We start from the raw sequence: 56,917 nt of genomic DNA on the forward strand, positions 1-56,917 counted from the left end.
CGCATCCGAGAGCGGGCCGGTGATCAGCAGCCCGACAGCCATAAATCCGGTCGCCAGAGAAAGCGATAAACTGGCCTGTGCCGGTGATACTGAAAAATCTTCTGACAGTAATGGCAGGATCGGCTGTACAAAATAGAGCAGGGCAAATGTTGCCAGTCCGACCATAAAAAAAGAGAGGGTGACACGCAGATACAGTTTGTCGTCGCGCTGGATATAGTGCTGCTTTACCTGATCATTCTGCACCGGTGAGGTCACGCGGTTTTCAGTTATCAGTTTATTCTCGTCTGTCATACACTTATCTCAGCATTGGATCATAATGGTGAGCATAAAAAGATAGTAGTATTTTGTCTAATATATTAATACTCTTGTTTGATATGTTTTACGACTCAATGAGGGAATAATGATCGAATTCCGCCATCTGCGTTATTTTATCGCGGTCGCTGAAGAGCTGCATTTCGGTCGGGCAGCGGAGCGTCTCAATATCTCCCAGCCTCCGCTCAGTCAGCAGATTCAGGCACTTGAGAATGCAATTCCGGCTAAGTTACTGGCACGGAATAACCGCAATGTCAGCCTGACTCCGGCGGGCGAAATGTTTCTGCGTGAAGCTTACCAAATCCGCACTCAGGTCGAGGCAGCGGTTGAAAAAGCAGCCAGAATGGATCGCGGGGAGCTGGGTGAGGTGTCTGTCGGGTTCACCTCCACAACCCCGTTTATGCGTCATATTACGGCCACATTTCGCCAGTACCGTGAAATGTACCCTGATGTGGCTATTCATATGCATCAGATGAATACCAAACAGCAGATTAATCCGCTGCTGAGCGGCAGAATCGATTTCGGTGTCATGCGCAACACCCAGCTGCCGGATAACCTGATCCACGAATTGCTGTTTAAAGAACGATTTATGCTGGCGGTCTATGATGACCATCCGCTGATGAAATACCTCAAAACGGGTATTCCCCTGGAAATGCTCACTGGCGTACCATTGGTTTTCTTTGAGCGGGATGTGGGAACGGCGCTGTATGATGAGATTATCAATCTGCTGAAAAAAGCGGATGTCACGCCGGTTATCGCCCAGGAGGCGGGGGAAGCCATGACTATTTTGGGGCTGGTTTCTGCCGGGTTAGGTGTTTCACTGGTAACGGAATCTTTTACCCGTATGAAAGTGGATGGTGTCCGTTACATTCATTTAGCTGAAAATCAGGCATTTTCTGAGGTCTGGCTGGTGTACCATAAGCACAATACGCTCTCTCCGGCCGGCCAGCGGCTGATTGCAATGCTGAAAAATAATGTGTTCCGCTGAGCGGAATCTGACTGTCAGGAGTTCGGATGTTCCGGCGATACCGGTTTTGTACCATTACCGCATTTCTGTTTTTTTTACATACCGGTACCGCAGGTGCCGTGGTCTCGCTCAGCCATTTTTATCAGCCGGATGGTTCACGCAAAATTGCGCCTGACAATATTACGGCATTGACCGGGCAGTTCCTGGGCGTACCTTACCGCGCGGGCCGGCTGATTGGCTCTCCCGAATCACCGGAAATTCTGGTGGCTGACCTGAACGCCCTCGATTGTTTCACTTTTCTGGATTACACCGAAGCACTTAAACGCAGCCCGCTGAAACAGGATTTCCGTAACAGACTGATGCACATCCGGTATAAAAACGGGGAGGTAAATTATTATCAGCGCCGTCATTTTTTGTCGGATTGGGTCAGTGAACCGCAGCCTGTTGCACAGGATATTACCCGGCAATTGTCGCCGGATTACCGGGTGACGCATAAAATGCTGAATCAGAAAAAAAATGGCGCACGTTATATTGCTGATCTCCCGGTCATATCGCGGGATATTGCCTGGCTGCCGGTATCCGTACTGACACCTTCGGTACTTTCACAATTACAGACCGGCGATTATATCGGTATCTATTCTGATCGCCCGGGCCTGGATGTCTCTCATGCCGGGGTCATTATCCGTACCCCGGACGGGTTGTTTTTACGTAATGCGTCATCAAAACGGAATGAGCAACGGATCATTGATTCACCATTGCAGGGATATCTGCACAATAAAGCAGGAATTGTGGTTTATCGTTCCGCTTTTACCCCCTGACTGTGAATCATTTCACAGTTTTGTGTGAAGCCGCTTACTAAGCGTGTATTTAGCCGGATAATTAAGATCTTAGCATCATCTGCACAGGATTATTATTGGTGAAACCTTTAGCACAGCCCGGACATATTGACCATATAAAACAAACCAATATGGGGGTTGTGTACCGTTATATTGATCGTGAAGGGCCCATTTCCCGCATTTCACTCTCGAAAAAAGCACAGCTTGCTCCGGCGAGTATCACCAAAATCACCCGTGAGCTGATGGATGCACACCTGGTCCGGGAAACAGAGTTTCCGGGATTAGGCTTTCGCGGTCGTCCGGCAGTGGGGCTGAAAACGGATTGTGAAGGCTGGCATTTTTTATGTATCCGTATTAACCGGGGTGAGCTGGTTTTTGCGCTGCGGGAACTGAGCGGTAAATTATTGGCTGAAGATATTATTGCGTTTCAGGCTGATAGCCGGGATTTTATCACACTGTTTCTGACACAGGTTGATACTTTCTTTTCCCGTAACCACCGGATAACGGAACGGCTGACAGCCATTGCCATCACCACCGATGCCATCGTTGATCCTGCAAACGGTATTATCCGTCACTCTCCGTATTATCAGCTGACTGATTTACCGCTGGCGGAGATTCTTTATCAGCATACCGGGATGCCGGTGTTCCTCCAGCACGGTATTTCAGCCTGGTCTCTGGCGGAATATTTTTTTGGTGCGGCGAAAGAGTGTAAAAATATTATCCAGCTGGTGATTGATGAAAATGTCGGTGCTGCCATCATTACCGATGGTGCGCTGTTGCATGCCGGCAGTCACAGCACGGCAGAAATCGGTCATACGCAGATAAACCCGCAGGGCAAACCCTGCTACTGCGGCAATCACGGCTGTCTGGAAACCGAGATTGGTCTGCATCATGTGCTGGAAACGGCTGCCCGGTTCCTGGATTCAGCAGAGGGACAACCGCTGACCGCAGAGATGCTGTGCCGTGCCGCACTGGCCGGTAATACGGCAGCCTGCGGGCTGATAGAGCAGGTAGGGCAGCATATCGGGGATATTGCTGCCGTGATGGTCAATATCTTTAATCCGGAGATTATCCTGATTGGTTCACCCTTAAACCCGGCATCTTCTGTTCTGTTTCCCGCCATCCGCGCCCGGATTACGCAGCGTGCCTTACCGGCATTCAGCCGGGAACTGACAATGACTTCATGTGAATTTACTAATTGCGGTACATTGCCCGGTGCGGCATTAATCAAAGAGGCACTGTATAACGGTTCACTTCTTATCAGACTGATGGATGGTTAAGTAATTCTGTAGTGTTCATCTTTGACATAAAACAAATAAATGGCAGGGATTTGTTTATGAAAACAGGATTTTCGCAAAAAATTGCGCTGGCGCAAGCCTGATATAAACCGGATGTCTTACACTGCTTCTGTTATCAATTTTGATACGCACCTCTTGATATAACGGAAGAACATCTATGTTAAGGCGCTTGTTTATAACCGGCACAGATACGAATATCGGCAAAACTGTTGCGACGCGGGCTTTAATGCAAGCCATCAACCGCCTGGGTAAATCTGTCGTTGGCTATAAACCAATCGCGACAGAATACCACGACACACTGAACGGCAAACGTAACCGTGACGCGATGATCCTGCATGATTCATCATCAGTTGATGTTTCTTATCAGGATATTAACCCGGTGATGCTGGAAAGTAATTATGGTCAGACAACCGCAGACGTTCAGTTTCCTGCGTTATCACAGGGTCTGGAAAAATTAAGTCATCTGGCGGATCAGGTTGTGGTGGAAGGGAACGGCGGATGGCGTTATTTACTGAATAACGAGACTTTTTTATCCGATTGGGTAAAAAAAGAGAAACTGCCGGTGATCCTGGTGGTCGGGATCCAGTCCGGTTGTGTGAACCATGCATTATTGACTGCCGAAGCCATTAAAAATGATGGTCTGGAGATTATCGGCTGGATTGCAAACCGGATAAACCCGGGCTTATCACACTACGCACAGGTCATGGATCGCTTACTGACACATTTACCGGCACCATTGCTGGGCGAGATCCCGTATCTGCTGCGTCCGGAAGAGCGGGAACTGTCGCATTACCTCAATGAAGAGCAGATTGAGATGCTCTGGGGTGAAGCATTAGCCGCATCCTGAGTTTCCGGTCAGAAATACAAAAGGGCTGATAAATAAATCAGCCCTTTTTAATGGTCAAAACCTGACAGCGAGTTATTATTTACGCAGATAAATAATATTCTGAGTTTCGTTGTCGCAGTTACCCACAACCTGACCTTCTGCCTGTGCCGCTTCTTCAGCCGGAACCACAGTCAGTGTAAAACCGTCAGCAGGAACACCATTGCTGATGATTTTCTGCGAAATTTCCTCAGTCACACTTTCACAGGATGCCTGCGCCATAACAGGCGAAACGGCAAAGAGAACAGCACTGAGCGCAATCAGTTTTTTCATCATTTATCCTTAAATGTCTTTATTTCCAGCCAGTGGAAACTTCACGCCCTGTATTTGCATCAAGGCAGCGCAGCGTATTAGGTTCCCAATACGCGGTAACAACCGTGCTTTTTAAACATGCATCTTCCGAATCAATAGCACGGTCAACTTTGTCGAACTCTTTTTCCGCACGGCGGTTGATCTTCTGACGCAGGGAGCGGGTATCATCCCATTGCTCTTTTTCCTGGCGTGCTCTTTCTTTTTCAAGTGCAGTATCGCCGCCGCTGACCACACAAGTGCTGCCGGGGCTGCAATTGGTGGTGGCCGCGCCTGCATGAGCTGCAAACATGAAAGGTGCAGCAAAGGCGGTCGCGATAAACCACTTTTTGAGCATGGAGTTAGTCATTGTCGTGTTTTCCTCAAAGTTCAAACCTGCAAACGTCATTCTGATCGTGAGCATTATAGCAAAGTGTATTAATGCACCAATAAAAGACAACGTTTTTCAGCGATAATTTCAGGTAATTTAAGAAAATTACCTGATTATACGGATACCGGCTTATCTTTTGTGGTGGTTTCAGCCTTCGCGGTGCACACTCAGCCCGGCGAATGACTGACAGACCGGCATCATTTCCATAGTATTAATATTTACGTGCGGCGGCAATGTTGCAACCCAGAAAACCGCTTCCGCGATATCATCCGGCATCAGCGGATCGGTATTTTTATAGGTATTGGCGGCTTTCTCCTCATCTCCGCGATAGCGGATGCCGGAGAACTCTGTGCCACCGACCATGCCCGGTTCAATGTCAGTCACACGGATTTTTTTACCGGCCAGATCGGCACGCAGTGCCAGGCTGAACTGACGGACAAATGCCTTGGTTCCGCAGTAAACATTACCACCTGCATACGGCCATGACCCGGCGGTTGAGCCTAAGTTAATGATATGACCACGGTTTCTTTCCACCATCCCCGGCAGAATAGCACGGGTCATATGCAGCAGCCCTTTGATATTGGTGTCCACCACCACATCCCATTCCGCCGGATTACCTTTATCAACGGTTTCCATACCCAGCGCCAGACCGGCGTTATTGACCAGAATATCAATTTCGCGCAGGGATTCAGGCAGTGAATTAATCACATTATCGACCGCCGGGCTGTCTGTCATATCCAGAGCCAGCGGGAAAAATTTGCTTCCGAACTCTTTTTGCAGTTTCGCCAGGCGCTCAATACGGCGGCCGGTGCCGATAACGGTATGGCCGTTCTCAATAAATTTACGGGCAAATGCCTCACCAAAACCTGCTGTTGCACCTGTAATTAAAACAATCATCACATACTCCGATTCTGTCAGCGGGGATCCCCGGAAAAAATAACAATAACCATGGCGATATAATACCGGTGGTAATATCCTGATAGTGTATCGTGTCTGCATGACAGAAAGCGGGTCACAGATTCCGTTTTTCAGTTTTCATCACGGAAAAACACTGAAGTTAATCAATAACAACCTGATTATATACAGGAGACAGAACATGGTTCAGGGTCAATGTTTGTGCGGTAAAGTAACAGTATCTGTGCCGAAGCCGGTACACGATGTTTCTGTCTGCCATTGCGGCATGTGCAGAAAATGGAATGGCGCACCGTTTATGTCTGTGGATTGCGGCAGTGATGTTACGCTCAGTGGTGAGGAATATATTACCCGTTATCACTCCTCTGAGTGGGGCGACCGCTGTTTCTGCCGCGAGTGCGGGACACACCTGTTTTATTATCTGAAACCGGCAGATCAGTATTATGTCTCTGCGGCACTGCTGGGGGAGACAACAGAATCCCGCCTCTCAATGCAGATTTATACCGACAGCAAACCGGCATATTACAATTTTGCGGAAAAAACACCGATGCTGACTGAACAGGATATTCTGGCCATGTTTGAAGCTGAATAGTGTTTGAAGCCAAATAAAGCAGAAAGCGGATACCTGAGTATCCGCTTCGTTTTTCTGCGTTGCCGGGCAGAGAAATTAAATAACAAACAGATCCATAAACTCGCTGACTGACATGGATTCGAGTGTTTTACGGTCACGGGCAGCATTCAGAATGCGCTGCTGCTGCGTTTCCGGGAACATACGCGCCAGGTTGGTGCGGAATTTCGCCAGCAGCAGCGGAATACCTTCCTCACGGCGGCGGGCGTGCCCGACCGGATACTCGACCACCACTTCATCCAGTACGGTACCGTCTTTCAGGGTCACGGTCAGGGCGTTGGCGATAGAGCGTTTTTCCGGATCATGATAATCACGGGTGAACGCAGTATCTTCCTCACAGTGAATGCGGGCACGCAGGGCATCGATACGGCTGTCTGACGCGATCCCATCTTCATAATCCGCTGCAGTCAGGCGACCAAAGATCAGCGGAACCGCCACCATATACTGGATACAGTGGTCACGGTCAGCCGGGTTATTCAGCGGGCCGTGTTTATCGATAATACGGATACAGGCTTCATGGGTGCGGATAGTGACTTTCTCAATATCATCTGCGGTTTTACCCAGTGCCGCCAGTTTGTGATGCAGTGTCATTGCTGCTTCAACGGCGGTCTGAGAGTGGAACTCTGCCGGGAATGAAATCTTGAACAGCACGTTTTCCATGACATAAGAGCCGTAATCGCGCTGGAATTTAAACGGCTTGCCGTCAAACAGCACGTCATAGAAGCCCCAGGTTTTGGCGGTCAGCACGGTCGGATAACCCATTTCACCTTTCTGCGCGAACAATGCCAGACGTACCGCGCGGGAAGTGGCATCACCGGCCGCCCATGATTTACGTGAACCGGTATTCGGCGCATGGCGGTAGGTCCGCAGAGACTGGCCGTCCACCCATGCATGAGAAACTGCGCTCAGTAACTGTTCACGATCCAGTCCCAGCATTTCACCGACAACGGCGGTGGAGGCGACTTTCACCAGTACAACGTGGTCAAGGCCGACTTTGTTAAATGAGTTTTCCAGTGCCAGACAGCCCTGAATTTCGTGGGCTTTGATCATCGCGGTCAGCACACGTTTCAGCGGCAGTGGTGCCTTGCCTTTGGCAATGGCTTCACGGGATAACCAGTCAGCAACTGCCAGGATACCGCCGAGGTTATCGGACGGATGACCCCATTCCGCCGCCAGCCAGGTATCGTTGAAATCGAGCCAGCGGATCATGGCGCCGATATTGAAGGCTGCCTGAACCGGATCCAGCTGGAATTGGGTACCCGGTACTTTGGCACCGTTCGGGACAATGGTTCCCGGCACGACAGGGCCGAGCATTTTTTTGCACGCCGGATATTCCAGGGCTTCCAGACCGCAGCCCAGGGTATCCAGGAAACAGTAATACGCGGTGTCATAGGCGCGCTCACTGCTGATGTCCATATTCAGAACATAATCAGTGATGTCCTGAATGACCTTGTCATACTCTTGATGCTGCGGGGTAAAAGATGCTGACATACTTTATCTTCCTTTTTAATCAATAATTAGCGCGCTTTAAGGGGTACGAAGGTCTGGTTTTCCGGTCCGGTGTAATTCGCGGACGGACGAATAATTTTATTATCCAGACGCTGTTCAATGATGTGTGCAGCCCAGCCTGCGGAACGGGCAATAACAAAAATCGGGGTGAACATGGCGGTCGGCACCCCCATCAGGTGATACGCCACCGCTGAGAACCAGTCGAGGTTCGGGAACATCTTCTTGTGCTGAGACATCACGGATTCAATACGATCGGCAATATCAAACAGACGGAAATCTTTCGCTTCTTCGGATAACTCACGGGAAATCGCTTTGATAACCTGGTGACGCGGGTCAGCAATGGTATACACCGGGTGACCGAAGCCCATCACCACTTCACTGCGGGTGAGGCGGGCGAGAATATCGGCCTGAGCTTCATCCGGTGAGCTGTAACGTTTCTGGATCTCCAGAGACACTTCATTGGCACCGCCGTGCTTTGGTCCGCGCAGTGCGGCAATCGCCCCGGTAATGGAGGAGTAAAAATCTGTCCCGGTACCGGCGATAACACGGGCAGCAAAGGTGGAGGCGTTAAACTCATGTTCTGCATAGAGAATGAACGAGGAGTTCATAAAACGCACCCAGTTTTCAGACGGTTTTTTGCCGTGCAGCAGATGCAGGAAATGGCCGCCGCAGGTGTCGTCATCGGTTTCGGTATCAATGCGGCGATCATTAAACGCATAGTGATACCAGTAAAGCAGCATGGAGGTCAGGGAAGAGAGCAGACGATCGGCGATATCACGGGCACCGGATAACGGATGACCTTCTTTTTCCGGCAGGACGCAACCCATAATAGACACGCCGGTACGCAGCACATCCATCGGATGGGCAGAGGCAGGCAGCGCTTCCAGGGCTTTCTTCACACTGTGCGGCAGGCCGCGCAGTGATTTCAGTTTCGCCTTGTAAGCAGCCAGTTCTGCGGCGTTCGGCAGTTTTTCATGGATCAGGAGATGAGCGACTTCTTCAAAATCACATTGTGTGGCTAAATCCAGAATGTCATAACCGCGGTAATGCAGGTCGTTCCCGTTAATCCCCACAGTACAGAGTGCAGTATTGCCGGCAGCGACGCCGGACAGTGCGACGGATTTTTTGCCTTTCTTCAGTGCAGGTTCAGGTTTGCTAAGTTGTTCATTCATGACGGGTGATCCTTATTATTATAGTGAGTGTACAACCTGCTTCGCGTTATCTTTCAGAGGTTATTTTTTCTGCGAAAACAGTGCGTCGAGCTTATCTTCGTAATCGTAGTAGTTAATGCTTTGGTATAATTCTTCACGGGTCTGCATCTGTGAAATCAGGCTCTGTTGCGTGCCTTCACGGCGCAGGGTGTTATAAACATTTTCAGCAGCCTTGTTCATGGCGCGGAAGGCGGTGAGCGGGTACAGGGCGATAGCGATATTCACACTGCGCAGCTCATCCAGGGTAAACAGCGGCGTTTTACCGAACTCGGTAATATTTGCCAGCACCGGCACACGGATTTTGTCAGTGAACAGACGATACATTGCCAGCTCTGTAATCGCTTCCGGGAACAGCATATCCGCACCGGCCTCGATATACGCCTGTGCGCGGTCGAGCGCGGATTCCAGACCTTCCACTGCCAGCGCATCAGTACGCGCCATCACCACGAAATCCTCATCAGTCCGTGCATCAACCGCGGCTTTAATGCGATCAACCATTTCCTGTTTTGAGACGATTTCTTTGTTCGGACGGTGACCACAGCGTTTTGCGCCGACCTGGTCTTCAATATGCATCCCGGCAGCCCCGGCTTTGGTCAGAGACTTCACGGTGCGCACCACGTTAAAGGCTGACGGGCCAAAACCGATATCCGCATCCACCAGCAGCGGCAGGTCACATACATCGGTAATACGGCGGACATCTGTCAGTACATCATCCAGTGTGGAAATGCCCAGGTCAGGAATACCCAGAGAGCCTGCGGCAACACCGCCGCCGGAGAGATAAATTGCTTTGTAACCCGCACGTTTTGCCAGCAGTGCATGGTTGGCATTAATAGCACCGACCAGCTGCAGCGGGGATTCAGACTGTACAGCGTCGCGGAATGCGCGTCCTGCGGAATAAAGTGCCATATATTCACCTTGTTATTAGTTTGATACTCAGATGTTATAAAGCAATCGCTATGCCAATCAGCCGGGTAAGGTAACCAAAACGCGAGATACATCACGCATTTGGCGTATTTATCCTGTCATTACGGTGCCCACTATAGAATTTGCCGATTCCGTCTGACAAGCGGGATGTTAGCTTTCTGTGATGGTGATGCTATTTATGTTTCAAAATAGCTGCTAATGTGTTTCATGGAATATAAATGAAACATTTGGAACACATGAAACCGGGGAGAAACGCATGGCTCAGAGTGACAAACCGGTGATCTGGACGGTCTCCATTTCGCGTCTTTTTACCCTGTTCCGTGATATCAGTCCGGAATTCAGTGCCCGTGCCAGTATCAGTGCGATTAATCTGGGGTTCGATGCTGCGGTGGAGGCGATTCGTGAACGGCTGAAAACAGAACGCTGTGATGCGATTGTCAGTGCAGGATCTAACGGTGCGTATCTGAAACAGCATCTGCCGGTGCCGGTGATTGTCGCCGCGCCGGGCGGATTCGACATCATGCAGGCTTTGGCGCGGGCACGGCAGCTCAGTCAGCGCATTGGTCTCATTTATTACCGCAACACCTTTCCGGCTCTGGACTCGCTGGCGCAGAGTTTCGGCATGCAGATTGAACAGCGCAGTTATGTGACCGCCGAGGATGCACGGGCAGCCTGCCTTGCCCTGAAAGCGGACGGTATTCCGGTGGTGGTGGGAGCGGGACTGATTACCGATATCGCGGCAGAGTGCGGCATGACCTGCATTTTCATTTATTCCAATGATACCGTCCGCCGGGCATTCACCGATGCTATAGAACTGACGCGTATCCGCGACCAGCCGCAGAACATGCCGCTGCCGGTGGCGGGTTCCCTGAATGTCCGCCATACACTGAATGATATTCTCGGTACCTCGCCGGTGATGGAACAGGTACGGGAAACCATCACGCTGTTCGGACGCTCGAAAGCGACAGTGATGATCCAGGGTGAAAGCGGCACCGGTAAAGAGATGGCGGCACAAGCTATTCATCATGAATATACGTTGTTTCATAAACATAAGCGGACGAAACGCGCTGCACCCTTTGTGGCGGTGAACTGCGGGGCTATCCCGGAAAGTCTGCTGGAAGCAGAACTGTTCGGTTATGAGGAGGGCGCATTTACCGGCTCGCGGCGGGGCGGCCGTGCCGGATTATTTGAGGCAGCGGACGGCGGTACACTGTTTCTGGATGAGATCGGTGAAATGCCGGTGTCGCTGCAAACCCGTCTGCTGCGGGTACTGGAGGATCGCGCCATTGTGCGTATCGGCGGCTATAAACCGATTACCGGGGATGTGCGGGTGATTTGTGCGACTCATAATGACCTGGATAACAGGGTGGCGGCAGGGACATTCCGTGCGGATCTGTTTTACCGGCTGGGGGTGCTGCGTCTGCAGCTTCCGGCACTGCGCGACCGTGGGGCGGATATCCTGTTACTGACAGAAAAACTGCTCAAACTGGCGTTTGCTGAGCTGGATCTGCCGCTGCACCGCAGCCATTTGCAGCAGATTCTGGCATGCAGTGACTTTTTCTATCACTACCGCTGGCCGGGAAATGCCCGCGAGCTGCGTAATCTGATGGAGCGGGTGGCGCTGTATTGCAGCGCGTATCCGGATAAAATTATTACAGAATCATTATTACTGACACTCTCTCCTGAACGGCGCACGGCGATTGTTCCCGCCCCGGTGGCTGATCTCCTGCCGGAGCCGGTGAATACCGCCACGGCAACAGAAGCGGTGGCCCGTTTCCGCGGCGATCGCCGCGCCGCCGCTGACTGGCTGGGGATCAGCCGCACCACCTTATGGCGTCGTCTGAAACAGGAACAGAATACTTCATCCTGACTGCCCGCCGCCTTATACTGTGCTTCAGAATTGAAAAGCAAGAGCCGGAGTGTTTGTCTGTATCCGGCCTGCAATACTGTCATCACCGGAAAGACACAGGAAACAGAACGGAGGCGTTATGTCAGATCTCTTTGCTCACGATGAACCGCTTGCCGTGGCACCCGATGCGTATCTGCTGAAAGGTTTTCTCAGTGATGAGGATGAGATGCTGCTGGCGGAAATCCGCCGTCTGACAGCCATTTCACCGTTCCGCCATATGCAGACGCCCAGCGGATACCGGATGTCCGCAGCCATGAGCAGCTGCGGTACATGCGGCTGGATCTCTGATGCCAAAGGTTACCGCTACTCCCCGACTGATCCGCTGACCGGCAATCCGTGGCCGCCGCTGCCGGACGCATTTTTGTCGCTGTCGCAGCAGGCGGCGGCGCGTGCCGGATTTCACGGATTTTCGCCGGACAGCTGTCTGATTAACTGTTATGCACCGGGCGCCGGTATGTCTCTGCATCAGGACAGGGATGAGCCGGATCGCCGCCAGCCGATTGTGTCATTTTCACTCGGTTTGCCGGTGCAGTTTCAGTTCGGCGGCAGTGAACGGCATCATCCCCTGAAAACCTTTGCGCTTGAGCACGGAGATGTACTGGTGTGGGGCGGCCGCTCCCGTCTGAATTACCATGCTGTCCGTCCGGTAAGGGCCGGGGTGCATCCGCTTGCGGGTGCCCGGCGGTTTAATCTGACCTTCCGCTGCGCGCGGTAACGGAGAAACAGGATGACAAAACAGACGATACTCTCAGACGATGCGTGCTGGGCAGCATTGGTCGCCCGGGATAAAACCGCCGATACGCTGTTTGTGTATGCGGTAAAAACCACACAGACATGGGGATTTCCGTCTACCGTTGTGCGGCTGCCGAAACGGGAAAATACCGAATTTTTTGCCACGCCGGAAGCGGCTGAGGCTCACGGCTACCGCGCCGGAAAGCGCCGTCAGCGCAGCGGTGAGGCCATGACACAGCGCCATGCGGAACAGGTGGTGCAGGCCTGCCGTGAGCTGGAAACGCGGATCGATAACGGCGAGCCGCTGCCGTCACTGGCAGAGCTGGCCACACTGTGCGGCGTGAGTCAGTTTCATTTTCACCGTATTTTCCGGTCACATACCGGGCTGACACCAGCGGCGTGGGCAAAAGCCTATCGCGGGGATAAACTGCGGGAACAACTGACAAAACAGACGACAATCACCGGCGCAATCGCTGAATCCGGCTTCAGTTCCGGCAGCCGGTTTTATGAATCGTCGGATACACTGCTCGGTATGACCCCGAAAAGCTGGCGGGCAGGCGGCAAAGGGGCGCGGATTTTCTTTGCTCTGGCGATATGTACGCTGGGGGATATCCTGGTGGCGCAGAGTGAAAAAGGCATTTGTGCCATTCTGCTGGGGGATGATGCGGAAGCGCTGTTGCGGGATTTGCAGGATCAGTTTCCCAATGCGGAACTGGTCGGCGGCGACGCGCAATTTGAACAGGTGGTCTCACGGGTTATCGGGTTTGTGGAAGCACCGTCTTCCGGGCTTGATTTGCCGCTGGATATCCGGGGAACTGCATTTCAGCGCCGGGTCTGGCAGGCATTGCAGTCCATCCCGGCGGGTACCACCGTCAGTTACCGGGAGATCGCAGAGCGGATCGGCTCACCAAAAGCGGTCAGAGCGGTGGCCGGTGCCTGTGCGGCAAACTGCCTGGCGGTCGCTATCCCGTGCCACAGGGTGGTGAGAACCGGCGGGGAACTGGCAGGTTACCGCTGGGGGATCGAACGGAAAAAACGTCTGTTGCAGCGCGAGGCATTGCAGCAGGAAATTGGTTAAAAAAAGGAATACGGATGCGTTTTCGCACAGATGTTTTTCGCACAACAATATTAGGGAGCAGTTTATTCTTTGCCACTCTGCCGGTGATGGCAGCCGCCGCACCGGCAACGGCGGAGGTTATTATGGATAATGACGCAACAATTCCCGCGACAGCGACCGGCCCGTTGTTTGACTGTGACAGAGAACTGATAAAGCTGATTGCAGGCAGCAATCACGGGCTTGTCCGCGCGGAAAAGGTCACTGCCGACAGGCTGGGGATTTATGTTGAAAACCGGGAGATCAATGAACTGGCGGTTCAGCTCTCTGATACACGGCAAAAGCCTTCGCCGGAGTCACCGGGTGCCGGGCAGCTGGGCTGGGTGAATTACAATATCAAAGACAATACCCTGACGGCGACAGGGGCGGATGTGGAGCATCCCGTCCCGCTGACGTTCAGCGCGGCACAGGGTGAGCGGCTGCAATCCTGTCTGAAAAAAGAGAAAACGTGTCAGCAGATCCTCAGTACGCTCCGGTTAGAACCCTTTATTGCCATGTCGCCGGAGTGGCGGGTCACCGGCAAAGGGCGGGCTTATTTTTATGCAGCACCGGTGGAACAATGCCGCAATGATAATGCCTTTGTGGTGCCGGGGGATGTGCTTCAGGTGGTCGGATTGCGGGCTGCGGAACCGGTGAAAGGGGAAAAAGAGGGCTGGCTGCTGGTGGCTTACGGTAATGAGCAGGGCTGGATTAATGTTAACCGGCTGGCATCACAGGACGCGCTGTGCGATGCGGCAACTGAAAACGCGGATAAACAGTATCAGGCGGGCCTGAAAAACAGTAAACCGTCCTCATACAAATACAGTGTGACACAAAATCGCCTGCGTTTTTATGATGCTCCGGATAAGGGCTGTATTACTGATGCTGCGGATTTTGTGGTGAAAGATGATGTGGTTTGGGTGGATCGCCCTCAGCCATATCAGGGATTTGTTCATGGCCGTTATATTCATCCGGTCACCGGCAAGGTTACAGAAGGGTGGCTGGACGCGGGCGGGCTGAAAAAATAAATCAAAAAAGGCCGTTACAAAAAACGTAACGGCCTGCGTTTATTATGGCTGTGTTACAGCCCCAGTTCATCCCGCAGTTGCGTAATCTGTTCGCGCCACTGCTGTTGCAGAGCCGGTTTCTGGTGTGCGGGTTTGCGCTGCAAATCCGCCGCCAGTTTTTCCTCCAGCGTAATCAGTGCCGCCAGCAAATCCTCTTCGTCACTGGCCGGAACGGATTGCTCCGGCGCCGCCGGTAACACGCTGTTGCCGGTGCCGGAATCCGCATTCAGGGCACGGATAGCATCATAGACCTGATCCAGATCGTGATATTCCGTCAGCCGGTTACCGTCGATATACCAGAAGCGGTTACAGCTTTTTTCGATCAGTTCCCGGTCGTGACTGACCAGAATCAGACCGCCCTCAAACCGGCTGATTTTCTCTGCCAGCGCCTGTTTTCCGTCCATATCCAGGTGGTTGGTCGGCTCATCCAGCATCAGCAGGGAATAGTTGGCCAGGCTCAGTCCGACAAACAACAACCGCGCCCGTTCTCCGCCGCTCAGCGCAGACACCGTCTGCTGATGGCGCAGATACGGGAAACCGGCGCTGATCAGTGCCATTTTCCGCTGCTCATCAATCAGTGATGCGAATGGCTTCAGTGCATCCATCAGTGAGTCATTATCATTAAGTTGCGCCAGTTTCTGGTCGTAATACCCCAAATGCACACGGGGATGCAGCACCAGCGGGCTGTCCGGCAGTGTCGCTTCCGGTTTCTGAGACTGCGACCAGATCATCCGCAGCAGTGAAGATTTTCCGGTACCGTTTGCGCCCATCACCGCAATGCGGTCACCGGATTTCACCGATACATTGTCTGTCACATACAGCGGCGGACAATTGTCGGCCGGGATCACGGACAGCTGGTTAAAGGCGCACAGCCGGTCTGCACGCAAAGCATCCCCGGTCAGCTTCAGCTGCCACTGACTGCCGATCGCCAGCTCAACCTGGTCATCCTGCAACCGGTCTATCTGTTTTTCCATCTGTTTGGCTTTGCGGGAAAGGGCTTCGTTATCATACACTTTCCCCCATATCGCCAGCCGTTTGGCACTTACCGCAATACGGTCGATCTCTTTCTGCTGCGCATTGTGGCGGTGCTCATCACTTTCATCCTGTTGCGCCAGTGCTTCCCGTGCCAGTGTACAGGGCAGGCGGAACACCGAAACGTTACCGTCCCGCAGCACCCAGGTGCAGTTGGTGACGTGATCCAGCAGGGCGTTATCGTGAGACACCAGGATAAAGCTGCCGCGCCAGTTTTTCAGGAACTGTTCCAGCCACAAAATGGTCGGCAGATCCAGATGGTTGCTTGGTTCATCCAGCAATAATAAATCCGGCTGGCTGATCAGCGCCCGCGCCAGTAACAGCCGGGTATGCTGACCGCCGCTCAGGGCGGTGACCGGCAACTGCCATTGTTCCGGGTCAAACCCCATCTCTGTCAGCAGCATTTCTGCCCGCCACATTTCCGACAGATGCTGTTCCGCCGGTAATTTATCCAGCACGGTATCCGCCAGTGACAGGGTATTCAGGGATTCCGGCAGATGCTGTTCGATATACGCCATAATGACGCGGTTCGCCGGGGTAATGGTACCTTCATCCGGTGTCAGCTGGCCGGATAACAGCTTCATCAGGGTACTTTTTCCGCAGCCGTTATGCCCGATCAGGCCGATCTTTTCTCCCTGATTCAGGGCGACAGAAATATCGGTTAACAGTGGTGTGTGACCGGGATGGAATGACAGATTACGGGTTGATAATAATGTGCTCATAGCTTACTCAAATTTCAGGCATAACAATGCCATGGGTCATAAAACGCGATAACCCTGTAAGCTGAGGAAGGATATTAAATTCAGTAAAGCTTCACTCAGGCAGGATTAACGCATAGCGTTAACAGAAAAGCCTGAGTTTTGACGATTACCAAAGAAATGTGAAAATTCAATCACATAACTTAACACCATTATTAGCCTCCTTATTTATTTTTTGAGTTGATGGATGAGGGCATCATACCATTGCCCGTGAATAACAGACAACGGCGGAGATTAAACCGCCTTAAGGTTTGTTTTACGGTAATGCGGCAAACAGCCGGGCATAGATCTGCTGTACCGTGTCATGCTTTTTCCGGTTGTAATCCATGGTGTTACTGACACCGTCTTTTGCTGTCATTTTACTTTGTACGTAAGCCGCGAGATCGTCCGGATAGCTTATCAGCCAGTCGCGGAACAGAATATGGCGCAGATGCTCGGGGCAGCGCGGGGCAAACACATGCAGATTGACCTGAGGCTGATCCAGTTTCAGCATCCGGTGCTGATACCATGAAGGCTCACGAACAGTATGTTTATAGCCGAGGGCGATCAGCGCAGGAAGCCAGGCGGCTTCATCGGCCGGGTCGGCGACAATCAAATCGATATCAATCAACGGTTTGGCCGCCAGCCCGGGAACCGCAGTCGAGCCGATATGTTCGACATGCAGAGCTTTATCACCCAGCGCATCCAGAATGCGCTGTTTTTCCTGTGCATAAACGGCGGGCCAGGCGGGATCATATTCACTGACTGTAATTTCCGCCGTGCAGGGCTTTCCTGCAACCCACGGGTTTTCATCCGGGTCACTCTCCGCAAAGGTCATCACATCCTGCCGCTCCTGATCCGACAGCAGCAGTGGCGGGCGGAACATATCACAATGCGGAATACCGTCTTCATCATAAACATCAGAACAGACGGTAAAGCCGCATTTTTCATAGAACGCGGTCAGATGCGCCTGTGCACTGATGTTAATTTGCCGTGTACCGAAATGCCGGTATACCGCCTGAACGGCGGCTGCCATCAGCGGGTAGCCCAGTTTCTGCCTGCGGAATTGCGGATTGACCACCACCCGGCCGATAGCTGCCGGTGCGGTGCTGTTTTCCGGGGGCAGAATACGGCAGCAGGCCATAATTTCACCGTCCTGTTCCGCCCAAACGTGCAGTGCGGTGAGATCGGCACCGTCAGGATCGAGATAACAGCAGGTCTGTTCAACCACAAATACCGCGCTGCGCAGCGCCAGCAGGCGGTAGAGTGTCTGCGGGGAGAGGTCGTGCAGGGCGGCAGTCTGCCAGTTAATCGGTATCATGTGTCTGTCCGTCGGTAGTAAAGGAATTATGCACCGTGCATAAAAATCAATATGTGCATCAGTAATATCATGATTACGGATACCATTCAGCCGGATAATGGTTTTCAGCCCGAAATAATGCGATAACAATTGCTCTGTTCAAAGGTGTAATCTGTCCGGCGGATCGCCACTGTATGGCCGTGCAGATCGTGCAGATGCAGAAAGCAGTCTGCCGTGATTCACTCAGCCCGCAGGGTGCAATTCAGGCCGCGCATGAATGACCCGGTTCAGATACCATTTCCCGCGAACCCCGGCTTGCGGGCGCTGAGTAATAAAAACGGCGCATAACGGTTAAATATGTCTGTTTCGGGACGAACGTCCAGCCACGTCTGCGGAATTTTCGGCTCCTGTAAGGCGCGGAGTTCAAAACCCGCATCCAGCAGTGCAGTGACATAGCTTTGCACTGTCCGGTGATATTTCACCACATCGTCCACAAACCAGTGTGTCAGACGGCGGGATTCATCCTGATAATTATCCACCGGCATACAGACGAACCGGCCATGTTCATCTTTTTGATATGAGGAAGAAAAAGCAGTACACATCGGATGCTCCACAGAGAAAACAAAATACCCGCCGGGCTGCAACCTTGTATATATGTCGTTTGCCAGTGCGGTGAAGTCAGCAATGTAATGAATGGCCAGAGAAGAAACAATAATATCAAAATTTTTCAGCACAGCGGGTAAACAGGTCATTGAACCGTGCAGGTAGCGGATATGCGGATCATTTGTCAGTTTCTGCGCTTCTGTAAACATTTTTTCCGACAGCTCTATGCCGGTAACGGATGCCGCGCCGCCTTGCCGGGCATAACGGGCAAAATCGCCGAAGCCACTGCCAAGGTCAAGCACCTGTTTATGCTTCAGACAGGGAAGTAATGCGCGCAGCGCAGGTATTTCCAGAATACCGTTCAGACCGGTATCGTTCTGACGCAGACGACGGTAGTTTTCAAAGAAAACAGGATCATCATAAACATTATTTTTTGCATTACGGGATTCAGACATCGTTTCTCCTTAGCGGTTTCACCCCGACACTAACCTGAAACACTGAGAAATACCTTAAAAACGATGCTGTTCTGATGAAGCGGGACCGGTAAGGTTCCCTGATATACGTGAAAAAGATAAACTCAGGTTAATTTTTTAGTTATTACCGGGTGTATTGTCTGTTTATGAAAAAAGTCTGTTTTTTTGATCTGCCTTTTATCCGGCAGGATAACAACGCGAAACCGGAGCATAATTACCGCCGGATACTGGCGGGTGATAAGGTGTTTTATACCTTTGTCTCTCAGTTCAGTGACAAAACGGTGCTGAAAAAACTCCGCGACGGTGACCGGGTCTTTATCGGTGCCCGTCCGCTGGCTGACGGCAGTTACTGGCTGCACTGGCTGGTATCGCCGGAACGCGGTAATCTGGAACCGGTAACCGGAACCGGTAATGTGCGTAACCTGAAAAAACTGGCGCTTGCCCTGGTGATGGTTATTTTTTCTTCCTGGCTGTTTTTCACGCAACTGACGAATGTGATTGCCGGTCTGGTGCTGATGCTTGTCTTCGGCGGCGGATTGTGGATGCTGGCATCGTCAGTTCAGGCATTGCTGGTGGCGAACAGCAGAACCATGAAGCATCTTCTGAACGGGCTGGCACAGGTGAAAGCGGGGAATACCGCTATCTGTTCTCAGGCTGAATATCTGCTGCCCGGCACAGAGGAAGGCATGCGGCACCGGCGGCAGGGGGATGAAGGACGTTTCAACGAGCTGGATTCTGTGCAGCCGGAAGACTACCGTTATGCGGAAAAACTGACACTGACCGGTGTGCAGGGACCTGTTACCGGCCTCCGCTCTGTCCGTGATTTTACCGGCAGCGGCAAATCCCGGCGTGATTATATTGAGTATTATTTTTTGTGTAACGGCATCCCGTTTACACTGCGTAATTACTACAGCTCAATGACAGAGGACATCAATCCGCTGTTTTTCCGCAGCCATCCGTTTTTCATTGCCGGGGAGGACTCTGTAAACCTGATCGTCAATCAGCAGAAAGGCGTGATTACCGGTCTCTACAATGAGCGTGATCACAGTGCTTACCTGAAGCCGGATGGCATGGCGGTATCCTCACAGCAAGTGAAAATGATGTATAAGGTGTTCACCGGCATTTTTCTGGTGATGATGCTGATTGTGATGATTTTTATATGCCATGATTTGTGGAGTATAAAAGGCACGCCGGATAAATGGGACTGGCTGCACGCGGCAAAATCACTGGGTGGTATGGCACTGATGTTTCTTATGGTGATCAGCGGCATACTGCTGCTGACGGAAGTGGTGACGCTGCTTGTGCGGAAAAAATCAGCAGGCGCAGCCCGTTTTGTCTTTGTCAGGCAAATGCTGATACAACTCAGGCTCCGGAACGGTAAAAATATTGTTGTACAGGAAATTAACTGATGTTTGCCGACGGATGCACCCGGATTACACTGCTGACTGTTATATTCATAACGTCACTGATGCTGACGTTTTCAGATACGTTTTTTTCCGCGCCGGACAGAAAACGCGCCCGCAGTTATCAGCCGCAAACAGAAACCGTAAAATTATCCTCACTGGTCATCAGTTCTTTTCAGAACGGCGTGATGATAACCGGTGTCAGAGATGCCATGCGGGTTGATTTGGAGAGCTGCGACCGGGAAACCCGCACGTGCCGCCACAGTAAAAATGTTGGTTTTGACCCGGTAAAGGACACGGATATACCACTGCTGAACCTGAAAATATCTCCGGATAAAAAAGTGATCAGCGATTATCTGGAAAAACAGACCTATGAACTGAGACGCAGTGAAGTCTACGGCAGCAGGCCACTGGTGCCGGTAACCTACATAATGACAGAGCAGGACGGGGATTTACGGGTCAGCGCCATGTTTATGGGGCGGGCAGAAAGCCGGGCCTGTGATGAGCAGGGTCAGTGCCTGATCCTGTTTCAGGATTACGGCTCGTATAAAAAGTATGTTTTCTATTCCGGGGACGGTGGTCAGAACTGGCGGTGGTTGTCGCAGTGGCAGATGCCGGAAGTCGCGGGTGATGCAAAGATTATTGCCGTTACTGCGCCGGGCAGCGGACTTATGGTTCAGAATAATACACTGTATCAGACACGTGATTACGGACAAAACTGGCGTTTGTTATTTAGTATGGATCACCGTAAAAAAAGAACCACTGATCGTTACGGCCACCGGTATGTCAGCCTGAAGAATATTGACTGGCACTACAACGGCAACGGATTGGTCGCGGCATGGATGCAGGATGAAAAAAATGATCCGGAAAATGTTGCTCTGGTCTGCTTTAATACCCGGACACTGAAAACGGAGTCTGATCTGCTTATCCCGGGGGAGATAGGTGCACTGAACAGCACAACCGGCGGTGAATTTTATTTCACACTGACAGAAAAAGCGCGCAGGCGTCAGAGTGTGAATCATCTGAACTGTAACGGGGATTATTCACCGGTACTGGAAACCGGCGGCAGTTATATTTCCGGTTTGTATGCCGGCAGTGATTTACTGATGGCCGTTTTATATTCAGAAACCCGGATATCTGATGACGGCGGGCTCAACTGGGATACAGGAGCGGTACTGACGGAAGACTACGGGGAAACCGTACTGTTTGATAAATGGCATAACCGACTTTTTTATTTCTCCGGCAATGGCTACAGCAATCGTCCGAAAGGAAACCGTGACGGTCTGGAATATGAAACCTCACCGGTGAAGTAAAACTATCCGCCGCTGTTTTTTATGACAGCGGCAGATCTGCTATCAGACGGTATTTTCCGCCGGGGATTCATTCATACTGTGGCGCAGTAAAAACATCACCACCAGAATCATAATGCCGGTTGCCAGCCCGGCGACATTCACGGAATACCAGCCCGCATAATAGAAGGCGAACCCGGCCAGCAGGCTGCCGAGTGCCCCGAAACTGAAGATAAGAAAATCGGTCGCGCCCTGGATCTTTGCCCGTTCATTGCCGGTATAAGTGTGCGGCAACAGATGCGTGGTGCTGATCAGAATAAAGTTCCAGGCCAGCCCCAGCGAGGTCATGGCAATGAGAAAATGCGCGTAACTGCTGCCGGTCAGACTGATGACATTACTGATTAACAGGAAAATCACCCCCAGCCAGACAACGCATTTTACCCCGACCCGGCTGATTAACTGCCCGGTAAAGAAAGAGGGCGCAAACATACCCAAAATGTGACACTGAAACACAAAGGCGATTGCCGGGAATTCAAATCCCTGCGCTTTCATTGCCAGCGGGAACGCACCGACCATATACACCACCAGCGCATACCCGGCAGGCGTGATCAGGCCTTTGCTTTCATAATAGCGGATAGTGGCGGTTGTCAGGCCGGTCAGCTCTGCGACACGGCCGATATCAATCATTTTCATACTGTATCACGCAGAGATGCTAGGGCGCGGATCTGTTTGCCGTCCGGTGTGAAATTATCCGCTGACAGCCACTGTTCCAGGGCGCGGTTAACTACCGGCCATTCACGGTCAGTAATAGAAAACCATTCGGTGTCACGGGTGCGGCCTTTGACCACCCGCGCCTGACGGAAACAGCCTTCATACTGAAAACCCAGGCGCAGTGCCGCATTGCGGGACGGTGCATTGAGGCTGTCACATTTCCATTCATAGCGGCGGTAGCCGAGGGTATCAAATACATATTTCATCAGCAGCCAGTGGGCTTCCGTTGACATCACAGTGCCGCTGAGCAGCGGGGAAAAATGCACGTGACCGACTTCGGTGACGCCGTTTTTCTCATCGGTCCGCATCAGGGAAAACAGACCAACGGCTTTGCCGGTGTGTTTATCCGTAATCGTGAAAAACAGCGGATCCGGCGATTGCGCATTTTTTTCGGTACGGGCGCGGTATTCATTCAGATCAGCCGGGGGCTCATCCGGCAGCCACGTCCAGTAACGCCCGTCAGGGGCGAGTGAAAATGCCCGGTACAGGTCATCCGCATGGGCCGGGCTCAGCGGATCGATCCGGCAGTGACGACCTTCCGCGCTGATACGGGCAGGGTAAGGGCGGGCAGTCCAGTCCGGAACGATATCACCGACAGTTTGTCCGAATGCATTTATCTGACTCATTTGTTTTCTCTCCGCGCTGTTTTGCTTTTCTGTACTGTAATATGCGGAACGGGATGAGAAAAGAGCCGGTTTTTTTAAATTTCAGAGAACCACTTCAGCTGCACGCGGACAGATGAATACCGTTTATGTATTTTAAGTTATCCGGCAGAATAATGTTGATGCGGCAAAGTCGTGCTGTTCAGATAAATAAAACACCGGGAATATTCCGGCGTTTTATTCTGTGCTAATCAGATACAGATCATTAAATATGGATATTTGCTGATTATTTTCCGGAATATACTCTGGGGGAGTACATAACCACACCGTGTTCTCCGTTATAATCAGAAAAATAGTGAAAACAGAGGCTGACAGGCAAATTATGGCGGTATTTCGTTATCATAATGTGATATTTCCGTCAATCTGTTAACAGTCTCTGTTCTGATGAAATACAGGTTAACAGTGATGAGTGAAGCAGTAAGAGAAACAGCCCTGCGGCGTAAAAAGAAACTGAATGGCCGGCATTTTTCACAATTTTTTATCTGCCTGTCTGTGTTGCTTGCCGCCATGTTTTTTTCGCTGTTTTACGGCAGCGTCAATATGGAATTTCATCAGAAGCTGGATACGGTAATCAAAATTATTACCGGGGGCATCAACGGGGATGACCTCCTGCCGTATGAAACCATCATTTATAATATTCGTCTGCCCCGGATTATCCTGGTGGCGATTACCGGCGCATCCCTGTCACTGGTGGGGATCCTGATGCAGACGATAACCCGCAATGAACTGGCCGACCCGTATATTCTCGGGGTGTCCTCCGGGGCCAGCGCAGGGGCGGTATCCGCCATTGTGCTCGGGTTATTTGCGTTTATGTCACCGTATAATGTCTATATCGGTGCATTTGCCGGCGGGCTGATTTCCACTGCCATTATTGTCTTATTTAATTTCAAAAAGAGTAATATGACCAATCTGGTGCTGATTGGTATCGGTATTTCCAGCCTGTTTTCTGCCATCACCACCGCGATTATTTATCTGTCCAAGAATGAAAGTCAGGTTAAAAGCGCGATGTTCTGGATGCTGGGCAGTTTCTCCGGTATTAAATGGTCTTATATTCCGCTGCCGCTGGTGGCATTAATTACAGTATTAATTTTTTGTCTGTTATTCAGTAATGTGCTTGATACGTTATTGTTAGGTGCGGATGCGTCTGCACAATTAGGTGTGAATGTCGGTGCCATTAAGCTGGCGGTGATTATTTTGTCATCATTTGTGGTGTCTATTATTGTGGCCAACGTTGGTGTGATTGCGTTTATCGGTCTTATTATTCCGCATATTGTCCGTAATACCATTTCCGTGAAACATTTTAAGTTATCGCTCTATTCCTGTCTGGTCGGTGGTGCATTCCTGGTGATTATTGATACGATTTCCCGCAGCTGGTTTAAACCGGAGGAGATTCCGGTCGGTATTCTGACCTCACTGATAGGCGCACCGCTGTTTGTTTATATCATTATTAAAGCGAACAGGAGCCGGTAACAATGAGTACTGTTGATATTACTGACCTGAATTATAACGGAATACTGAAAGACATTAATTTATCATTTTCCGGCAAAAGAGTGATCGGTATTGTCGGGCCTAACGGCTCCGGTAAAACAACCTTATTACGGCATATTTACCGGGATATCAAAACACGGGGTACCGTTTTCGTTGATAATACGGATGTGGCTCAGTTTTCCGTCAAATCACTCGCCCGCAATATCTCGGTACTGACGCAGTTTAATGACCAGGTGGAAGGCAAACTGACCATTGAGGAAATCGTGGTGATGGGGCGGATGCCGTATAAAAAACATTACGTGGATTACAGCGACCGGGATTTTGTGATTGCAGATAATTACATGGCGTTGTTTGGTTTACAAAAAATGAAAAATAAAGAGTATCACGCACTGTCCGGCGGTGAAAAACAACGGGTGATGCTGGCGAAATGTTTTTCCCAGGAAACCGACATTATGATCCTGGATGAGCCGACCAACCACCTGGATATCCGCTATAAAGTGGAAGTCATGAAAGCGCTGGCGGCATCAGAATCCACGGTGATTATGACCATTCACGATATTAATTTATCCGCGAAATACTGTCAGCATCTGATCCTGATGCATGACGGGCAAATTTATGCGCAGGGTACACCGGCGGAAGTATTAACCCGGGAGTGTCTGTTTGATGTATTTGGTGTGGAATTTACGGTATTGCCGGTCGAAGACCGTGTCGCTATATTTTTATAATCCGGATGAGGGAATGATGAAAAAATTATTATTGAGTACTCTGGTTATCTCCGCATTATTTTCCGTGACAGCTGCTGCGGAAAATAAAACAGAACAGGCTTATGTCCCGGTTGAATTCAGTGCAAAGCTGGATGGCAACGAATATCACTTTAAACCGGAAACATCCCCGCAGCGTATTGTTTCTCTCAGTCAGATCACCACCGAAATGCTGCTGGCGCTGGATTTGGGGGACCGTATGGTCGGTACCGCTTTTCTGGAAGAGCCGATTTATCCGCCGGTTAAAGCGGCGTATGACAAAATTCCTGTGCTGGCAGAAAAATGGCCGTCTTACGAAGTCTTTATGTCCGTCAAACCCGATTTCGCCACCGGCTGGGCAAACTCATTCTCGAAACTGGCACTGGAAGCCAATAAAATTGTGCCGGAAGGGGTTGCCGTTTATGTGCCGGAATCCATGACATCACCGAAAGCCGATGTGAATACCTATTTTAACGACATGCTGAAATTTGGTGAGATCTTCGGTGTGCAGGAGACGGCTGAAAAATACGTGGCGGCAGAAAAAGAAAAACTGAATACCGTTATCAGCCAGATTCAGGCGTATCCGGAAAAAACCGCCTTTATTTTTGATTCTCAGGACGGCAAACCCTATACCTTCTTTGATGGTTATACCACGGAGATGCTGAAACTGATTTCCGTTAAGAATATTTTTGCCGGTAAAAATACCGGAAAAACCTGGGCAGTCGGCAACTGGGAAGATGTGATTATGTCTGATCCGGAAGTGATCATTATTCCTGTTTATAAAGGCTTCCGTAATGATGATGATTATGACCAGAAAGTCGCGTTTATTGAAGCCATGCCGGAAATGCAGGGTGTAAAAGCGGTGAAAAACAAAAATTATATTAAAGTCAATCTGTCTGAACTGGTGCCGGGACCACGTTCAATTGATATTTTGCCGGTACTGGCAAAAGAAATTCACGAAAAACCGTAATGTTTACTGAGTTCCGCACCGGGTTTCCGGTGCGGACAGTTAAATAATCAGAACAGATAAATCAGGGTGTAGAAAAATACCAGCGTCAGGACCACAGTCAGCAGGGTATTTTTAATCAGCCGTGCGGCGATAATACAGAACAGCGTACCCCATAAATACGGATTATCACTGATATCACGGAACTGCTGTTCCTCTAATAATACAATCGGCGCACAAATAGCCACCAGCAGACAGGGTGCGGAATAGGTCAGCGCCTGCTGAATAAAGACCGGCAGCCGCAGTGGTAACCCCGGGATCAGAAAAATAAAGCGCAGTGAAAACAGCATCAGTGTCAGTGCGAGTATTAATCCCCAGCTCATTTTACATCCCCCCATTTACGTCCCAGAAGAACCGCCAGCAGCATAGCACTGACCCCGGCAATCACCGCGCTGCCCTGTACACCGGCACGGGTCAGCATAATCGTGACCACAAAGGAGAACAGAGCCCCGGCGAGTGCACTTTTTGATTTGATCAGCGGCACCACAATCGCCAGCAGTGTTGCCACCACCGAAAAGTCGAGCCGGAGCTGGCTCAGGTCGCTGATGCTGTGGGCCAGCACAATACCGAGAATACTGACCAGCACCCAGACCAGATAAAAACTCAGTCCGGCACCGAACAGATAAGCAAAACTCAGGCGCTGCCGCCCGGCGACACTGACAGCAAACAGTTCATCTGTCAGCAGGAAGCCGATACCGGCCCGTTGCAGCGGGGAAAAAGGGCGCACATGCGGGCGCAGTGTCAGCCCGTACAGCAGGTGTTGTGAGGTGATAAAAAAGACTGACACGATAATAGTGATCACCCCGGCGCCGCTGTTAAGCAGGCCGAGTGTCACCAGCTGGGCGGCACCGGCAAAGACCATGGCGGACATCGCGACACTTTGTGCAAAGGTCAGGCCGCTGTCCACTGCCATCGAGCCGGCAAGGATTGCCCACGGCACCACGGCCAGGTTGAGCGGGGTCATATGCAGTGCGCCGGTGAGGAAATCTTTCAGCGGCGAAGCGGGTAAATCTGTGGTTGTTGTCATTGTTATCATCCGTACAGCGTAAAACAGTCCGGATACTCTGCCATGACACGGCAGCAGGAATATTGTACAAAATTGTTCAGTGATATCAGCGGCGCTGCATAAACTTGCCCGGTGAGACCCCCATTGCCCGTTTAAAATGGCGGGTAAAGTGGCTTTGATCGGTAAACCCGCACTGTAAAGAGACATCCGCCGGGCGGCCGCCGTTTTGCAACAACTGACGTGCTTTGCGCAGACGCGCCTGAATCAGCCAGGCGTGGGGCGGCATGCCGTAACGCAGACGGAACTGGCGCAGAAAATACCACGGGCTGAGATTCGCCATTGCGGCCAGTTCATCCAGGGAGTAATCAGTTTCCGGATGGCTGTTCATCATCTCTGCGATATGCTGCAGGCGCTGACCGGCCGGGGTGATCTCCGCCGGGTGAAAGCCTTTTTTATTGTGACGGGTGATAAGCCAGGCCAGTGTTGAGAGTAACAGTGAGCCTTTCAGCAGCCGGTTATCCGGCTTCATCAACACATCAAACAGCAGGCGTAACTGCGCGGCCAGGCCGGGGTCATGCACCACTGCGTGAGAAAACCAGGGCACAAAGCCCTGATCGGCCGATTTGAGATCCTGCATCAGCGTGTTCAGCATCTCAGGTGTCGGATAAATCGCGCGGTAGGCCCAGCCGGTTTCCAGTGCGGAGGAGCCGGTATGGATTTCATCGGAGTTCACCAGAATGATATCGCCGGTCGGGGCATAATGATTACTGCCGGTACGGAAAAACTGCTGAACACCTTCGTCAATCACACCAATACAAAAACCTTCGTGCGTATGGCGGCTGAATTTTTGCTGATAATAACGCGCAGAGATCATCCCCAGACCATAAAAATCGTCCAGATGAAAATAGTCCGCCTGTTCGCGGGCGTGTTCGTCACTCTGCATGCGGTGTCCTGCTCTGTCTTTCCGGTAACCGGTTATTATCGCGCTGCGTTATATTCTGTCTTGTACAAAATTGCTCAGCCGCACGATCTCAGTCTGTCAGTCTCATCAGCCGATCAGTTTCCGCGCCGCCAGGTCTTTCACAATCAGTGCGGCGACCAGAGAACAGCGGGGCAGATCACGGCTGTCCAGCCAGTCCAGCTCAGCAATTTCCGCAGCCGGTTGCAGTACGCCGGTAAATTCCGCCTGATAATAGCGGATACGCACCTGTGTGCCGTCCTGTTTACCGTCCGCCTGACCGGTGAATTCCCCGTAAAACGTGATGGTGTCCGGTGTCAGTGTCACCGTCAGTTCTTCGTCAATTTCGCGGCACAGTGCCTGTTCGTCAGTTTCACCGGCTTCACGTTTGCCGCCCGGAGCGTAGAACAGGGTTTTGTTATGGGAGCGGACCATGGCCACTTTGCCGTCTTTCAGCGTGATCAGTGCCAGTTTATCGATCATTTTTGCCGACATTATCGTTCCTTTATCACAATGATGGTTAATGATTTCATCATAATCGTTTTCTGTGATAAAAATCATCAGCTCTGCTCTGTTACCACATAAAAAGGATAATAACGTTGAATACCCGCACTTATCAGTTTTACCAGGTTGATGTTTTTTCTGATGTACCGCTGCTCGGCAATGCGCTGGCGGTGGTCGTTGATGCAGATGATATGACGGATGAGGAAATGCACCGTTTTGCCCGCTGGACAAATCTCAGCGAAACCACATTTTTGCTCAAACCGCAGGATCCGCAGGCCGATTACCGTGTCCGGATTTTCACCCCGGACGGTGAACTGCCGTTTGCCGGACATCCGACGCTGGGCAGTTGTTATGTCTGGCGCGAAACACAGCAGTTTAATGATAAGCGCGATATCATTCAGGAGTGCGGGGTCGGTATGGTGACTATCCGTCAGCAGGATAACCGGCTGGCATTTGCTGCCCCGGCACTGTTACGCGGCGGGGATACTGATCCGCAGCAGGTGGCGTATATAGTGAAAGCACTGGGTCTGCATGATGAAGATGTGGTGCGCTCCGCATGGGTGGATAACGGGCCGGGATGGATTGGCCTGCAACTGACTTCTGTTGCAAAGGTGCTGGCGGCGAAACCGGATTATTCCCTGCTGGACGGGTATGATATCGGCCTGTGTGCACTGTATGACGACCAGAGCGGACCGGTTCAGCTGGAGGTGCGTGCTCTGTGCTGTTCTCTGGGGGAAGAAGATCCGGTAACCGGCAGCCTGAATGCATCGCTTGCTCAGTGGCTGACCGGCGAAGGTATTTTGCCGGAATGCTATGTGGCCGGACAGGGACAGGTTATCAGCCGTGACGGCAAAATCTTTGTCACTAAGGAAGCAGGTCAGGTATGGGTTGCCGGGGATGTAACCTGTGTGATCACCGGACAGGTAACGCTGCGCTGACTGAAAACAAACCAAAAGGATAATTACCGTGAGCAACAAAACCCATTCCTTTTACCAGGTTGATGTTTTTTCTGATGTGCCGCTGCTCGGCAATGCGCTGGCGGTAGTGGTTGATGCGGATGATCTGACCGATGAAGAGATGCATCGTTTTGCCCGCTGGACAAACCTCAGCGAAACCACATTTTTGCTCAAACCGCAGGATCCGCAGGCCGATTACCGTGTCCGGATTTTCACCCCGGACGGTGAGCTGCCGTTTGCCGGGCACCCGACGCTGGGCAGTTGCCATGTCTGGAAGCAGCATACCGGTTTCAGTGAGACGCGGGATATCATTCAGGAATGCGCCGCCGGGCTTATTACGCTGCGTCAGTCTGAACAGGGAACTGCTTTTGCCGCACCGCCGATGATTAACGGGCGGGATCTGACAGAAGACGAGTGCAATACGGTTGCGTCGGCATACGGCATCCCCCGCAGTGCTGTTTTACAGGCAAAATATATTGATAACGGCCCGGCATGGACCGGGGTTGAGGTGGATTCCGTTGCCCGCCTGCTGGCAATTACGCCGGATTATGCGGTACTCAGCCAGTCAGGGAATAACGCTCTGTATAAAATCGGCGTGTGTGCCCGGTATCCGGCAGGCAGTGAAGCTGCACTTGCGGTAAGGGCATTTATTAACCGCAGGGGTGCGGAAGACCCGGTAACCGGCAGCCTGAATGCAGCGCTGGCACAATGGCTTATCAGCAACGGCACATTGCCGCCGCACTATCTGGCGCGGCAGGGAGAAAGTGTGAAACGTGACGGCCGGCTGAGTGTCCGGCAGGATGCAGACGGGATCTGGGTCGGCGGTGCGGTGACAGACTGTATCCGGGGGCAGGTTTCACTGCGCTGAAAAATATTTACCGGCGGATATTATGCCGCCGGTGATGTCAGTGCAGACTGCAATACCAGCTGACCGGCACGAACCATTTCTGCCAGTTGCTCCGCACTTTCACCGGCCCGTGCGCGCAGGGAAATACTGTGCAGAAACGCGGTCAGTGTTTTCGCCAGCAGCGGGGCGGAATCCGGATCGCGCAGCGCGGCTTTCTCTTCATTCAGACAATCCAGCACCATCATCTCCTGTGCCGCAATGACTTCCTGCAGGCGTTTGCGGATAGCAGGGTCGTACACTTCCGCAGCGGCTGTCGATAACACCATGCATCCGGCAGGGCCGTGCTCTCCGGTATACAGGGTGACAGTTGCCTGTAACCAGCGGGTCAGGCGGGCGGCCAGCGGCTCACCGGGCGTCCGCAGTGCCAGTGCGTCGGTGTAATGTGCCTGTGCTATTTCACCAAACCTGTTCATTGCCAGCTGATAAAGCCGTTCTTTATTACCGAAAGCGGCGTACAGGCTGGGTTTTCTCATGTCCGTTTCTGCGGCCAGTTCATCGAGGGACGTTGCGGTATACCCTTTGTGCCAGAACTGCGCCATGATTTTATCCAGTGCGGCGGCACTGTCATAATTCCGGGGTCTGCCTTTTTGTGCCATTTGATTACCGATCAGTATAAAAACAATTTACATCATTGTACCTCATGCATTAATTTACCGTTTAGTAAATAAATGTTGGCACGGAGTATTTTGATGTCTGATCATGATTATGCAGTTGAAACGATTTACGGGCTGAGCACGCCTTCCATTCAGGCGCTGATCGCTGCCGGACGTGCATCACAGCCCGCATTGCTGAAAGTCGGAATTTTTGTTTGTCCGGGCTATATGCCGATGGATATCAATGGCGCACAGTCTGTTTTTACGATTGCCGGGGCGGAAATCTATTTTATCTGGAAACGCCGGGAACTGGTGGAAGGCTATATCGGCTGGCCGACCATGCCGACAATGACCTTTGATGAGTGTCCGGATGATCTGGATGTGCTGGTGACCGGCATGGTGCCGCCGGAAGTGATTGAAGATCCGGCGGTGATCCGCTTTTTCGCGCGGGCGGGGCAAAAAGCAAAATATGTGATTGGCACCTGTTACGGTTCGCTGATGCTGGGCACCGCCGGATTACTGAAAGGCAGAAGGGCAACCAGTAACAGCAATGTGGTGCCGATGCTGCCTGATGTCGGGGCTGTTGCCGTCGGCGGCAGTGATGTGGTGATCGACGATACTATCTACACCTCGGGTCCGGCCACCGGTTCGTTTGATGCTTCATTACTGGTGCTGAAAGCTCTGCGGGTGAAAAGCTGGCTGCGCTGGTTGAATTGGCGATTGAATACGATCCGCGCCCGCCGTTCCGTACCGGCTCCCCGCAACTTGCAGGGCCGGAAATGACTGCCGTTTCACAAAGCATGACCGCGCCGCTGAACCGGCAATATCACGAAGCGGCGAAGCGCGGCTATGCCTGTTATCAGCAGATGATTCAGGGCTGACACGCCGGATAATACGCTGTCAAATCCCGTCCGGCAGTCCGTAAGTGCAGCGCGGGTCCTGCAAGTACCCGCCGGAGATAACGTGCTATCATGCTGTTATTCTTCCTCATATTTTTACATGGCAGGTTCATTTTAAGACTAAATGCGCTGAAAAATATTGCCGGGAAGATACGGTGATGTGCTGTCAGTGGCTTAAGGTAGTGTTCAGATTAACCGGTACGTTTAAAACACTGACTGTGTTGCAGAACAAAATCGATAAAACAGCGCAGCCGGGGAGAAAGTGCCTGACTGCGGTAATACACGGCATGAATCGGCAATTTATTTTCATAAGTATATGACGTCAGAACCTGACGAAATTCCCCGTTTTCGCGCATTTCGTGTGTCACAAAATCAGAGATACAGGCAATCCCCGCGCCGGAACGTGCCAGGGTGCAGATAATTTCCCCGCTGCCCGCAGCCAGTGACGGGGTGATTTTCAGTCCCTTTTTGTTGCCGTCATACAGCGGCCAGGTATTCAGGCTTTCCGGCGCGATAAATCCCAGCAGGGTGTGCTGTGCCAAATCTTCCGGCGTTTTCGGCTCGCCATGCTGCTGAAGATAACGCGGGCTGGCCAGAATCCGCTGGCAGGTGTAGCCCATCAGCGTGGCATGCAGGGAAGAATCCGCCAGCGGACCGAAGCGGAATGCAATATCGGTCTGTTTCTCCAGTAAATTGGTGATGCCTTCATAGTTAGTCAGTTCAAGGCGGATTTGCGGGTAACGTTCATGGAATTGTGTCACCAGCGGTGCTATCACATGGAGCTGAACAGGTGTTGAGGCATCAATACGCAGTGTGCCGGAGGGGATCTCTTTATGATTCATCAGCACATCTTCCGCTTCCTGCGCCAGTTGCATCACATCACGGGCTTTCTGCAGAAATAATGCACCTTCCTCACTCAGTTTGAGCCGCCGCGTGGTGCGGTACAACAAGGTACTGTTCATCTTTTCTTCAAGGCGCAGCAGGGCGCGACTGACAGCTGAAACCGTCAATCCGCTCTGCGCGGCGGCGGTGGTCACAGAGCCGCAGTCAACCACAGCGATAAAGGCCCGCATTTCTTCCAGAGTGATTTTCATTGTTGCATTTTATTCAATTGTTTTTTGCAGATTAGCGGCTGTTTCCGCAAAAATCAATGTGGCAGAATCGCCGTCCTGACAACACTGTGACGTTGTTTTTTATTCTGAGGACATTATGCGAACAAATACTGCTCTGTTATCCCTGTCTGTCGGTGCATTTGCTATCGGGGCAACGGAATTTTCCCCGATGGGTATGCTGCCGGAAATCGCCGGGTCACTGGCTGTTTCCATACCCGCCGCCGGGATGCTGGTTGTGGTGTATGCACTGGGCGTGATGCTGGGTGCACCGGTAATGACGTTACTGCTGATCCGGCGTTCGCCGAAAGCGGCACTGATTTTCCTGATGAGTATCTTTACGGCGGGTAATGTGCTGTCGGCACTGGCACCGGATTACAATACATTGTTGTTTGCCCGCTTTATCACCAGCCTGAATCACGGCGCGTTTTTCGGCATCGGTGCTATGGTGGCGACACGGGTGGTGGCCAAAGGCAAAGAAGCCGGGGCCATTGCGGGCATGTTTATGGGGCTGACGATTGCTAATATCGGCGGCGTTCCGGCGATCACCAAACTGTCCCAGATGCTGGGCTGGCGCGAATCCTTCTTTGTGGTCAGCCTTCTCGGCCTGCTGACAATGGCAGCATTGCTGCGATCACTGCCGCGTAATATGCAGGGACAGGCACTTAATTTGCGCCGTGAATTACAGGTGCTGACCCGTCCGGCGGTATTACTGGCAATGCTGTGTACTGTGCTGGGTGCCAGCGCCATGTTTACGTTTTATACCTATATTGCTCCCGCGCTGACCTTTATCTCTGCCGTTCCGGAAACGCAGATCAGCATTATGCTGGTTCTGGTCGGGCTGGGTTTCACACTGGGGAATTATCTGGGCGGAGTCTGGGCAAACCGTTCGGTTTCCCGCACATTGTACGGATTATTTGCACTGCTGGCGCTGACGATGGTCTTGTTCCCGTTTATGGTCCGTGACACTGTCACAGCCGGGGTCATGCTGGTTATCTGGGGAGCGGCCAGTTTTGGTATCGTTCCGCCGCTTCAGGTCAAAGTGATGCAGGTAGCTTCAGAAGCACAGGCGCTGGCCTCATCAGTTAATATCGGTGCCTTTAATCTCGGTAATGCAGTGGGCGCCGCGCTGGGAGCATCGGTGCTGGCAAACGGTGGTGATTATGCCGGAGTCAGTTATGCAGGTGCGGCAGTAGCTGCCGCCGGATTAGTGGTGCTGCGGATAACCTTACGCCGGACAAAACTGCAGAAATCAGGTTCAGATGCAGAGCAATGCACCACTGTATAAATAAGTCAGCAGATTAAAAAACCTTGGCAGTCCGTGATGTTAATCCACGGACTGCTTGTCTTTTGTGCGGGTTATTGATTAGAGTGGTGAATTCTGTTTACTGATAACCGGTGATTTTGCTATGACAACCTTTTCTGACACAACATTCCGTACTTTGTATCCGGCCATTGAGCCTTATGAGGCCGGTTTTCTCGATGTTGGTCATGGTCACCGGATCTATTACGAACGCACCGGCACACCCGGTGCGAAACCGGCGGTTTTTCTGCACGGCGGGCCCGGCGGCGGCATCAGCTCTGAATACCGGCGCTATTTTGATCCGGCCCGTTATGATGTGCTGCTGTTTGACCAGCGCGGTTGCGGGCGTTCAACACCCCATGCTGAAATTACCCATAACACTACGTGGGATCTGGTGGAGGACATTGAGCGGCTGAGAAATCATACCGGTGTCAGTAAATGGCTGGTATTCGGCGGCTCCTGGGGCTCGAGCCTCGCGCTGGCATACAGTGAAACACATCCGCAGCAGGTCAGTGAAATCATTCTGCGCGGTGTGTATACCGTGACACAGGCAGAACTGAACTGGTATTACCAATTTGGCGTTTCACAGATGTTCCCGGAAGAGTGGGAAGCTTTTTTGGCACCGGTTCCGGTGCAGGAACGGCACAATATGATTGCTGCCTACCATAAACTGCTGACCGGTGATGATGTTCAGGTTCAGCTGTCAGCAGCCAAAGCCTGGACGTTGTGGGAAGGGAAAACCACCACGCTGTTACCGGATGCAGAGCATCTGGATGAATTTACCGGTGACCATTTCGCCATCGCCTTTGCCCGGCTGGAGAACCACTATTTTTATCACCAGTGCTGGCTGGAGGAAGGACAGTTGCTGCGTGATATTCACCGGCTGCAGGGTATCCCGGGAATTATTGTTCACGGCCGTTATGATATGCCGTGTCCGGCAACCTTTGCGTGGCATCTGCATAAAGCCTGGCCGGGATCTGTGCTGCATCTGATTGAAGGTGCAGGGCACGCGATGTCTGAACCGGGGATCCGGGATCAGCTGCTGCGGGCCACAGACTATTTTGCCGGTCAGGAGCCATGACCGGCAATTTGCAGGGTATTTTGGGGCTGGTGATCACCAGCTCCGTGCTGATTGCCATTCCGGGGCCGAGTATTCTGTTTCTGGTCGGTCAGGCGTTATCTGCCGGGAAGAAAAATGCCCTGAAAGGCGTTGCCGGAAATGCCATCGGTATGTACAGCATTGCGGTATTACTTTCTTTCGGCATTGGCGCGGTACTGATGTCTTCTCCGCAGATCCTGATGATTATTCGTCTGATCGGAGCATTTGTCCTGTTGCTGATTGGCTGGCAGTATGTCCGGGCATCCCGTATCAGTATGGCGATAGATGTGCCGGCGAATAAAGGCCGTCAGTCATTTTTTGCCGGTATTATTGTCGGTGCCGCGAACCCGAAATCCGTGATTATGTTCGGTACAATTGTCCCCGGATTCACCGGCGAAATTCCGCCGGAGATGTCTGCGACCACCGTGTTACTGCTGATGTCGCTGATCCCGATAGTGCTGGGTATTGTTATCGATATTATCTGGGTTTATGCCGCACATGCCGTTAAATCCGCGTCATTTTTCCGGGGAAACAGTCTGCGCTGGTTTAATCTGTGCGGCGGTATCCTGATGATCCTTATGGCATTACTGCTGGCAGTGGCATCGGTGATTTAATCATCACCGGTAACCGGGGTGTACACCAGCAGCCGGTTGGCTTTATCAATATCAAATGTCAGGGACGCATATTCGTAGGTTTCCCGTCTGCCGTTAAATTCAATTTCACGGATACCGTTACAGGGCTGATAGATTTCGTGTTTATTCCACAAAGCGTCAAAAGCTGCAGACTCCTGACATAACGCTGTGATCATCCGCTGAATATTGGGGTCATGTTTTGTTCTGGCATAATCCCGGCGGAAACCGGCCAGCAGACGCTGAGCATCGGTTTCCCAGTCAATAAAGCGGGTTTGATAGCGGGGATCGGTAAACAGTAAATACAGAAAGTTACGCATCCCGGGCTGTGCTTCAGAGAAGTGCAGGTAACGATCCGCTTTTTCATTATACGCCAGCACATCCCAGTGCAGATTCAGCACATAGCAAAGATAATTATCCGGAAAATCATCCAGCATCCGGGTGATAACCGGCGGCACATGATGTTCCGTATCACCGGACGCTTCGGGTGCCCGCTGATGGGCCAGCAGATACAGGTGCTGGCGTTCTGCCTCATTCAGACGCAGTGTCCGCGCAAGATTGTCCAGAAAGCGGGTGGATACTCCGATTTCACGTCCCTGTTCCAGCCAGGTGTACCAGGTCAGACCCACACCGGCGAGTGCGGCGACTTCCTCACGGCGCAGACCCGGGGTTCGGCGGCGTGAAGTATGTGGCAGGCCCACACATTCCGGAGTCAGACTTTCGCGTTTTGTCCGTAAAAAATCAGCCAGTTCCGGCCGTGTGCGCGGATTTTCACTCATGTTCAGATGCCTTATGTTATGTTGCCTTTAGTGCCTGTTATTATTAGTAATAGTATAAACAGTTAAATTGTAACAGGATAACGGCATGTGATTATAGTCTCATATTGCAGATTTCACGTTCCGCCGCCGGAAAGCGCCTTCAGCGCCCGGAAAACCGTGCCAGTACCCGTCTTCTTCACCGGACCACACGGCGATTGCGTCTCACGGAAGAGGGTGAACGTTTTTTTCTGCACGCCAAACGGATATTATCCGGGGTGGATGATGCGGAAAATGCCTTATATGACGACTTTCCGGTACATTGCGGATTGCTGTCCCCGTGGTCTTTGGCCGCAATTATGTGATGCCGGTAGTACAACAGTATGCCGCACAATGGCCCGGTGTTGATATTGATGTCAGTTTTTCGGATGATGACTGTGATCTGGTTCAGGAAGGGATTGCTGTGGCAGTGTGTATCGGCGGTAATGATAACAGCCGCCTGGTGCGGAAAGTTCTGGCGCCGAAAGTCCGCGAATTTCTCAATATACCGGAAATACAATGGCAGGGGGAAAGCGGTATGGGAATCCCTCCCGTTAATCAATCATAAGGAATAACTGATGACAGATAGTGAATTTCTGGCACAGGCGATAGCACTGGCCCGCCGGAATGTCGAAAAAGGCGGGCGCCCGTTTGGTGCCGTTGTGGTCAGAAACGGGGAAATTGTCGGTGAAGGGGTTAATCAGATGTCTGAACTGCATGACCCGACCGCCCATGCGGAATTACTGGCTCTGCGCCATGCCGGTAACAACCTCCGGCAGACCCGGCTGGAAGATTGCGTGGTGTATGCCAGCGGACAACCATGCCCGATGTGCCTGGCGGCGATGCGAATGGCTGGCATAACCCGTGCGGTATATGCGTATTCCAATGCAGATGCGGAACCTTATGGTTTATCAACGGCATCCGTCGCACTGGCATTACGGGCCGATCCGCATGAGCAGCCGGGCTTCTCTTTTACACAACAAAAACCGGAAGGTGAGCCGTCACTGTATGATTTCTGGCGGCAAAAACAGAACTGATTTTCGTTGCCACAGAGGCTGCCGGGTTTCCGGCAGCCGGTATTCCTGATACCATAACCCGCCGGTACCTTCTGCCGGTTTTGTATTTTTTACCTTCTGTATTCTCCGCTCTGTTTTACATTCCTCTTATTTATCCTCTGAACATACTGCGTTCTGTCAGCAGTACATCTTCTGTCTGCCTGTCATTTCACCTGTTTTATCTTTTCCTGATGAGTGAATTCAATCCATAACCCGTTTATTTTCATTTCGTTATACAGGATTTTTATGATTTCACCTTATATATTGCCGGTACTGGCATTCCCGGTATTTTTTACCGGTATTACTGAATTTATGGTTTCACCGATGCTCACGCCGCAGGCGGTTGCATTTGATGTCATACCCGCACAAGCCTCATGGCTGACTGCGGTGTATGCCTTATCGTATGCACTCGCCGCGCCGGTGCCGGGACGGCTGTCAGATCGTATCGGCCGTTACCGGATGTTGCGTGCCGCATTATTACTGTTTGTGGCGGATGGTATCGCCTTGTCGCTGGCACCGTGTTTCAGTGTGGCTGCCGCGCTGATCCCGTCAGTTTTTGCACTGATTGCAGAACAATTTCCGCATGACAGACAGGCTTCTGCTATGGGGTGGTGATGACAGGTATGACCGCCGGTATAATTTCCGGCCCGGTAAATGTTACTCACCGGCATTATCGTGGCTGAACATGCAGGAACACGTAAAGGAGAGGCACTGGTATTGTCAGAAAGTCTGAATAATCTGAGTATTTTTATTTTATTGCCGGTGGCAGCGGCGCAGCAGGATAGTCAGATATTATTACCCGCAGTTATCGCGCTATTGTGTCGCGCAACAGTACTGACGGGGTACATTCTCAGCCCGATATATCGCAAAAAGTAATAATAACGAGAGAAATTATCTCTTCCGGAACTCATTGATACCGATCACGTTTACCGGAAGCGAAAATCAATATCATTTACGCTGTATATACAAGTATATAACGATAACAGTAAAACGATAACGGATGGTTCTATGACGACTAACTATATTTCGCGGGTACTGCTGCCTGCGCTGATTTCTGTTGCCCTTTTTCCGGCGCAGCAGGCACTGGCAGATACCATAATTGTGACGGATAAGCCTTCTCATATCACCCCGCAAACTCAGGCCGGTGCCGGTTTTGTGGCGACCGATATTGATATGGGGCCGCTCGGTACCCGCCAGTGGCTGGATATTCCCTACAGCAGCAATACCGTCAGTGAAGCGATGATCCGCAATCAGCAAAGTAAAAGTGTCAGTGAAATGCTGAAATATCTGCCGTCTTCCCAGATGCAGGCACGCGGTGGTATGGATGTGGGGCGTCCGCAGAGCCGGGGAATGCAGGGCAGCGTGGTGGAAAACAGCAGACTGAACGGCCTGAATATTGTTTCCACCACGGCGTTTCCGGTAGAAATGCTGGAGCGGCTGGACGCCGTGAACAGCCTGACCGGTGCAATTTACGGCCCGGCGAGCCCTTCCGGTCAGTTTAATTTTATCTCTAAACGGCCGACTCAGGAGCCGCTGCGCCGGGTTACGGTGGGGTATCAGAACCGCAATGCCTACAGCGCACATCTGGATCTCGGCGGGCAGGTGAATGAAGAGAAGACTTTCGGCTACCGCCTGAATTTACTGGATGAAGAGGGGGAAGGTTATGTCCGGAACAGTAAAATCCGCCGTCAGCTGGCCGCTGTTGCCCTGGACTGGCAGATCCGGCCGGGAACACAGATACAGCTGGATGCCAGCCACTATCATTTTGTGACCAAAGGATTTCCCGGCAGCTTTGGTTACGGCCCGGATATTGATTTACCGAATGCACCGGACAGTTCCAACCCTGATCTTGCACTTAACACCGCCGGTAATGACCTGACGACAGATTCCGTCAGTACACGTTTTACCCACTATATGAATGATGACTGGTCACTGAGCGGCGGTATCGGCTATCAGCAGGCTGATCGGGCAATGCGCTCCGTTTCGTCGCAAATTCTGGACAGTAAAGGGACTATCAGCCGCTCGATCACGGATTCTCCGGCAGCCGGCCGTTTCCGCGTACTGAGTAATAATCTCGCCCTGAACGGTCAGTTTGATACAGGTTCGGTAAACCATGATGTTGCTCTTGCCACTACCGGTTATACCTGGTCAATTTACAGTGCCAAAGAGCGGGGTAAAACCTTTCAGCTCGGCAATACCAATATGTATGACCCGTCTTCCATGACCGAACCTTCCGATGGTCGTATCAGAACCGGCGGGGAGCGTTACAAAGCCAGTGAAAACCAGCAGCAGAGTATTATCATTGGTGACACTGTCACATTTAACCCGCAATGGTCTGCCATGGTGTATGTCAGTCAGAGCTGGATAACGACCCGTAACTTCGATAAGCAGGGACACAAAACTGACCGCGATCAGCAGACCGGTACCAGCCCGAATATGGCGCTGATGTACAAAATCACTCCCGATGTGATGACCTATATCAGTTATGCCGATTCTCTCCAGCCGGGGGATACCGCGCCGGATGATGATAAAGTCAAAAACCGGGGTGAAACACTCAGCCCGTACCGCAGTACCCAATATGAATGGGGTATTAAAGCCAATACCGGCAATATGAATCTGAGTGCCGCAGTTTTCCGCCTGAAACGGCCGTTTGCTTATACCGATAGCGACCAGATCTTTAAAAAACAGGGGGAGCAGGTGAATGACGGCCTGGAACTGACCGCCACCGGCAATGTCTGGCAGGGGCTGAATATCTACAGCGGCGTTACGTTCCTGAAAGCAGAACTGACGGATACCGGAAACAGTAAGACTGAAGATAAACGGGTTGTCGGGGTACCGAAAGTACAGGCAAACCTGCTGATGGAATACAGTCTGCCGTCTGTTCCGCAGTGGGTATACAGTGCCAATATTCATTACACCGGCAAACGGGCGGCAAATGATACCAACACCAGCTGGGCGGACAGCTATACCACGCTGGATCTCGGTGCCCGTTATACCACTCAGATAGAAAATGTGCCGGTCACGCTGCGGATCTCTGCGGATAACGTCACCAATGAACATTACTGGGCGTCTATCTTCCCCGGCAACAGTAATGGTAAAAATGGCGGCGCTAATGCCTTTACCGGTGCAGGCCGCGAATTCCGGGCCACCGTATCATTTGATTTCTGACACGGAGGTACGGTGATGCGGCACTATTTATCAGCGTTATGCCTGTTATTTGTCAGTACCTGCGTCTTCAGTGTCCCGGCGGAAACCCCGCCGGAACCGGCACTGCGGATAGCAACACCGTGGCCGGCGCAGAATGCGATTATTATGATGCTGGGTTATGGCGGTAATATTACAGGAACCTCACGGGTTGCCAAACAGATCCCGCTGTTCCGTCAGATGCTGCCGCAGATTGATAATGTGCCGGTCATCGGCACAACCGGCGGTAATGAGCTGAATATTGAACAAATTCTGAGTCTGCGGACAGATATTTTATTTATTCATGACGGGATCCGCATTCCTCAGCAGGAGGTACTGGCACAGGCCGGTGTCCGTGTGCTGGCTTTTAAAGCCAACAGTATGGATGCCCTGCGGGAGCGGGTAAAACTGACCGGCGAAGCGCTCGGGCCGGATGCGGCAGAGAAAGCGGCGCAATATGAGCGCTATTTCCGGGACAATATCCGCCGGGTGCAGGAACGGCTGAAAAAGGTTCCGGTGTCTGCCCGTCTGCGGGTGTATCACAGCATGGGAAACCCGCTGTATACCTCCGGGCGGCCGTCACTCAATCAGGACTGGATGGATCTGGCCGGCGCGGTCAATGTGGCGGAAAACTGGTTTCCGGCACACAGCAGTGCAAACGGAGAGGTATCATCAGAGCAGATTATCGCGGCTGATCCGCAGGTGATTATTGCGATGAACCGGCGGGATGCGGAATTTATTCAGCAGTCGCCGCAATGGCAGTCAATTGATGCCGTGCGTAACGGGCGGGTATATACCAATCCGCGTGGTATGTTCTGGTGGTGCCGCGAGACGTCAGAGGAGGCATTGCAGTTTCTCTGGCTGGCCACGGTGCTGTACCCGGACGCTTTTGCGGATATTGATATGAGAAATGAAACAGCCGCGTTCTATCAGGCGTTTTATGGCATTACGCTGACGCCGCAGCAGATCACGGATATTCTGCAACCGGAGTAATCCGGACATCCCGTCACCGGTTTTCCGGTGACGGGATTGTATCTGTTTATACTTTTACTAGTTCAACATGCTGCAAGAGCCCGCCGCCGGACAATGAGCGATCCTCATAGAATGTCAGCACAATATCACCTTCCTCCAGGTTCAGCTGTGTTTCACGGTAAATCACCGGGCCGTAATTTGAGCCGGATTTATACGGTGTCAGCACTGTTTTGGTTAAATCGGTCAGATGGGCATCGGTGACGGTTTTTCCGGTCTGTTCAATCTTCAGCCGGGTTTCATAATCAAAACTGAGTGAATTGGTCATATAGGCATAATACAGCCGGAGATGATACTGACCGGCACTTCTGACCGGCAGTGTAACAGGGTCACAGCCTCTGTTGTAGCTGCGGGGTTCGGTGACGGATAAATAATTATAACTGCCGTTAGCGGAAGAATTACCGTCAGTCAGGAACAGATTGCCGAGATAAACCGTATGATTTTCAGCATCAACCGGATTGGCAGCAATATCCCCGCGTTCAAGGCAGACACGGGTGGGTTTCTGCTGCGCACCGTAAGTCAGGTGATCCTGAATATTGGTATAATCGGATGTCCAGTAAATCACAGAACGTTTGGCCTGACTTTCCGCGTCATAAAAATCATCATTTTCGGTGTAATTGTTGAGCTCCGCAGTCAGCACATCTTTAAACATAGTATCAGCCTGTTTGGTCAGGGTTTTGCTGTATTTTTCCAGCACATCGGAGGCATATCCCCAGCTCCTGCCGAATACCAGGGTATCGCGCAGCGTAAAGAAGTAGAGCAGACAGGACAGGGCACACACCCCGCACAGCCGGACAATGCCTATTCTTTTTGCGGTATCGATGCTGAGAATGCATAAGCGGTTCATACTTGCGATAGCGATCTCATTGCGTACCACAATCAGCTGGCGCGCCTCTTCTGTCGGTTCGTTTTGCCAGGAACTGATAGCATCCTGCAAATTTTCAGCATTTTTACGGACCGCCTGATAGTCCAGTCTCCGCCATTCATCGGTATTTTTCAACATAATTTCCTGAATAATATCAATGATATCAACTTCTTTTGGTTCTGTCGTTTTTTTATAGACCAGTTTCAGCACCATGCTGAGAATGGTGGTGGCAATTCCCTGCGGTGAAGTGACCGGTACAGCATAAGATGCAGGCGGGATCATATTCAGTGCCTGTAATGTCAGCATATGTAACTGTGGCTGGGTGTTTTCTGCGGCAATGTGAAGGGCAGAAGTCTGAGTCATAATGTTTCTCCGGCAGATAATAAACAGATAAGGGAAAATCAGTTTATTGCTGCTTATCTGCCGGTGACAGATGCATTTTTCTCAGACTTATGAGCAATGTTATTACGGCAATTACCGTGATTTTTCCATAACCGGCAGCGGAGAGGATAGTTGTTCCGTGATAAACGGCAGTGTGAGAGTGGTTGTCATAAAGGGTACCCGCTGATTTTACGCTATTTAAAATAGTCTTCCGGATAAATTAAACCGGAACCTGAAGGATCTATAAAATATTATTCGGTAAATCAATACGGTAACTCTATTTTCCTGAAAAATTAGGAATTTTCTTTATTGTAGTAAATGATTGTAATTCATTGATGTTATTATAATTTTACATTTCAACATAAAATGACACGATAGTATTTAGTGCCCTGGTATGCTAAAACACGGTGTGCTGAAAATCAGAAAAGCAGTTTAATTGATTTTTTTAAAAAGGAAATTTTCAGATGATGTTTATCGACAGGGTTATTCACCTGGTGCTCAGTGGCATTATTATCGTAGGTGTCTATCAGTTTTATTTTTTTACGCAGCGTCATATGGTCAGGCCGGTTAAAACGTTTAACTCTGCACTGGATGAAAAAATTCCCTTCTGGCCCTGGTGGTCCTGGATCTACAGCTTTCTTTATTATCCGGCGATTCTCTATCTGAACTGGATTATTCAGGATTCACGTCAGTTTATTATCATCGTATTCAGCTATGTTATCCTGTTACTGATGCAGATGTTTTTCTTTGTGGTGTATCCGGTTGCCACACCGCCGCACTGGCGTGAAATGAATACCGGGAAGAAAGCGTCTGAAAAATTCCTGCTGTTTGTGCAGAAATTCGACGATACATCCAACTGTTTCCCGAGCATGCACGTCTCTGTTGCCACATTAACTGCGCTGCTGGCCTATGCCACACTCGGACCATGGGTATTCATGTTCCCGCTGTTAATCGCCTTATCCTGCATGTTCACCAAACAGCATTACATTATTGATTTACCGGCAGGTGCCGTACTTGGCTGGCTGGCTTATCAATGTTATGTCGTATTAATATAATTTGTTGATAAACGAACGATTATAAATACCCTCATGACATAATTGCCGCATTCAGTGCGGCATTTTTTTGTCCGTATTCCGGTCAGAAAAAACCCCCGGTAATTGGGTATCCGACTATCGGGGGTCACTCCGGATTCAGGTTTTCCGGCAGAATATCAATGCGCCATACGCGCAAATCCGTCAGCCAGATCCTGTTTCAGGTCATCAACATCTTCCAGCCCGATTTGCAGGCGTAATGTCCGCCCGCCCGGATTCCACTGTGTGACGGTGCGGTATTCCGCGCAATCAAACGGCGTGATCAGGCTTTCAAAACCGCCCCATGAGTAGCCCATACCGAAGATGGAAAGGCCGTCCAGCAGCCTGCCGACATCATCTTGTGTAAATTTCGGATCCAGCACCACTGAGAACAGGCCGGAAGAGCCGGTAAAGTCACGTTTCCAGATCTCGTGCCCCGGGCAGTCCTCAAAGGCCGGATGCAGCACGCGGATCACTTCCGGGCGAGATTTCAGCCAGTGCGCAATATCCAGTGCCCGTGACTGTGCCTCTTTCAGGCGGATTGACAGGGTACGCAGCCCGCGCAATGCCAGGAAGCAATCTTCCGCACCCGGCAGCATTGCCATCAGATCATAAGTTTCCCGCAGTTTCGGCCACCATTCTGCGTTGGCGGAGACAATCCCCATCAGCAGATCGGAATGGCCGCCCAGATATTTGGTACCGGCTTCAAGGGAGAGGTCGCAGCCCATATCATGTGCCCGGAAAAACAGCGGGGTTGCCCAGGTATTATCAATAATCGTCGCGATGTTGTATTTTTTCGCCACTGCCGTGATAGCCGGAACATCCTGAACCTCAAAGCTCTGAGACCCCGGAGACTCCAGGAAAATCGTGCTGGTGTTGCTTTTTATCAGAGACTCAATGTCACTGCCGATCATCGGGTCGTAATAGGTGATGGTGATCCCCATTTTTTCCAGCAAACCACGACAGAAATTACGGGTCGGACGATAAACACTGTCCGGCATCAGCAGGTTATCGCCGCTTTTCAGTGTGGTCAGCAGCGCCAGCACAATGGCACCCAGCCCGGACGGTGACAGCACGGTTCCTTCGGCGCCCGCAAGGGCGCTCCAGGATTGCTCGAGATGTTTAATGGTCGGCGTGCCCGCTGTCCCGTAGTTAAACTCAGCCCGGTTATTGAGCAGGGCATCCATGGTCGGGAAAACCACTGTAGACCCCCGGTAAACAGGGGCATTAACAAAGCCGGACTGTGACGCCGGGTCGCGTCCCAGCTGCGTTATCTGTGTATCAATATGAAAATCTGAAACGGTTTTTTTAGTCATAACATCCTCACGCGTAATACGTCATTATTCATTTACGGCGTTATTCGAAAAACTTAAAGAACGGAGAGAGACACAACAGTACGCCGAAGAAGATAATAAACCAGACTGTTGCACCTTTGAATTTATGTAATACCGGCACGCGGTAAACCAGATAGCACGGGATCAGGCAGGAAACTACGCCGAATAACGGCCCGCCGAGCTGCATAAAGAACAGAATTGAGAAGCGGGTGGAGACCCAGAACCACAGGGACAGAATCACGCCGATACACACACCGTAATGCAGCACGGTCTGATTAATACGCTCCTGCGGCATAAAGCGGGTCAGGATATTCACCACGATACCTTTAATCGCTTCCTGGAAACCCAGATAAATACCAAGGAAGGCGGTCAGAATGGCGAAAATATTCAGCATTGCAGTCATGACTTTAACAACCGACCCCGGAATCACCTGTGCGGCAATCGCCAGTGCCGAGATATTCTGCTCAAACGCGGAGACCGCCTGATCGTGGCTTATCGAGAACGTGAACGAGAAGGCAAAGAACAGGACAGCAACCGCCAGGATAATATACGCCACCCTGTTTGCCCGTACTGCACGGTAAGTTGCGATACGCTTGTTTTTTTCCAGTCTGCGGTAGGCAATGTTCATCGGGCTTAAAATCTGCACGAACAGAATAGAGAACAGGGTAAACGGCAGTGTCAGGAACACATCCCGCAGGAACGGCAGAAAGTCCGGGAACGCACTGATATTGGCAAAGTTCCAGTAAGGCACCATCACAATCCCGAGTAACACGATAATCCCGAATTTCACAATAACCATCGGGCCGGAGACCTTAAATAACAGGCGCTCCCCCTGTGCGGCAATTGCCACCAGAACCGTCAGGATAATCAGCCCGTACCATACCGAATCAGATAATAATCCTTCCGTTAAACCGAATGTTTTGATGTAGGAGGCGCTGTCAAAGGTCACGGCGAGTGAATAGGAGAACATGCCGTGCAGCAGCATCAGGAAGTAGGCGATACCCAGGGCGACACCCCAGTTTTTTCCCAGATACTGTGTGATAACGCTGGCATAATCTTCACATTCTTCTGATTCGGATAATGTCCGCAGATATAAATTCTGCAGCCAGTAAATCGCCGGATAGGATAATAATGTAGCGGCAATAAATACCCAGATACCTTTAATACCGATCTGAACCGGCATAAAAACAATCCCGGAACCGATTGCCATCCCGATACATAATACAACCCACCCGGCATCATATTTGGTAAAGGGTATCTTTTTTAAATCACTATTTGCATTTGCACCTGTCTGAATGCTGTCTTGCATAGTCAATTCCTCAACGTTATAGATTTAATTATTTAAAAAGTCAGGAACAACGTGAATATATTTATGTTGTATGGATACAGTGTTATAAAACCATTGTTATAGTAAGGGGTAACACGCAGGCTGAACAGGGCACGACTATGCTAATAAATAAAAACACTTTTGCGTTTAAAGCAAAAATTGACAGCTACGCGATTTTTCGCCATCTGGAGCTGTTTATCAAAATTGTGGAGTGCAACAGTTTCAGCGGTGCGGCACGAAAACTCAATGTCACACCGTCATCTGTCAGCCGTGGCTTACAGCAACTGGAGGAGCAGCTCGGTGTGGTCTTGCTGAAACGAACCACCCGCAATTTTATCCTGACTGAAGCCGGCCGTTATTTATTGCAGAGGGCGCAACAGTTACTGACAGATCTTGATGATTCATTAGTGAATACGGCGAGTTTTTATCAGCACGCACAGGGGCAGCTAAAAATAACCTGTTCAATTGCCTTCGGCGTCTGCCATTTAATGCGGCTTTACAGCGAATACCGGGAAATAAATCCGCAGGTCAGCTTATCTGTTGATCTGAACGATGCATTAATTAATTTAAATGAAACCGACTTTGATATTGCACTGCGCATTACCAGTCATCCGCCGGAAAATTTTGCATTACGGAAACTGTGTAATATAAATTGGATCTATTGTGGCAGCCGTCATTATTTTGAACAAAACGGGATCCCGCAGTCACCGGCGGATATTGCCCGGCATAATTGTTTAATTAATCCGAATATACCGGATACCTGGCGGATGAATGATAAAGACGGTGTGGCCTATCCGCTGGCGATCAACAATATGATTGAGGTCAACAGCAGCCTGGGATTACTGGAGGCGGCACGCTGCCATCAGGGGATTGTCTGTCTGCCGACCTATATGCTGGGAAATTATATTGATAATGGTGAATTACTGCCGGTATTACTGGATTACAATCCGAAAACCACGCCGTTCGCGCTCTATGCACTTTACAGCCCGGCGCACACCCATGCCCCGAAAATCCGCACCTTTATTGATTTTCTGGCGGATAAGCTGCCGCTTGATCCGCCGTGGGACAGCTGGATGCATCAGGACAGAGCAGGGAGTTCCCCGGCATAAACATAATAGGTTTCAGTCACGTCATGGCCGCCCCAGTCATAAGCTTGTGCGGCGATACGCTGTAATCCTTTGTGTTCATAAAAACCGAAATCGGAATCACTGTCTGTCCAGAGGAAATAACGGGCGGATTGTTTTTCCCGCAGATAATTCATCGCCAGCTGCCAGAGCCGGTTACCGATACCGTGTCCCCGGAAGCGGGCATCAATCATAAATAAATTCAGCGAGGCATCGAAATTCCCGTCACAGGAAGCCAGCAGATTTCCGTTGATAATCAGTGTATTCAGATACATATCAAACAGAGTTTCTTCCTGCGGGTCGCGGGCGATAATATTTTTCAGCGCAGAATACTGACGGGTTTTGGCGCGGACTTTCTCCCGCAGGTCGGCAGACGCTGTGACAGCCATAATACCGGCGATGGTATCGCCATCCCGTACCACAAAAATCCGTGATGAGGTCAGAATGACATCATCCAGCAAAAATTCCGCCATCGGCAGAACTTTCTCTTTCGGGATCCAGCTGCGGTAATCCCAGGTAGTGATAATTAATTCGTTAATTTGTGCGATATCTGCATCAGATATTGTGTGTAATTCGCTGTAACTCAGTGTCTGAGTGTCACTCATGCAACCCGCCTTGTTTGTGGATTATCTGCGGCAGATTATATCGTCAGCATTAATATGCCTGCAAATAATGCTGCCGGTTTTGCCATTGCCGGAGACGGATAAAGCGATTAAAGTGTTCTGCAAACCCGCAATTTCGCTGATATCCGGTGAACTATGACTTCTGAGCAGAGTACTGTCCGTATTATTGATACCATCACGCTTTCCGATGACTGGTATATCCTCAAAAAATATGTCGTTGATTATCTGCGCCGCGACGGCACCCGTCAGCGTCTGGAGCGGGAAGTCTATGACCGTGGTAACGGCGCGGTTATTCTGCTGTATAACCGTCAGAAAAACAGCGTCATTCTGATCCGTCAGTTTCGTCTGCCGGTATATGTCAACGGCCATGACGGCTTTCTGATTGAGGCCGCAGCCGGTCTGCTGGAAGAGCAGGATCCGGTATCCCGTATCAAAGCGGAAGCAGAGGAAGAGACCGGTTTTCGTATCACCGATGTTGAAAAAGTGTTTGAAGCGTTTATGAGCCCGGGCTCAGTCACCGAGAAACTCTACTTTTTTATTGCGGAATATCAGGATAATAACCGGCAGACCGCTGGTGGCGGCCTGCCGGAAGAGGGCGAAGATGTGGAAGTGCTGGAAATGCCGTTCCCGCAGGCTCTTGTAGCGATCAAAAGCGGTGAAATAAATGATGGCAAGACGATTATGCTGTTACAGTACCTGGCGCTGTCGGGAAGAATGGAAAAATAATAATGAAAACAACAAAATACCTGCCGCTGGTTTTGTCCCTGCTATTACCGTTATCCGCTGTTGCCGCACAATTATCACCGGAAAATGTGGTATTAGATTTCTACCGTCTCAATTTACAGGATCCGCCTTCTGATGGTTATGCAAAAAGTCAGGATTTGTATGTCAGCCCGGCGTTGCAGGAAAGCATCAACGAATCCCTCAGTTGTAATTTCGATGGTCCGGACACCGACCAGGCATTTTGTGACCAGCCGCGTCCCTGCAAAGAAACCGCACATAGCTATATCTGTCTGTGGGGAAAACACTGGGTGGAAAATGATGTCAATTATTACACCAAGTCACAGGATTACCCTGATTCGTGGATGACAGAGCGGGCAGCACATACTGAATCACAAACTGCGGATACGGCCACTGTGCGCATTACACTGGGTAAAGCACCGGAGCCGTTGCGGTCATTCCGGGTAAAACTGATTCAGCAAAACGGACAGTGGAAAATTGATAGTATTGTGATGCTTGAGTGAGGCGGGTATTGTTGCAATAAAATATTTTATTACATATTTTATTTTTATAAGAACAGAATAAACTTATTTATTCTTTATTTACAAAGAGTTATTGTACATCTCCATCTGTACTGTTCATTACCTTCTGTTTTTCCCGGCATTTCTCGCTGCATACGCATAAAAAGCACTTCTGTTTAAGTGTTATGTGCTATTTTATTGTTTTTTCGGAATAAAATAATTTATAACTTGGAATCAGAGTGATTTTCTGTTGTTTGCATGTGGTTAAACAAATTTTATGATCGCGCCGTTGTTATTCTCTCTTTCTTTCCGGAGCCGGTTCAATTTTATCCTGCGGCAGGATATACCAGGCCCGGCAATTCTGCGTCATGGAGGAACAGTGGTACCATCTATTTCTGACCTGCTGCCGGGGCATTCCGGGCTGGTCTTTACCTGCCAAATCGGGCGATTGCCGGAAAACACCTTTCAGGTCACTGAATTTACACTTAATGAGGAAATATCCTCGTTATTTACCTTATCCGTTTCCGTCGTCAGCCTGCTGCCGTCAGTCAGTTTTAAAGAATGCCTCGGTCTGGCGGCCTCAATGACAGTGAGCCGTAACGGCACCCGCATCCGTACCGTGCAGGGACTGCTGGCCTCTGCCGGACGGGGCAATACTGACGGTAACAAAACCTGGTATCATTTTATTATCCGTCCTGAAATGTGGATCATGACGCTGAATCAGGACAGCCGTATTTTCCGGCAACAATCTGTTCCGGAGATTCTGGTAACCCTGCTGAAAGAAGCCCATGTTAAAAATGACCTGAAATTTTATCAGAATGAGCTGCATCAGAAGCGGGAATACATTACTCAGAAGCGGGAGTCCGCTTATGAATTCTGGTGCCGTCTGGCCTTTGAGGAAGGGATTAATTTCTGGTTTGAGGAAGGCCCGAAACTCTTTTACAGTGATAATCATCTCGGCATGACTGCCGGTATTCACCTGACCTACAATCCGCAGGCCGATACCGATATTACGGACAGTACCGCTTTCTCCTGGCGTTATACCGAACAATTGTGCGGCGACATTCAGATCCACAAAGATTATAACCCGCAGAATCCGTCTTACCCGCTGCAACATCAGGTGACCGGTGAGGTACATCAGCAGCACAGCACATTTGAAAGCTACGGACGTTTTCAGCAGGATGTCGCCGGAAAATCCTTTACGCAGCTGCGTTATGAACAGTCCCAGAATCACCGGCAGACCGGTACGGCGGGTACAAACTGCTTTGCCCTGAGGCCCGGCAAAATTTTTTCCCTGAAAAATCATCCCTCCGCCGATATGAATACGGCCTGGCAGGTAATCAGTGTCTGTCATCGTGGTGTGCAGCCGCTGGCAGACAACAGCGGCGGTGAAGGGACTCAGCTTTCTAACACGGTGCAGTTTATCCCCGGCACTCAGGAATGGCGTCCGCCGTTCCGCTATAAACCGACGGCAGACGGCGACGAGCTGGCAACAGTAGTCGGGCCGGAAGGGGAAGAAATTTACACCAACGGGCAGGGCGCGGTGAAAGTGTATTTCCACTGGGATCGCCGGGGAACGCCGGATCACAGCGCGTCCTGCTGGCTGCGGGTAGCACAGGGATGGAACGGTGACGGTTTCGGGTTTATGTCGATCCCCCGTATCGGGCAGGAAGTCATAGTGTCATACCTTAACAATGACATCGACAGGCCGATTATTACCGGCTGTACCTATAACGGGCGAAACCGCCCGCCGCTCAGCCTGCCGGAAGAGAAAACCCGCACCACGTTCCGCACGAAAACCCATAAAGGAGAGGGCTTTAACGAGCTGCGTTTTGAGGATCAGGCCGGAAAAGAAGAAATCTATATTCATGCACAGCAGGACATGAATACCCGGGTTCTGCATAACCGGCTTACCGAAGTGGATAATGATCATGAGGAGCGTATCGGTCAGCACCAGAAAGTGTCTGTAACGCAGGATCAGACATCCGAAATCGGTCATAACCGGACGGTATCCGTAAAACAGGACGATGAACTGACCATCGGCGGACAGTCGTCACTGTATGTCGCCGGTAATGTCACTCAGACAACGGACGGTCAGCTGGCACAGAAAATCGGCAAAAGTCTGTATACCGAAATTGGTGATAATCATGAGCTTCATGCCGGGAGAAATCTGCTGATCCGTTCATCCGGCGGGGAAATCATCATCGGCAATGCAGGGGGGCATATTGTGATCGACCCCATGGGGAATATCCGTATCGAGGGATTGTCTGTCACGGTGTCAGACCACGCCGCCGGGGTTAAAGCGGCACCCGCTCTGTTTGAGTATTCCGGCCGTTTCCGGCTGACAGCGGAGGGAACAGAAGAGCCGCTGGTTAACCAACCCTACCGGATCACCACCGCGGGCGGTCAGGCGGTCAGAGGTGTGACAGATGCCAACGGTTTAACCATGACCCTTCAGACAAAGCAGGCGGAATCACTGACGCTGACAGTCCCTGAAGAGAGCCAGCCGAAAACCTGTAAATTATACCGGATGTTTGATAACAGCCCGGAGGAATATGTGATGGAGTTTAAGGACGATAACCAATGAAACCGGCGAAACCCATAAAACCAATGAAAGAAGTGTGTCCCGGTGGTACGACAGTGACCTGCCGGGTGGAGGGGGCACAGCTTCCCTCCCCTGAAAATGAGTGCTATCTGAAGGCTAAAGCGGTGTTTGCCAGCTATTTTCCCCGGGCATCATACACCAAAGACGGGGTAAAACGTTCTCTGAAACAACTGGTGATGAGCGGGCTTATCCGTGCGGAGGAATCACTTGCTGATTGGTTGTGGCCGTACAAAGCGGAAGTGGTGTTTGCAATGCGGGGAGAAATTAATACCCCCTTACCGATAATGGCCACCAGTGCAGATAAGCGAAAAAAATACGGGAATGATTTACCGCATTCATCAAACCCGTTTGCCATGCCGCTATCCGGTCAGTGGGCCCCTAAAGGCGTATCAGGCAGGCGGCGGCCGGATATCATTCTTGTTAAAAAAGAAACAAACCGCTGGCCGGGCCGGGGGGAGAACTGGGAAGGGTCATGTGCTGACAACCTGCACCGGCTTATTGAAGTCAAATTTCCCGGAGATCGTCTTTCAGAAGACCAGGAGAAAGACTATAAACTAATATCGACTGAAGAACGTTTTTCTGTCCTTCATGTTGAGGAAAACGGCCGTTCCCGCCGTAAAGAGCGGGAAAAAGCCTGGGAAGCCCAGGAGCGCCTGCTGGCTGAATACAGGAGAAAAACCGGACATAAACCGGTGTTTTCACAGGAGGCACTGGAAAATCTGGTGTTAGTGGATTTCTCGCTGGTCAGTGAAACTCTCTGGCGTATTAAACCGGCGGCGAGTCTGTGGTGGGCACTGAATGTGGATGTGCCGGCTTTTGGTCAGGCTGTGCTGGCTGATTCCCGGCCGGTATCAGGCTGGCAGATGTTTACTGACGGCATACAGGAAGCCGGAGAATACCTTGTTCATGAAGCGGGCGGCTATATTGTCTCCGGTTATGAATATACCCGCGATACTGCCGCAGAAGCCTGGGCCGTGTCCTGTGATTATATCGGAAGCGGGCTGGATTTTCTGAGTACGGAGTTGGCGGCTCAGTTTGCTGCTGCCGGTATCTGGTTTCGTGAAACCGGAAAATGGGTGGTCAGGGAAGTGATAGAACCCGGAACCGGTGTTCTGCTGTATGCCGTTTACTGGCTCAGTGATGTTACCGGAGAAATGATTCAGCTGAGTAAGGATTATCTGCTATCAGCATGGCAGGAAATCAGTTATTACACGGATCTGACTATTGAAGTCCTGCAAAATGTAAAATGGTCGCAGATTATGACTGATCTCGGCAACGGCATGGTACAGATTGCACTCTGGGTTGAAGACCATGTGTTTGAAATTGTGGCCACTGTTGCGGTCGCGGCGGCGATTGTTGTACTGTTCGCCCTGACACCGGCGACTGGCGGGGCCAGCGGCGCAGCGGCAGCCGGGCTGAGTGAGGTATTAGCAGGCTTGTCTGCTGCCTTGTTTGCAGGCAGTGCAGCAACCTTAGCCACCCAGTAAATCACAGGAGGAAGAATGACTGAACAGGAAGCTGAACTGAATGCTATCCGGGAAATCACCGGATTTTTGCTGATTGATGATAAAAAACGGTATTTAACCCGCCTCGGGCTGGTGATGACATTTTTCTTTAAAAACGGGTATACCCCGGAGAAAAAAGCCGCCATTCTGCGCTGCTACCGGCGCTTCCGTGAGCTGTACGCCGGAAAACTGCGCTTCCATACTCATAACCAGAAGGGGATGAAAAAATACTCTGAGGAAAATACAGAGAAGCTGGAGCAGTATATTCAGACGTCCGGACCGAATAATCTCGTGGAATGGTACATCAGTGATGCCAAAAACGGCGATGAAGCCCCGGAATATCTAATACGAGGTATGAATTCTTACGAGGTGGATAAAGCACAGGGAAACTCCTATCTGAGCCTGTATCTGCCCTGGAACATCCTGTTTTCAGCAGAAGGCAAGCAGGAATTTCAGGAGTGGCTACAGTTTTTATGTCAGGAGCTGGAACCGGATCATGGTGACTGCGGTTATACACTGGTAATGCCCCGCGATTATTATTTATTTATGCCGCAGGAGTGTGAGCTGGCACAACGCTATCCGGCCATAGTGGTCAACTCGACCGTTCATATGCATAAGACAAATTATCGTAATTCTGTCCGCAGCGTGCAATGGCTGACGCTCCTCGCTGACCGTTATATTGAACGCCTCGGGGGAGAGGCTCATGTCCGTAAAGTGCTGTCTGCGAATCCTGAGATCACACTGACCCGCTATCCGGGCGGGCTGATAATTCAGGCCGGAGATTATCCGGATCTTACACCCGGCACACCGCCGGAAAGCTATTACCGGATTAATGAATTGCTCAGACCAATCCGTTATGTCCGCCAGGAAGGGCACTCTCTGCATTTTCTCGGGGAAGGGCATTTTACCGGCAAAACAACCCAACAGTGGTATGAACGTTATGATCGCGGTCCGATGGTTGTCTCTCCGTTGTATGCGGGTGAACCGGCACGGGTTGACGGTTACTGGGTGACCAAAGGCCGCGAGAATGTGGAGACCATTTTTCTTCAGGGCACACCGGCGATTGATATTGAGGGTAATCCGCCCGGACGGACAGAATGGCGGCTTATCCGCGAAATTCCGCATGATGATGAACGGGATCTGAGCCTGCTGGAGAAAAAACTCAATGGCCGGTAAATCGGTTATCTGTCTGGGTGATATGACTGACCACGGCGGCGTGGTTATCTCCGCTCTGGATAATTACAGCATCAACGGGCGCCCGGTGGCAACGGAGGGGGATTCGGTCTCCTGTCCGAAATGCAAAGGTGTCTTTCAGATTGCTTCCGGTTCTTCGTCATTAATGACATCTGAGTAACAGTGGCAGGATGTATACGGGTGTAAACTGGCAGAAATGCAGATTGTATGAGGTCAGCCGCGCCTGCGGGAATCCGGTATATTATTCCGGTTATGATACTATAAAAACAGGAGCCGCACGCGGGGTACAGACGGGTACTGCCGTGAAGTGGTCACAGGATATTATGGCTTTACGGGAAAAAGACAATGCCATCGCCATTGCCGGCCTGGTCATTTTAACACTGATTTGGAGTTACAGCTGGATCGCCATGAAACAGGTCACGCACTATATTGGTGCGTTTGACTTTACGGCGATGCGCTGTGTATTCAGCGCCATTATGTTATTACTGGTGCTGTATATCCGTGAACGCGCGATGGGACGGAAAGTCAGCTTTACGCCATTCCGTTACACACTCGGGATTGCTGTGCTTCAGACCTGCGGTATGGTCGGGCTGGCACAATGGGCGCTGGTCAGCGGCGGTGCGGGGAAGGTAGCGATCCTCAGTTATACCATGCCGTTCTGGGTGGTGATTATGGCGGCAATACTGCTGGGTGAACGGATGCGCCGCCTCCAGTATGCGGCTATTTCGGTTGCCGGTGCAGGGCTATTGTGTGTGATACAGCCGTGGACACTCGATTTCGCATCCATGAAAAGTGCCTTTCTGGCCGTGGCATCCGGTATCAGCTGGGGGGCGAGTGCGATTGTGGCGAAGAAACTCTACAGCCGCTATCCGCAGGTGGATTTGCTTTCTCTCACCACCTGGCAGATGGTCTATGCCGCGATAATTATGACCGTGGTGGCGCTTCTGGTGCCGCAGCGTGCGATTGACTGGCAGCCGTATGTTTTCTGGGCACTGAGTTACAGCGCTATTCTGGCGACCGCCGTTGCCTGGAGTTTATGGTTGTTTGTGCTGCGAAAATTACCGGCGGGGATTGCCAGCCTCAGCACACTGGCGGTGCCGGTCTGTGGTGTACTGTTTTCATGGTGGCTGCTGGGTGAGGAGCCGGGCAGCACAGAAACG

General features: G+C 51.1%; 59 protein-coding genes (2 of these 59 only partly in view). 36 read left to right on the top strand and 23 right to left on the bottom strand.

Annotation, left to right across the window (positions count from 1 at the left end; genetic code table 11):
- Positions 1-291, bottom strand: partial view of an MFS transporter gene (locus U868_RS0109915; protein ID WP_025153152.1) — the 5' end (the start) only. 963 nt of this gene lie to the left of the window's left edge; 291 of the gene's 1,254 nt are visible here — the first part of the coding sequence; its start codon is at positions 289-291; its stop codon lies beyond the left edge, outside the window.
- 106 nt (positions 292-397) lie between these two features.
- On the opposite strand from U868_RS0109915, the gene U868_RS0109920 reads away from it, so the two are divergent.
- The 4 genes from U868_RS0109920 (at position 398) to bioD (ending at position 4,260) form a co-directional block, all read left to right on the top strand.
- Positions 398-1,300 carry a LysR family transcriptional regulator gene (locus tag U868_RS0109920; protein WP_025153153.1) on the top strand — a complete coding sequence of 301 codons (903 nt, stop codon included), beginning with the start codon at positions 398-400 and terminating at the stop codon, positions 1,298-1,300.
- Positions 1,301-1,326: 26 nt separating this feature from the next.
- Complete coding sequence (locus U868_RS0109925; protein WP_025153154.1) at positions 1,327-2,097, top strand: N-acetylmuramoyl-L-alanine amidase-like domain-containing protein; 771 nt, start codon at positions 1,327-1,329, stop codon at positions 2,095-2,097.
- Between the two features lie 98 nt (positions 2,098-2,195).
- Positions 2,196-3,395: a sugar metabolism global transcriptional regulator Mlc gene (gene mlc, locus U868_RS0109930; RefSeq protein WP_025153155.1), complete on the top strand. Its 1,200-nt coding sequence runs from the start codon at positions 2,196-2,198 to the stop codon at positions 3,393-3,395.
- A gap of 175 nt (positions 3,396-3,570) precedes the next feature.
- Complete coding sequence (bioD, locus tag U868_RS0109935) at positions 3,571-4,260, top strand: dethiobiotin synthase (RefSeq protein WP_025153156.1); 690 nt, start codon at positions 3,571-3,573, stop codon at positions 4,258-4,260.
- 75 nt (positions 4,261-4,335) lie between these two features.
- Here the strand turns inward: bioD and U868_RS0109940 are convergent, their stop codons facing one another.
- The 3 genes from U868_RS0109940 to ydfG all read right to left on the bottom strand — a co-directional run bounded on the left by U868_RS0109940 (position 4,336) and on the right by ydfG (position 5,872).
- Entirely contained in the window at positions 4,336-4,569 is a 234-nt protein-coding gene (locus U868_RS0109940; RefSeq protein ID WP_025153157.1) for a DUF1161 domain-containing protein, read from the bottom strand.
- 19 nt (positions 4,570-4,588) lie between these two features.
- Positions 4,589-4,954 (bottom strand): DUF1283 family protein, encoded by a 366-nt coding sequence (locus U868_RS0109945; protein ID WP_025153158.1) that lies wholly within the window; start codon positions 4,952-4,954, stop codon positions 4,589-4,591.
- A gap of 168 nt (positions 4,955-5,122) precedes the next feature.
- On the bottom strand, positions 5,123-5,872 hold the full coding sequence (ydfG, locus tag U868_RS0109950) for a bifunctional NADP-dependent 3-hydroxy acid dehydrogenase/3-hydroxypropionate dehydrogenase YdfG (RefSeq protein WP_025153159.1): 750 nt from the start codon (positions 5,870-5,872) through the stop codon (positions 5,123-5,125).
- Positions 5,873-5,972: 100 nt separating this feature from the next.
- Between ydfG and U868_RS0109955 the strand changes: the two genes are divergently transcribed.
- Positions 5,973-6,479, top strand: coding sequence for a GFA family protein (locus U868_RS0109955; protein WP_080694342.1), 507 nt, complete (start codon positions 5,973-5,975; stop codon positions 6,477-6,479).
- Positions 6,480-6,554: 75 nt separating this feature from the next.
- Here the strand turns inward: U868_RS0109955 and U868_RS0109960 are convergent, their stop codons facing one another.
- From U868_RS0109960 to prpB, 3 genes are read right to left on the bottom strand one after another with little or no spacing between them, the layout of a single operon-like run.
- Positions 6,555-8,006, bottom strand: coding sequence for a bifunctional 2-methylcitrate dehydratase/aconitate hydratase (locus U868_RS0109960; RefSeq protein ID WP_025153161.1), 1,452 nt, complete (start codon positions 8,004-8,006; stop codon positions 6,555-6,557).
- Positions 8,007-8,032: 26 nt separating this feature from the next.
- Positions 8,033-9,196 carry a bifunctional 2-methylcitrate synthase/citrate synthase gene (gene prpC, locus U868_RS0109965; RefSeq protein ID WP_025153162.1) on the bottom strand — a complete coding sequence of 388 codons (1,164 nt, stop codon included), beginning with the start codon at positions 9,194-9,196 and terminating at the stop codon, positions 8,033-8,035.
- Between the two features lie 60 nt (positions 9,197-9,256).
- Positions 9,257-10,141 (bottom strand): methylisocitrate lyase, encoded by an 885-nt coding sequence (gene prpB / locus U868_RS0109970; RefSeq protein WP_025153163.1) that lies wholly within the window; start codon positions 10,139-10,141, stop codon positions 9,257-9,259.
- Positions 10,142-10,415: 274 nt separating this feature from the next.
- Here prpB and prpR point away from each other — a divergent pair, with 274 nt between their 5' ends.
- From prpR to U868_RS0109990, 4 genes are all read left to right on the top strand, one after another.
- The gene (gene prpR / locus U868_RS0109975; RefSeq protein WP_025153164.1) at positions 10,416-12,029 is read left to right on the top strand and encodes a propionate catabolism operon regulatory protein PrpR; all 1,614 of its coding nucleotides are present in this window, start codon (positions 10,416-10,418) and stop codon (positions 12,027-12,029) included.
- 118 nt (positions 12,030-12,147) lie between these two features.
- Positions 12,148-12,783 (top strand): DNA oxidative demethylase AlkB, encoded by a 636-nt coding sequence (alkB, locus tag U868_RS0109980; RefSeq protein WP_025153165.1) that lies wholly within the window; start codon positions 12,148-12,150, stop codon positions 12,781-12,783.
- Between the two features lie 12 nt (positions 12,784-12,795).
- Entirely contained in the window at positions 12,796-13,878 is a 1,083-nt protein-coding gene (ada, locus tag U868_RS0109985) for a bifunctional DNA-binding transcriptional regulator/O6-methylguanine-DNA methyltransferase Ada (RefSeq protein WP_025153166.1), read from the top strand.
- Positions 13,879-13,892: 14 nt separating this feature from the next.
- Positions 13,893-14,921 (top strand): hypothetical protein, encoded by a 1,029-nt coding sequence (locus U868_RS0109990; protein ID WP_025153167.1) that lies wholly within the window; start codon positions 13,893-13,895, stop codon positions 14,919-14,921.
- A 53-nt stretch (positions 14,922-14,974) separates the two neighbouring features.
- Here the strand turns inward: U868_RS0109990 and U868_RS0109995 are convergent, their stop codons facing one another.
- The 3 genes from U868_RS0109995 to U868_RS0110010 form a co-directional block, all read right to left on the bottom strand.
- Positions 14,975-16,714 carry an ABC-F family ATP-binding cassette domain-containing protein gene (locus U868_RS0109995; RefSeq protein WP_025153168.1) on the bottom strand — a complete coding sequence of 580 codons (1,740 nt, stop codon included), beginning with the start codon at positions 16,712-16,714 and terminating at the stop codon, positions 14,975-14,977.
- 292 nt (positions 16,715-17,006) lie between these two features.
- Complete coding sequence (locus U868_RS26265) at positions 17,007-18,050, bottom strand: GNAT family N-acetyltransferase (protein ID WP_080694347.1); 1,044 nt, start codon at positions 18,048-18,050, stop codon at positions 17,007-17,009.
- Between the two features lie 266 nt (positions 18,051-18,316).
- A complete protein-coding gene (locus U868_RS0110010; protein ID WP_025153170.1) occupies positions 18,317-19,087 on the bottom strand; it encodes a class I SAM-dependent methyltransferase in 771 nt (256 codons plus the stop codon).
- Between the two features lie 164 nt (positions 19,088-19,251).
- On the opposite strand from U868_RS0110010, the gene U868_RS0110015 reads away from it, so the two are divergent.
- Complete coding sequence (locus tag U868_RS0110015; protein WP_025153171.1) at positions 19,252-20,514, top strand: hypothetical protein; 1,263 nt, start codon at positions 19,252-19,254, stop codon at positions 20,512-20,514.
- Entirely contained in the window at positions 20,514-21,821 is a 1,308-nt protein-coding gene (locus U868_RS0110020) for a hypothetical protein (protein WP_025153172.1), read from the top strand. Before U868_RS0110015 ends, U868_RS0110020 begins: the two co-directional genes overlap by 1 nt.
- Before the next feature lie 42 nt (positions 21,822-21,863).
- On the opposite strand, the gene U868_RS0110025 is transcribed toward U868_RS0110020, so the two are convergent.
- Complete coding sequence (locus U868_RS0110025) at positions 21,864-22,490, bottom strand: MerR family DNA-binding transcriptional regulator (RefSeq protein WP_025153173.1); 627 nt, start codon at positions 22,488-22,490, stop codon at positions 21,864-21,866.
- A complete protein-coding gene (locus tag U868_RS0110030; RefSeq protein ID WP_025153174.1) occupies positions 22,487-23,194 on the bottom strand; it encodes a GNAT family N-acetyltransferase in 708 nt (235 codons plus the stop codon). The genes U868_RS0110025 and U868_RS0110030 overlap by 4 nt, the downstream gene beginning before the upstream one ends.
- A 441-nt stretch (positions 23,195-23,635) precedes the next feature.
- On the opposite strand from U868_RS0110030, the gene U868_RS0110035 reads away from it, so the two are divergent.
- The 3 genes from U868_RS0110035 to U868_RS0110045 are packed head-to-tail and all read left to right on the top strand — an operon-like array spanning position 23,636 to position 26,428.
- Positions 23,636-24,700, top strand: a complete 1,065-nt coding sequence (locus tag U868_RS0110035; RefSeq protein ID WP_025153175.1) for a FecCD family ABC transporter permease — start codon at positions 23,636-23,638, stop codon at positions 24,698-24,700.
- A 2-nt stretch (positions 24,701-24,702) separates the two neighbouring features.
- The gene (locus U868_RS0110040) at positions 24,703-25,443 is read left to right on the top strand and encodes an ABC transporter ATP-binding protein (protein WP_025153176.1); all 741 of its coding nucleotides are present in this window, start codon (positions 24,703-24,705) and stop codon (positions 25,441-25,443) included.
- Positions 25,444-25,456: 13 nt separating this feature from the next.
- A complete protein-coding gene (locus U868_RS0110045) occupies positions 25,457-26,428 on the top strand; it encodes an ABC transporter substrate-binding protein (protein ID WP_025153177.1) in 972 nt (323 codons plus the stop codon).
- A gap of 47 nt (positions 26,429-26,475) precedes the next feature.
- On the opposite strand, the gene U868_RS0110050 is transcribed toward U868_RS0110045, so the two are convergent.
- The 4 genes from U868_RS0110050 to U868_RS0110065 form a co-directional block, all read right to left on the bottom strand.
- Positions 26,476-26,787 (bottom strand): AzlD domain-containing protein, encoded by a 312-nt coding sequence (locus U868_RS0110050; RefSeq protein ID WP_024473104.1) that lies wholly within the window; start codon positions 26,785-26,787, stop codon positions 26,476-26,478.
- The gene (locus tag U868_RS0110055) at positions 26,784-27,491 is read right to left on the bottom strand and encodes an AzlC family ABC transporter permease (RefSeq protein WP_025153178.1); all 708 of its coding nucleotides are present in this window, start codon (positions 27,489-27,491) and stop codon (positions 26,784-26,786) included. The genes U868_RS0110050 and U868_RS0110055 overlap by 4 nt, the downstream gene beginning before the upstream one ends.
- 85 nt (positions 27,492-27,576) lie before the next feature.
- Positions 27,577-28,413 carry an AraC family transcriptional regulator gene (locus U868_RS0110060; protein WP_025153179.1) on the bottom strand — a complete coding sequence of 279 codons (837 nt, stop codon included), beginning with the start codon at positions 28,411-28,413 and terminating at the stop codon, positions 27,577-27,579.
- 105 nt (positions 28,414-28,518) lie between these two features.
- Positions 28,519-28,923 carry an NUDIX hydrolase gene (locus U868_RS0110065; RefSeq protein ID WP_025153180.1) on the bottom strand — a complete coding sequence of 135 codons (405 nt, stop codon included), beginning with the start codon at positions 28,921-28,923 and terminating at the stop codon, positions 28,519-28,521.
- A gap of 104 nt (positions 28,924-29,027) precedes the next feature.
- Between U868_RS0110065 and U868_RS0110070 the strand changes: the two genes are divergently transcribed.
- Positions 29,028-29,870: a PhzF family phenazine biosynthesis protein gene (locus U868_RS0110070; RefSeq protein WP_025153181.1), complete on the top strand. Its 843-nt coding sequence runs from the start codon at positions 29,028-29,030 to the stop codon at positions 29,868-29,870.
- Positions 29,871-29,898: 28 nt separating this feature from the next.
- Positions 29,899-30,756, top strand: a complete 858-nt coding sequence (locus U868_RS0110075) for a PhzF family phenazine biosynthesis protein (protein WP_025153182.1) — start codon at positions 29,899-29,901, stop codon at positions 30,754-30,756.
- A gap of 20 nt (positions 30,757-30,776) precedes the next feature.
- Here the strand turns inward: U868_RS0110075 and U868_RS0110080 are convergent, their stop codons facing one another.
- Complete coding sequence (locus U868_RS0110080) at positions 30,777-31,391, bottom strand: TetR/AcrR family transcriptional regulator (protein ID WP_025153183.1); 615 nt, start codon at positions 31,389-31,391, stop codon at positions 30,777-30,779.
- Positions 31,392-31,484: 93 nt separating this feature from the next.
- On the opposite strand from U868_RS0110080, the gene U868_RS23555 reads away from it, so the two are divergent.
- Positions 31,485-32,171 (top strand): DJ-1/PfpI family protein, encoded by a 687-nt coding sequence (locus tag U868_RS23555; RefSeq protein WP_240182704.1) that lies wholly within the window; start codon positions 31,485-31,487, stop codon positions 32,169-32,171.
- A gap of 307 nt (positions 32,172-32,478) precedes the next feature.
- On the opposite strand, the gene U868_RS0110090 is transcribed toward U868_RS23555, so the two are convergent.
- Positions 32,479-33,381 carry a LysR substrate-binding domain-containing protein gene (locus U868_RS0110090; protein ID WP_025153184.1) on the bottom strand — a complete coding sequence of 301 codons (903 nt, stop codon included), beginning with the start codon at positions 33,379-33,381 and terminating at the stop codon, positions 32,479-32,481.
- Between the two features lie 115 nt (positions 33,382-33,496).
- Between U868_RS0110090 and U868_RS0110095 the strand changes: the two genes are divergently transcribed.
- From U868_RS0110095 to U868_RS0110105, 3 genes are all read left to right on the top strand, one after another.
- Positions 33,497-34,684 carry an MFS transporter gene (locus U868_RS0110095; RefSeq protein WP_025153185.1) on the top strand — a complete coding sequence of 396 codons (1,188 nt, stop codon included), beginning with the start codon at positions 33,497-33,499 and terminating at the stop codon, positions 34,682-34,684.
- Between the two features lie 121 nt (positions 34,685-34,805).
- Positions 34,806-35,780 (top strand): prolyl aminopeptidase, encoded by a 975-nt coding sequence (gene pip / locus U868_RS0110100; protein ID WP_025153186.1) that lies wholly within the window; start codon positions 34,806-34,808, stop codon positions 35,778-35,780.
- Entirely contained in the window at positions 35,777-36,412 is a 636-nt protein-coding gene (locus U868_RS0110105) for a LysE family translocator (RefSeq protein WP_025153187.1), read from the top strand. The genes pip and U868_RS0110105 overlap by 4 nt, the downstream gene beginning before the upstream one ends.
- Here the strand turns inward: U868_RS0110105 and U868_RS0110110 are convergent.
- A complete protein-coding gene (locus U868_RS0110110) occupies positions 36,409-37,206 on the bottom strand; it encodes a helix-turn-helix transcriptional regulator (RefSeq protein WP_025153188.1) in 798 nt (265 codons plus the stop codon). The two genes, U868_RS0110105 and U868_RS0110110, sit on opposite strands and share 4 nt — an antisense overlap.
- Before the next feature lie 104 nt (positions 37,207-37,310).
- Between U868_RS0110110 and U868_RS25940 the strand changes: the two genes are divergently transcribed.
- From U868_RS25940 to U868_RS0110135, 7 genes are all read left to right on the top strand, one after another.
- Positions 37,311-37,547: a LysR family transcriptional regulator gene (locus U868_RS25940; protein ID WP_025153189.1), complete on the top strand. Its 237-nt coding sequence runs from the start codon at positions 37,311-37,313 to the stop codon at positions 37,545-37,547.
- The gene (locus U868_RS25945; protein WP_025153190.1) at positions 37,547-37,789 is read left to right on the top strand and encodes a hypothetical protein; all 243 of its coding nucleotides are present in this window, start codon (positions 37,547-37,549) and stop codon (positions 37,787-37,789) included. Before U868_RS25940 ends, U868_RS25945 begins: the two co-directional genes overlap by 1 nt.
- 10 nt (positions 37,790-37,799) lie before the next feature.
- The gene (locus U868_RS0110120; RefSeq protein ID WP_025153191.1) at positions 37,800-38,258 is read left to right on the top strand and encodes a nucleoside deaminase; all 459 of its coding nucleotides are present in this window, start codon (positions 37,800-37,802) and stop codon (positions 38,256-38,258) included.
- 264 nt (positions 38,259-38,522) lie between these two features.
- Positions 38,523-38,891 carry an MFS transporter gene (locus U868_RS25950; protein WP_025153192.1) on the top strand — a complete coding sequence of 123 codons (369 nt, stop codon included), beginning with the start codon at positions 38,523-38,525 and terminating at the stop codon, positions 38,889-38,891.
- Between the two features lie 60 nt (positions 38,892-38,951).
- Complete coding sequence (locus U868_RS25955) at positions 38,952-39,152, top strand: hypothetical protein (RefSeq protein ID WP_036411702.1); 201 nt, start codon at positions 38,952-38,954, stop codon at positions 39,150-39,152.
- 132 nt (positions 39,153-39,284) lie between these two features.
- On the top strand, positions 39,285-41,444 hold the full coding sequence (locus tag U868_RS0110130) for a TonB-dependent receptor (RefSeq protein WP_025153194.1): 2,160 nt from the start codon (positions 39,285-39,287) through the stop codon (positions 41,442-41,444).
- A gap of 15 nt (positions 41,445-41,459) precedes the next feature.
- On the top strand, positions 41,460-42,452 hold the full coding sequence (locus U868_RS0110135; RefSeq protein WP_025153195.1) for an ABC transporter substrate-binding protein: 993 nt from the start codon (positions 41,460-41,462) through the stop codon (positions 42,450-42,452).
- Between the two features lie 46 nt (positions 42,453-42,498).
- Here U868_RS0110135 and U868_RS0110140 read toward each other — a convergent pair whose 3' ends face one another.
- Positions 42,499-43,716: a hypothetical protein gene (locus tag U868_RS0110140; protein ID WP_025153196.1), complete on the bottom strand. Its 1,218-nt coding sequence runs from the start codon at positions 43,714-43,716 to the stop codon at positions 42,499-42,501.
- 482 nt (positions 43,717-44,198) lie between these two features.
- Here U868_RS0110140 and U868_RS0110145 point away from each other — a divergent pair, with 482 nt between their 5' ends.
- Positions 44,199-44,789: a phosphatase PAP2 family protein gene (locus U868_RS0110145; RefSeq protein WP_004237617.1), complete on the top strand. Its 591-nt coding sequence runs from the start codon at positions 44,199-44,201 to the stop codon at positions 44,787-44,789.
- A gap of 155 nt (positions 44,790-44,944) precedes the next feature.
- On the opposite strand, the gene metC is transcribed toward U868_RS0110145, so the two are convergent.
- Complete coding sequence (metC, locus tag U868_RS0110150; RefSeq protein ID WP_025153197.1) at positions 44,945-46,120, bottom strand: cystathionine beta-lyase; 1,176 nt, start codon at positions 46,118-46,120, stop codon at positions 44,945-44,947.
- A 40-nt stretch (positions 46,121-46,160) separates the two neighbouring features.
- On the bottom strand, positions 46,161-47,447 hold the full coding sequence (locus tag U868_RS0110155; RefSeq protein WP_029990990.1) for an amino acid permease: 1,287 nt from the start codon (positions 47,445-47,447) through the stop codon (positions 46,161-46,163).
- Positions 47,448-47,584: 137 nt separating this feature from the next.
- Here U868_RS0110155 and U868_RS0110160 point away from each other — a divergent pair, with 137 nt between their 5' ends.
- Complete coding sequence (locus tag U868_RS0110160; RefSeq protein ID WP_004237610.1) at positions 47,585-48,574, top strand: LysR family transcriptional regulator; 990 nt, start codon at positions 47,585-47,587, stop codon at positions 48,572-48,574.
- Here U868_RS0110160 and U868_RS0110165 read toward each other — a convergent pair.
- The gene (locus U868_RS0110165; RefSeq protein ID WP_025153199.1) at positions 48,544-49,194 is read right to left on the bottom strand and encodes a GNAT family N-acetyltransferase; all 651 of its coding nucleotides are present in this window, start codon (positions 49,192-49,194) and stop codon (positions 48,544-48,546) included. The genes U868_RS0110160 and U868_RS0110165 overlap by 31 nt on opposite strands.
- Before the next feature lie 153 nt (positions 49,195-49,347).
- On the opposite strand from U868_RS0110165, the gene U868_RS0110170 reads away from it, so the two are divergent.
- The 7 genes from U868_RS0110170 to U868_RS0110200 all read left to right on the top strand — a co-directional run.
- Positions 49,348-49,938, top strand: coding sequence for an NUDIX domain-containing protein (locus tag U868_RS0110170; RefSeq protein ID WP_025153200.1), 591 nt, complete (start codon positions 49,348-49,350; stop codon positions 49,936-49,938).
- Between the two features lie 2 nt (positions 49,939-49,940).
- Entirely contained in the window at positions 49,941-50,456 is a 516-nt protein-coding gene (locus U868_RS0110175; RefSeq protein WP_025153201.1) for a DUF3828 domain-containing protein, read from the top strand.
- A gap of 376 nt (positions 50,457-50,832) precedes the next feature.
- The gene (locus U868_RS0110180) at positions 50,833-53,040 is read left to right on the top strand and encodes a type VI secretion system Vgr family protein (RefSeq protein ID WP_025153202.1); all 2,208 of its coding nucleotides are present in this window, start codon (positions 50,833-50,835) and stop codon (positions 53,038-53,040) included.
- A complete protein-coding gene (locus U868_RS23575; RefSeq protein ID WP_025153203.1) occupies positions 53,037-54,545 on the top strand; it encodes a VRR-NUC domain-containing protein in 1,509 nt (502 codons plus the stop codon). Before U868_RS0110180 ends, U868_RS23575 begins: the two co-directional genes overlap by 4 nt.
- A 15-nt stretch (positions 54,546-54,560) precedes the next feature.
- Entirely contained in the window at positions 54,561-55,739 is a 1,179-nt protein-coding gene (locus U868_RS0110190) for a type VI immunity family protein (protein ID WP_025153204.1), read from the top strand.
- Positions 55,729-55,917: a PAAR domain-containing protein gene (locus U868_RS23580; RefSeq protein ID WP_025153205.1), complete on the top strand. Its 189-nt coding sequence runs from the start codon at positions 55,729-55,731 to the stop codon at positions 55,915-55,917. Before U868_RS0110190 ends, U868_RS23580 begins: the two co-directional genes overlap by 11 nt.
- A gap of 163 nt (positions 55,918-56,080) precedes the next feature.
- On the top strand, positions 56,081-56,917 hold the 5' portion of the coding sequence (locus U868_RS0110200) for a DMT family transporter (RefSeq protein ID WP_025153206.1). 69 nt of this gene lie beyond the right edge of the window; only the first 837 of its 906 coding nucleotides appear in the window; the start codon lies at positions 56,081-56,083; its stop codon lies beyond the right edge, outside the window.

Origin of the sequence: Morganella morganii H1r, from assembly GCF_000633515.1 — a bacterium.
GTDB classification, from domain to species: domain Bacteria; phylum Pseudomonadota; class Gammaproteobacteria; order Enterobacterales; family Enterobacteriaceae; genus Morganella; species Morganella morganii_B.

Bases quoted from the DNA above. Each gene is read 5' to 3' on its own strand.
- U868_RS0109960 (WP_025153161.1), bottom strand. From the start codon at position 8,006: ATGTCAGCATCTTTTACCCCGCAGCATCAAGAGTATGACAAGGTCATT.
- U868_RS0110110 (WP_025153188.1), bottom strand. From the start codon at position 37,206: ATGAGTGAAAATCCGCGCACACGGCCGGAACTGGCTGATTTTTTACGG.
- prpB (WP_025153163.1), bottom strand. From the start codon at position 10,141: ATGGCACTTTATTCCGCAGGACGCGCATTCCGCGACGCTGTACAGTCT.
- U868_RS23575 (WP_025153203.1), top strand. From the start codon at position 53,037: ATGAAACCGGCGAAACCCATAAAACCAATGAAAGAAGTGTGTCCCGGT.
- pip (WP_025153186.1), top strand. From the start codon at position 34,806: ATGACAACCTTTTCTGACACAACATTCCGTACTTTGTATCCGGCCATT.
- U868_RS23580 (WP_025153205.1), top strand. From the start codon at position 55,729: ATGGCCGGTAAATCGGTTATCTGTCTGGGTGATATGACTGACCACGGC.
- U868_RS0110030 (WP_025153174.1), bottom strand. From the start codon at position 23,194: ATGAGTCAGATAAATGCATTCGGACAAACTGTCGGTGATATCGTTCCG.
- U868_RS0110010 (WP_025153170.1), bottom strand. From the start codon at position 19,087: ATGTCTGAATCCCGTAATGCAAAAAATAATGTTTATGATGATCCTGTT.
- U868_RS0110055 (WP_025153178.1), bottom strand. From the start codon at position 27,491: ATGACAACAACCACAGATTTACCCGCTTCGCCGCTGAAAGATTTCCTC.
- U868_RS0110165 (WP_025153199.1), bottom strand. From the start codon at position 49,194: ATGAGTGACACTCAGACACTGAGTTACAGCGAATTACACACAATATCT.
- U868_RS0110175 (WP_025153201.1), top strand. From the start codon at position 49,941: ATGAAAACAACAAAATACCTGCCGCTGGTTTTGTCCCTGCTATTACCG.
- U868_RS0109945 (WP_025153158.1), bottom strand. From the start codon at position 4,954: ATGACTAACTCCATGCTCAAAAAGTGGTTTATCGCGACCGCCTTTGCT.
- U868_RS0110140 (WP_025153196.1), bottom strand. From the start codon at position 43,716: ATGACTCAGACTTCTGCCCTTCACATTGCCGCAGAAAACACCCAGCCA.
- U868_RS0110120 (WP_025153191.1), top strand. From the start codon at position 37,800: ATGACAGATAGTGAATTTCTGGCACAGGCGATAGCACTGGCCCGCCGG.
- U868_RS0110170 (WP_025153200.1), top strand. From the start codon at position 49,348: ATGACTTCTGAGCAGAGTACTGTCCGTATTATTGATACCATCACGCTT.
- U868_RS0110040 (WP_025153176.1), top strand. From the start codon at position 24,703: ATGAGTACTGTTGATATTACTGACCTGAATTATAACGGAATACTGAAA.
- U868_RS25945 (WP_025153190.1), top strand. From the start codon at position 37,547: ATGCCGGTAGTACAACAGTATGCCGCACAATGGCCCGGTGTTGATATT.
- U868_RS0110020 (WP_025153172.1), top strand. From the start codon at position 20,514: ATGTTTGCCGACGGATGCACCCGGATTACACTGCTGACTGTTATATTC.
- prpR (WP_025153164.1), top strand. From the start codon at position 10,416: ATGGCTCAGAGTGACAAACCGGTGATCTGGACGGTCTCCATTTCGCGT.
- U868_RS0109990 (WP_025153167.1), top strand. From the start codon at position 13,893: ATGCGTTTTCGCACAGATGTTTTTCGCACAACAATATTAGGGAGCAGT.
- U868_RS26265 (WP_080694347.1), bottom strand. From the start codon at position 18,050: ATGATACCGATTAACTGGCAGACTGCCGCCCTGCACGACCTCTCCCCG.
- U868_RS0110095 (WP_025153185.1), top strand. From the start codon at position 33,497: ATGCGAACAAATACTGCTCTGTTATCCCTGTCTGTCGGTGCATTTGCT.
- U868_RS0110060 (WP_025153179.1), bottom strand. From the start codon at position 28,413: ATGCAGAGTGACGAACACGCCCGCGAACAGGCGGACTATTTTCATCTG.
- U868_RS0110090 (WP_025153184.1), bottom strand. From the start codon at position 33,381: ATGAAAATCACTCTGGAAGAAATGCGGGCCTTTATCGCTGTGGTTGAC.
- U868_RS0110080 (WP_025153183.1), bottom strand. From the start codon at position 31,391: ATGGCACAAAAAGGCAGACCCCGGAATTATGACAGTGCCGCCGCACTG.
- U868_RS0109925 (WP_025153154.1), top strand. From the start codon at position 1,327: ATGTTCCGGCGATACCGGTTTTGTACCATTACCGCATTTCTGTTTTTT.
- U868_RS23555 (WP_240182704.1), top strand. From the start codon at position 31,485: ATGTCTGATCATGATTATGCAGTTGAAACGATTTACGGGCTGAGCACG.
- U868_RS0110025 (WP_025153173.1), bottom strand. From the start codon at position 22,490: ATGAAAATGATTGATATCGGCCGTGTCGCAGAGCTGACCGGCCTGACA.
- U868_RS0110065 (WP_025153180.1), bottom strand. From the start codon at position 28,923: ATGTCGGCAAAAATGATCGATAAACTGGCACTGATCACGCTGAAAGAC.
- U868_RS0110130 (WP_025153194.1), top strand. From the start codon at position 39,285: ATGACGACTAACTATATTTCGCGGGTACTGCTGCCTGCGCTGATTTCT.
- metC (WP_025153197.1), bottom strand. From the start codon at position 46,120: ATGACTAAAAAAACCGTTTCAGATTTTCATATTGATACACAGATAACG.
- U868_RS0110155 (WP_029990990.1), bottom strand. From the start codon at position 47,447: ATGCAAGACAGCATTCAGACAGGTGCAAATGCAAATAGTGATTTAAAA.
- bioD (WP_025153156.1), top strand. From the start codon at position 3,571: ATGTTAAGGCGCTTGTTTATAACCGGCACAGATACGAATATCGGCAAA.
- U868_RS0110145 (WP_004237617.1), top strand. From the start codon at position 44,199: ATGATGTTTATCGACAGGGTTATTCACCTGGTGCTCAGTGGCATTATT.
- U868_RS0110135 (WP_025153195.1), top strand. From the start codon at position 41,460: ATGCGGCACTATTTATCAGCGTTATGCCTGTTATTTGTCAGTACCTGC.
- U868_RS0110050 (WP_024473104.1), bottom strand. From the start codon at position 26,787: ATGAGCTGGGGATTAATACTCGCACTGACACTGATGCTGTTTTCACTG.
- U868_RS0110190 (WP_025153204.1), top strand. From the start codon at position 54,561: ATGACTGAACAGGAAGCTGAACTGAATGCTATCCGGGAAATCACCGGA.
- U868_RS0109955 (WP_080694342.1), top strand. From the start codon at position 5,973: ATGACAGAAAGCGGGTCACAGATTCCGTTTTTCAGTTTTCATCACGGA.
- U868_RS0110045 (WP_025153177.1), top strand. From the start codon at position 25,457: ATGATGAAAAAATTATTATTGAGTACTCTGGTTATCTCCGCATTATTT.
- U868_RS25950 (WP_025153192.1), top strand. From the start codon at position 38,523: ATGATTTCACCTTATATATTGCCGGTACTGGCATTCCCGGTATTTTTT.
- ydfG (WP_025153159.1), bottom strand. From the start codon at position 5,872: ATGATTGTTTTAATTACAGGTGCAACAGCAGGTTTTGGTGAGGCATTT.
- U868_RS0109995 (WP_025153168.1), bottom strand. From the start codon at position 16,714: ATGAGCACATTATTATCAACCCGTAATCTGTCATTCCATCCCGGTCAC.
- U868_RS0110035 (WP_025153175.1), top strand. From the start codon at position 23,636: ATGAGTGAAGCAGTAAGAGAAACAGCCCTGCGGCGTAAAAAGAAACTG.
- U868_RS0110160 (WP_004237610.1), top strand. From the start codon at position 47,585: ATGCTAATAAATAAAAACACTTTTGCGTTTAAAGCAAAAATTGACAGC.
- U868_RS0110105 (WP_025153187.1), top strand. From the start codon at position 35,777: ATGACCGGCAATTTGCAGGGTATTTTGGGGCTGGTGATCACCAGCTCC.
- prpC (WP_025153162.1), bottom strand. From the start codon at position 9,196: ATGAATGAACAACTTAGCAAACCTGAACCTGCACTGAAGAAAGGCAAA.
- U868_RS0109940 (WP_025153157.1), bottom strand. From the start codon at position 4,569: ATGAAAAAACTGATTGCGCTCAGTGCTGTTCTCTTTGCCGTTTCGCCT.
- alkB (WP_025153165.1), top strand. From the start codon at position 12,148: ATGTCAGATCTCTTTGCTCACGATGAACCGCTTGCCGTGGCACCCGAT.
- U868_RS0110015 (WP_025153171.1), top strand. From the start codon at position 19,252: ATGAAAAAAGTCTGTTTTTTTGATCTGCCTTTTATCCGGCAGGATAAC.
- ada (WP_025153166.1), top strand. From the start codon at position 12,796: ATGACAAAACAGACGATACTCTCAGACGATGCGTGCTGGGCAGCATTG.